Raw genomic sequence first — 56,328 nt, forward strand, 5'->3', positions numbered from 1 at the left:
GGGAGGTGGCCCGAGGCCCGGGCCTCGGCCCGCTCCGAGGCGCCGAGGTCGGGCATCATCCGGGCCAGCAGAGCGCTGGCCAGCGACATGCCGGCGGCCAGCAGGAACGCCGACCCGAGGCCGAAGAAGTGGATCAGCCCGGCGCCGATCAGCGGCCCCACGAAGAGCCCCACCCGGTGGCTGCCGCCCAGCCCGGCCAGCGCGCGGGCCCGGTAGTGGGCCGGGACCACGTCGATCATGAAGCCCTGCCGGGCCATCAGGAAGGTGGTCCATGCCATCCCGCTGAGCAGTACGGCGGCTCCGAGGCCGAGCAGCGACTGCGTCAGGCCGGCCCACACCATCGCGGCCGCGTCCACGAACCCGACGGTGAACAGCGCCTGACGTTCCCCGATCCGGGCGATCAGGGCACCGGCCGGCAGCGCGGTCAGCATGCTGCCGATGCCCAGCAGGGCCACCACGAAGGCGGCGGTGGCCACGTCGGCGCCCAGGTCGCGGGCGTTCAGGGCCAGCACCGGTATCACCGCGCCGTGCCCGATCGAGTTGACGATCGTGGGCCCGTACGCGGTGACCGCTACGTCTCGGAGGCGGAAGTCGGACTCTGCGGACACGGCGCCGATTCTTGCGCAGGCGACCGACGCCTGGTCGCTCCGGTCTGGCCGGCGAGCACCCCGCCGAGCACCAGCAGCATGCCGAGCGCCTGGGGGAGCCCGAAGGCCTCGGCGGCGACCACGACCCCGAGCACCGTGCCGACCAGGGGGTTGAGCAGGCCCACCAGGGCCACGGCGCCCGCGGGCATCGCGCGCAGGGCGGTGAACCAGCAGAAGTAGGCCAGCCCGGTGCCCACGACCGCGATCCAGGTGAGCCCGAGCACCGCGTCGCGGTCCAGCGCCGGCGGTGCGCCCTCGACCAGCAGCGCGACCGGCAGGATGGCCAGGCCGCCGACCACCAGCTGCCAGGAGACCAGTGTCAGCATGTCCACCGGCGGGTGCCACCGCTTGATCAGCGTGAACCCGAGGGCCGAGACCAGCACGGACCCGAACGCACCCGCCAGGCCCACGCCCGTCACGCCGTCGGGGGTCTGCCAGACCAGCAGTGCCACCCCCACCAGACCGACCACCGCCGCGACGAGCCGGACGGCGTGGGCGCGCTCGGAGAGCACCAGCCACGCCATCCCCATCACCACGAGCGGCGAGGTCGCCTGCAGCGTGGAGGCGAGCCCACCGGGCAGGTTGTAGGCCGAGACGAAGATCAGCGGGAAGAAGAGCCCGATGTTGCACAGCCCCAGGACCAGCGCCTTCCACCACCAGTCCCCGCGCGGCAGGGTCCGGGTCCAGGCGAGCAGGACCAGTCCCACGGGCAGGGCGCGCACGAGCGCCGCGAAGAGCGGGCGGTCGGGCGGCAGGAGCTCCTCGGTGACGATGTACGTCGTGCCCCAGGTGATCGGCGCGACGGCCGCCAGCAGGACGGTGCGCCAGGAGGCGGAAGTCTCTTCCATGGAAGAGACTTTATCTTCCATGGAAGGTAAGGTCCACCCCATGAGCAGCGAGCGCGACCACGTCGGCCGGATCATGGACCAGTGGGCCCAGGAGCGGCCCGACCTCGACGTCTCTCCGATGGGGGTCATCGGTCGGCTGCACCGGCTCGCGGACCGGCTCCAGGCCGAGCTGCGCCCCGTCTTCGCCGCGCACGGGCTGGGCGAGGGGGACTTCGACGTGCTGGCCACCCTGCGTCGCAGCGGGGCGCCGTACCGGCTGACCCCCAGCCAGCTGGCCGACAGTGCCATGGTGACCTCGGGGGCGGTCACCAAGCGGGTGGACCGCCTGGTGTCCGCCGGCCTGGTCGAGCGGTCCGCGAGCCCTCGCGACGGACGCTCCTGCGACGTCGCGCTGACCCCTGACGGCCTCGAGCTGGTCGACCGCCTGGTGGCCGAGCACGTGGCCAACGAGCACCGGCTGCTCGCCGGCCTCGGTGCCGCGGAGCGCTCGCGCCTGGCCCAGCTGCTGGAGCAGTGGGGGCGGGCGATCGACTGAGCCGGCCGTCATCGCGTCCTCAGCCGAAGTGGTCCGGATCCGGACCCGTGCGGCCCTCGGGGCCACGGTCCAGGTCGCTGAGCGTGGCCATCTGCTCCGAGGTCAGCTCGAAGTCCAGGATCTCGGCGTTCTCCCGCATCCGCTCGGGGCGGGTGGTCTTCGGGAAGATCACGTCCCCGCGCTGCAGGTGCCAGCGCAGCGTGACCTGGGCCGGCGTACGGCGGAGCTGGTCGGCGATCTCCACGATCGGCTCGGACCGGGAGACCGCGCCCCTGGCGATGGGGGACCAGGCCTCGGTGACCACGCCGTGCCGGGCGTTGGCGGCGCGGACCGCCTCGTTGGTGAAGAAGGGGTGCACCTCGACCTGGTTGACCACCGGCACCACGCCGGTCTCGGCGACCACCCGGTCCAGGTGGTCGGGCTGGAAGTTCGAGACCCCGGCGGAGGTGACCAGGCCCTCCTCGACGAAGGAGACCAGGGCCCGCCACGCCGCCACGTAGTCGTCACGCGAGGGCAGCGGCCAGTGGATCAGGAAGAGGTCGACCCGGTCCAGCCCGAGCTTGGTCAGGGACTCCTCCAGGCTGCGCCGAGCCCGGGACGGCTCGTGGTTGGGGTTGTCGAGCTTGGTGGTGACGTAGAGCTCCTCGCGCGGCAGTCCGGACTCGCGCAGCGCCCGCCCCACGCCGGCCTCGTTGCCGTACATCTGGGCGGTGTCGATGTGCCGGTAGCCCAGCTCCAGGGCCGCCGTGACCACCTGCTGCGCGTCCTGGTCGCTCACCTTGTAGGTGCCCAGGCCCAGCTGGGGGATGGAGGTGCCGTCGTGGAGAGAAAGGTGGGGGAGGTCCATGTCACTCACCGTATCCACCCACCGGGTGTCGCCGCGTGGCATCCTCGTGCTCCATGACGAGCACCGCGAAAGCGCCCGAGAGTACCGACTCCCCGCTCCGGCGCTACGCCCGGATCGCCCGCCTGGCCTACCGGCACGGCCGGGGTGACCTGCTCCAGGGGCTGGAGATGGACGAGTTCAGCCACGACGACGACCCGCCGCTGGGCGACGACGACAAGGCCGAGGCCTTCGCCCGTGACCTGGAGAAGATGGGGCCGACGTACATCAAGCTGGGCCAGCTGCTCTCCACCCGCTTCGACCTGCTGCCCGTGGCCTACACCCAGGCCCTCGCGCGGCTCCAGGACGACGTCACGCCGTTCGGGTTCGAAGCCGTGCGCGAGATCGTCGAGGCCGAGCTGGGCGGGCGCCTGGAGGACCTGTACGGCGACTTCGACCCGGAGCCGATGGCGGCGGCCAGCCTGGGCCAGGTACACCGGGCGACCCTGCGCAACGGCCGGGAGGTCGTGGTCAAGGTGCAGCGTCCCGAGGCTCGGGACGTGGCTCGCGCCGACATGGACACCCTGGCCAGCCTGGCCGCCATGATCGACCGGCGTACCGACGTGGGGCGGCGCTACGGCTTCGAGAAGCTGGTCGCCCAGTTCCGCCAGTCCCTGGCCGGGGAGCTGGACTACCGCCGCGAGGCGCGCAACCTGCAGCGCTTCGGGAAGCTCGTCGAGCCCTACGACCTGTTGCTGGTCCCGCAGCCCGTGCCCGCGCTGAGCACCGGCCGGGTGCTGACCATGGACCTGGTCGAGGGACGCAAGGTGACCGAGCTGGGCAAGCTGGCACTCCTGGACCTCGACTCCGCTCCGGTCGCCGAGCAGCTCTTCGCCTGCTACCTGCACCTGATGCTCGGGGAGGGGGTGCTGCACGCCGACCCGCACCCGGGCAACCTGCTGCTCACCGACGACGGCCGGCTGGCCCTGCTGGACCTCGGCATGGTCGTCTCGGTGCCCCCGCGGCTGCAGGACAAGGTGGTCAAGCTCCTGCTCGCCATCACCGACGGCGACGGCGAGGAGGTCGCCGCGGTGCTCGCCGAGATGGGGCACCAGTTGCCCGACTACGACGCCGGGGCCTTCCGCAACGACGTCGCCCACCTGGTCTCCGAGGCCGTGGGGGCCGGCCCGGACCTGCAGGCCGGCATGGTCCTGGTGGAGCTGAGCCGGCTCTCGGGGCTGCACGGGCTGCGTCCTCCGGCGGAGATGTCGCTGATCGGCAAGGCGCTGCTCAACCTGGACAGCTCCACCCTGCACCTCGACCCGGGCTTCTCCCCGGCCGAGGCGCTGCGCGACAACGTCTCCGCCATCCTGGCCAGCGGGCTCGGGGTGAGCCCCGGCGGCATCATGGCCGCCGCGATCGAGGCCAAGGAATTCGCCAAGCTGCTGCCCCGGCGCGCCAACCGCATCCTGGACAACCTCGCCGCCGGGGAGTTCAACGTCCGCGTCGACGCCCTCGACGAGGAGCGGCTGCACACCGTGCTGCTGCGGGTCGCGAACCGGATCACCCTGGGGATGGTGATCGCGGCGATGCTGGTCGGCGCCGCGCTGATGATGCGGGTCGACGAGGGGCCGCGACTCTTCGGGGTCCCCGGGGTGGCGTTGAGCTTCTTCACCCTCGCGGTGCTCGCGGGGGTGGCGCTGACGGTCTGGATCGTGACCACCGACGGCAAGGTGGCCGCCCGCCCCCGCTCCCGGCCCGGCGAGCACGGCTGAGGGGGTCCGGCTTCCCTGGTCGGCGGTCTCGCCTGAGAAAAATCGGCCCCGGTTCGGGAACAATCCCCGGACGTACGTGCGTTGGACTCCATGAACGAAGTTGAGTTGAAGCCACTCAACTTGTTTGCCAGAATCGCTCCCAAGGGCGCAGGATGGCGTCACCAGATCTTTCCCGGGACGTTCCCGGGACGCGACAACGGAGGTAACCCAACATGGCACGTGCTGTCGGCATCGACCTCGGCACGACGAACAGCGTCGTCGCCGTCCTGGAGGGTGGCGAGCCCACCGTCATCGCCAACGCAGAGGGCGCCCGGACCACCCCCTCGGTGGTCGCCTTCACCAAGTCCGGCGAGGTGCTGGTCGGCGAGGTGGCCAAGCGCCAGGCCGTCACCAACGTGGACCGCACCATCCGCTCCGTCAAGCGCCACATGGGCACCGACTGGAGCACCCAGATCGACGACAAGAAGTTCACCTCCCAGCAGATCAGCGCCTTCGTGCTGCAGAAGCTCAAGCGCGACGCGGAGGCCTACCTCGGTGAGCCCGTCACCGACGCCGTGATCACCGTGCCGGCGTACTTCTCCGACGCCCAGCGTCAGGCGACCAAGGAGGCGGGCGAGATCGCCGGCCTCAACGTCTCGCGCATCGTCAACGAGCCTACCGCGGCCGCCCTGGCCTACGGCCTGGACAAGGGCGAGGACCAGACCATCCTCGTCTTCGACCTCGGTGGCGGCACGTTCGACGTCTCGCTGCTGGAGATCGGCGAGGGCGTCGTGGAGGTCAAGGCGACCTCCGGCGACAACCACCTCGGTGGCGACGACTGGGACAACCGCGTCGTGGCCTGGATGGTCGACAAGTTCAAGAAGAACAACGGCGTGGACCTGGCCGCCGACAAGATCGCCAAGCAGCGCCTGCAGGAGGCTGCGGAGAAGGCGAAGATCGAGCTCTCCAGCTCCAGCGAGACCACGATCCACCTGCCGTACATCACGCACGGCGAGTCCGGCCCGCTGCACTTCGAGGAGAAGCTGACGCGCGCCGAGTTCCAGAAGATGACCGCAGACCTGCTCGACCGCACCAAGACGCCGTTCCAGTCGGTGCTCAAGGACGGCGGCGTCGCGGTCAAGGACATCGACCACGTGGTCCTCGTCGGTGGCTCCACCCGGATGCCGGCTGTGGCCGAGGTCGTCAAGGACCTGCTCGGCGGCAAGGAGCCCAACAAGGGCGTCAACCCCGACGAGGTCGTGGCCCTGGGTGCGGCCCTGCAGGCCGGCGTGCTCAAGGGCGAGGTCAAGGACGTGCTGCTCCTCGACGTCACCCCGCTGAGCCTCGGCATCGAGACCAAGGGCGGTGTGATGACCACCCTGATCGAGCGCAACACCACCATCCCGACCAAGCGCTCGGAGATCTTCACCACCGCGGACGACAACCAGCCGTCGGTGGAGATCAAGGTCGCCCAGGGTGAGCGCCAGATGTGGGCGCAGAACCAGCCCCTGGGCAACTTCGAGCTCACCGGTCTGCCGCCGGCTCCCCGCGGCGTGCCGAAGATCGAGGTCACCTTCGACATCGACGCCAACGGCATCGTGCACGTCTCCGCCAAGGACCACGCGTCCGGCCGCGAGCAGTCGATGACGATCTCCGGTGGCTCCGCGCTGGGCAAGGACGAGATCGACCGGATGGTCAAGGAGGCCGAGCAGTACGCCGAGGAGGACGCCAAGCGTCGTGCCGCGGTGGACGCCCGCAACCAGGCCGACAGCCTCGTCTACACCACCGAGAAGTTCCTGGCCGACAACGGCGACAAGATCCCCGAGGACGTCAAGACCGAGGTGACCGCCGACGTCGAGGCCCTCAAGGCCACGCTGGAGAACACCGAGGCGGACGCGGAGACCATCCAGGTCGGGGTCAACAAGCTCAACGAGTCCAGCCAGAAGATGGGCGCCGCGATGTACGCCGCCGCGGAGGCCGACCAGGCCGCCGCCGGAGGCAGCGACGGCTCGACGGGCGAGTCCGACGACGACGTGGTGGACGCCGAGATCGTCGACGAGCCAGGCGACGGTGAGGCCAAGTGACTCCTCCCCCCACTGGCTCGGCGGGGGGCTCCCAGGAGCCGCCCGCAGCGGACGGGTCCTTCGGGGCCGGCGCCGGCGAGATGGCGGCCGAGACCGAGGTCGAGGCACCCCTGACTGACCAGGGGGCCTCGGCTCCGGCCGGGACGGCGGACGATTCCGGCGACAAGCCGGCCGACTCCAGCACGGCCGAGGAGGACCTCGCCAAGGCGCGGTCCGACGTCGCCGCCCTGACCGCCGACCTGCAGCGGCTGCAGGCCGAGTACCTCAACTACAAGCGCCGGGTCGACCGGGACCGCCAGCTGGTGGCTGAGAACGCGGCGTACAAGGCGCTGCTGCCGGTGATCGAGGTCCTCGACACCGTCGACCGGGCCAGGGAGGCCGGTGAGGTCGACGGCGGGTTCAAGGCGGTCGCCGAGCAGCTCGAACGGGCGGTGGCGGTCTCCGGGCTGTCCCGCTTCGGTGCCGCGGGCGACGCGTTCGACCCGCAGCTGCACGAGGCGCTCAGCCACCTGGGCGAGGACCCGGACGTCGCGGTGACCACCGTCAAGGTGGTGGCCAAGGGCGGCTACCGGATGGGCGAGCGGGTGGTCCGCGCCGCCCAGGTGCTGGTGGTGGACCCCGCGTCCAGCCCGGCGACGCCGGTTGACTCCGAGCAGCCGACCGGGGAGCCGCAGGACCGGACCAGCGAGCCGGACACGGCGTCTGAGACAGGCACCCCGCCCGGCTCCTGAGCGTGGTGCCCGAGGAACAACAACCCGAACAGACACACTGCAAGCCGCACCGCGGTCACCGCACCGCGGTGCGGCGCAGGTTCGGGCGACATGAGAACGATGGCGAGAGGAGGGTGAGCGAGTGAGCGCGACCGACGGCATGCGTGCCGACTGGGCAGGCAAGGACTTCTACTCCGTGCTGGGGGTGAAGAAGGATGCCTCCGCCTCGGAGATCAAGACTGCCTATCGCAAGCTCGCCCGGGAGAACCACCCGGACTCCAACCCGGGCAACGAGGCCAAGCACGAGAAGTTCAAGGAGATCGCTGAGGCCTACGACGTCCTCGGCGACGCGGACAAGCGCAAGAAGTACGACGAGATGCGCTCCCTCTACGGATCCGGCGGCTTCGGCGGCCGCAGCACCGGCGGTGGCGCCGGCGGGTTCGACTTCAACGACCTCTTCGGGGACCGGGGCCAGCCCGGTGCCGGCGGTGCCGGCGGTGGGTTCGGCGACGTCTTCAGCGACCTGTTCGGCGGAGCGGGAGGCCGGCAGCGGGGACGCGCCCAGGCGCGGCCCCAGCGGGGTGCCGACGTCGAGACGACGGCGACCATCAGCTTCACCGACGCCATCGACGGAGTGACGATCTCCCTCCGGCTGACCTCCGACGCCGCCTGCTCCACCTGCCACGGCACGGGCGGCAAGCCGGGCACCAAGCCGCACGTGTGCACCACCTGCGAGGGCGCCGGCTACGTGGTGTCCTCGGTCGGCGGTGCCTTCTCGATGAACGAGCAGTGCCCGACCTGCGGCGGTCGCCAGCTGGTCTACGACGACCCGTGCCCCACCTGCCACGGTAGCGGCCGCGGGGTGTCCTCGCGCTCCATCCAGGCGCGCATCCCCGCCGGGGTGAAGGACGGTCAGCGCATCCGGCTCAAGGGCAAGGGTGGCTCTGGCGAGAACGGCGGACCGGCCGGTGACCTGCTGGTCACCGTCAAGGTCGGCAAGCACCGGGTCTTCGGGCGCACGGACGACAACCTCACTCTCGAGGTCCCGGTCTCCTTCGACGAGGCGGCCCTCGGGGCGGAGGTGAAGATTCCGACGCTCGGGGGCACGCCGGTGACGCTCAAGATCCCGGCCGGCACTCCGTCCGGCCGCACCTTCCGGGTCCGCGGCAAGGGCGTGACCAAGCGGGACGGCACCAAGGGCGACCTGCTCGCCACCGTCGAGGTGCAGGTGCCGGCGGTGCTCAACCAGGCGGCCCGCGAGGCCGTGGAGGCCTACCGGGACGCCACCACCGACCGGCCGTTGCGCACGAACCTGTTCCAGGGGGCCTGATGACCGGCCCCGGGGTCCCGTCACCTGACGCCGCGGTCTACGTCATCTCGGTCGCGGCGGAGCTGACGGGGCTGCATCCCCAGACCCTGCGGACCTATGAGCGGATGGGCCTGATCCGGCCCGGCCGCACCAGCGGCGGGGGACGTCGCTACTCCCACCGTGACCTGGAGCTGCTGCGTGAGATCGCCAGCCTGACCAGCTCCGGGATCGGGCTGGACGGGGTACGGCGGATCCTCGCGCTGGACACCGAGGTCACCGAGCTGCGAGCTCGCAATGCGGAGCTGGAGGCGGAGCTTGCGGCGACCCGTGACCTGCTGCGCCGGAGGTCCAACCCGACGGGGGCCACCGTCAGCGCGGTCAACCGGCTGCCGGTGCTGCGGCGGCCCGAGCCGCCGCAGTCCCTGGTCGTCTGGCGCCGACGTGGCTTCTAGGCCTTGACCTTCTTGGCCTTCGTCTTCGTCACCAGCGAGGGGTAGCCGGGGGCCTTGGCGGTGACCCTGGCCTGCAGCTTCTTGCCGGCGTACTTCGTGGTGATCTTGAACTTCGCCTTGGTCGCGCCCTTGATCTTCTTGCCGTTGGCGAACCACTGGATCTTGACCTTGGCGTTGGCCGGGGTCACCTTGCCGACGACCGCCTTGAGGGCGCCGCCGACCTTGGCCGAGCCCTTGGCCACGGGGGTGCCCGCGGGAGTGTCGAAGCCGATGGTGGTGGGGACGGGCGGAGCCGGGACTGTGGGGACGGCCGGGACAGGGGGCGTCGGCGTGGGCGTCGCGGTGGGCGGGGGCGTGGGCGTGGGTGTCGGCGTGTGCGTTGCGGTGGGCGTGGGTGTCGCGGTGGGTGTCGCGGTGGGGGTCGGCGTCGGCGTCGGCGTGGGCGTCTCGGTGGGTGTCGGCGTCGGCGTGGGTGTCGCGGTGGGGGTCGGCGTGGGCGTCTCGGTGGGTGTCGGCGTCGGCGTGGGTGTCGCGGTGGGGGTCGGCGTCGGCGTGGGGGTCGGCGTGGGCGTCGGCGTGGGCGTCGGCGTCGGAGTGGGCGTGGGTGTGGGCGTCGGAGTGGGCGTGGGCGTGGGCGTCGGCGTGGGCGTGGGTGTGGGCGTCGGCATCGGCGTCGGGATCGTCGGCTCGTCAGGATCGTCGACCGGGGTGCCGAGCGTCATGTGGATGCTCTGGGTGAGGTGGCCGGCCGTCACGGTCACGTCCCAGGCGTTCTCCACGGAGCGGAAGTTCGGGTAGTACTTCTCCTCGTAGCCCGTGGGCGAGGAGTCGGCGAAGAGCAGACGGTAGGTGCCGGCGTGGAGCCGCTCGGCGTCGTAGTAGCCGTCCTCGTCGGTCTCGGCCTTCGCGACCTCGACCCACTTGCCGGCGACGAGCTTGCGGACGGACACGGTGGTCTTGGACATCGGCTCGCCGGCCGGCCCGACGACTCGGCCCTGGACAATGCCCGAGAGGTCCAGCTGGGGATTGATCACGACGTCGGAGCCGTCGGCGATCACCACGTCGGCGCCGTCCTGGACACGGGCCGCGTCCTGCCAGTACTCATCGGCGTGGATGCCGGAGTCGTCGTCGAAGCCGACGCGGTAGGTGCCGTCGGCTCGGGGAGCGAAGCCGAACTCGCCGGTGGCTGTGTCGACGAGCGTGAAGTCGATGCTCTCCCACCAGTCCTCCGGTGCGTTCCACCGGTACAGAGAGGCGATGAGGTCGACCTCGGGCGCCCGCAGGGCCAGGCCGGCAGTCCCGTAGATCTCGCCACCGGGCTCGAGCTCGGCGTCGTAGTCGGTCAGGACGTCCCCGTCGCCCACGACGAGCTCCTGGGCGAGATCGATGTCGGTGACGTCGTCGTAGAACTCCTCGACCAGGTCCGGATGGCTGAAGCCCAGGCGGTAGGTGCCGGGTGCCAGGTCGGGGATCTCGTAGCTCCCGTCCTCCTGGGCGTCGACCTCCAAGGCGCGCCACTCGTCGGCCTCGGGATCTCCGACCGCCTGGTAGGCACTGACTGTCACGTCTTCGGCGTAGAGGCCGGCCGGGACGCTCACGGTGCCGAGCACGGTGGCGGAGGCAGGGGCGGCGGAGGTGCCCGGGGCGATCAGGACAGTCGCCGCGCAGGCGAGGAAGAGTGACACCGGTGCGGCGTACAGCCGACGGGACGAGGGACGCACAAGACCTCCAGGTCTGCTGCCGCCAGCACCTCCGGCGGTCCCTCCGCACAGTGCCACCGGCGCTGGAGCGGCGGGGCGGAACCCAGATCCTTTACCTCGGGTGCGGAGGACCCGCCTGCCCTCCATGCGTTCTCTGCACCTTCGCGTCCCGTACGTCGGCTCCGAGCAGGACGGCGCCGCTCCCTGACAGGGAGCGGCGCCGTCGTGCGGCTCAGCGCTTGTTCTTCGCGCCCTTGACCTTCTTGGCCTTGGTCTTGGCGACCACCTTCTTGTAGCCCGGTGCGGTTGCGGTCACGGTGGCGTGGATCTTCTTGCCGGCGTACTTGCCGGTGATCTTGAACGTCGCCTTGGTCGCCTTCTTGATCTTCTTGCCGTTGGCGAACCACTGGATCTTGACCTTGGCGGTGGCCGGGGTCACGGTGCCGACGATGGCCTTCAGGGTCTTGCCGACCTTGGCCGTTCCCTTGGCCACGGGGGTGCCCGCGGGGGTGCCGAAGCCGATGGTGGTGGGGGTCGGCTGGACCGTCGGCGTGGGCGGAACGGGGGCGGGCGGGGCCGGCGGCGTGGTCGGCTCGTCGGTCGGCGGCACGTAGCCGTCCACCGGGGTGCCGAGCGTGACGTTGATGGTCGGGGTGATGCTGCCCGCGGTGACCGTGACGTCTCCGGCCTCCTCGATGGTGGCGGCGTTCGGGTAGAACTTCAACTCGAACCAGTTGTCCGACCAGTCGTCGAACTGGAGCCGGTAGGTGCCGGCCAGCAGCCGCCCCACGTCGTAGAAGCCGTCGGCGTCGGAGTAGGCCCACGCGACCGGCACCCACGCGCCGCGGACCAGGGCGTTGACGGTGACCTGGGTCTCCGGGACAGCCAGGCCGTCGGGGCCGGTCACCCGGCCCATGATGTGTCCGGAGAGCGCCAGCTCGGCGTCGACCTGGACGTCGCCGCGGTTGGTGACCACGACGTCCTTGGCGTCCTCGACTCGGGCGGCGTCGTCGTAGAACTCGTCGGCGTGGGTGCCGGAGTCGTCGTTGAAGCCGACCCGGTAGGTGCCGTCGGTGCGGGGGTCGAAGGCGTAGCCGCCGTCGGCGTCCACGAAGGACCAGTCGATGCTGGCCCAGCGGGACTCAGCGGCGTTCCACTGGTAGAGGTAGGCGTAAACCTCCACCTGGGGGGCGGCGGAGGCCAGCGTGAGGGTGCCGAAGATCTCGCCGCCGCGGACGAGCTCGGCGTCGTAGCCCGCCGCGACGTCCCCGTCCCCGACGGTGATGTCCTGAGCCTGCTCGACGTCGGTGACGTCGTCGTAGAACTCCTCGACCAGACCGGGGTGCTGGAAGCCGAGCCGGTAGGTGCCGGGAGCCAGGTCCGGCACCGTGTAGCTGCCGTCGGGCTCGACCCAGACGTTGGCCGCCTGCTGCCACTCGGGGCTGTCGGGCGCGCCGACATTCTCGTAGGCGCTGACGGTGACGTCGTCCGGGAAGAAGGTGGCCGGCACGGTCACCGTGCCCTGCACGGTGGCCGCGGGAGCGGCAGAGGCGCCCGGGGCGACCAGCACGGTGGCGGCAAGGGCCAGGAAGAGCGACACCGATGCCGCGTAGAGCTTGGTTGACGGGGAACGCACAAGACCTCCAGGTCTCAGCCGCCGGCACCTCCAGCGGTCCTTCCGCACAGTGCCACCGCTGCGCGGGGAGCGCCGCCGAACCAGGATCTTTTACTCTGGCGGCCCTGCCGCCGGCGGTCCGTCGGCGTCCTCGCGGGGCCAGTGACCGGGGCGATCGATCCCAGCCGGCAGGGCGGTGCGGGCGTTCCCGCGGGTTGCATTCACCTGGGATTGCGTGAGGTAGAGCACGTGGGTCAGCTGCGCATTGCGCACGTCCGCGTCCCGTACGTCGGCCCCCAGCAGGTCGGCCCGGCCCAGGTCGAGTCCCCGGAGGTCGGCTGCCAGCAGCAGCGCGCCGTGCAGGTCGGCGTCCTTGAGCGTGCCGCCCCCGTGAGTGCCCGACCGGAGGTCCCGTCCGCTGAGGTCGCTGCGCGAGAGGTCCGCCGCGTCAGCGGGTCGCAGTCGCGCGGACCCGGCGCGCAGCAGCGCCCCGACCCGGCCCATGACCTCGTCCATGTCCAGGACGAGCAGCTCGGCGGGGGAGAGCGCGACAGCGTCGGCGAGCTCGGCGACGAGCACCTCGGCGTCCGGGGCGGGCGAGCGCTCCAGCACCTCCGCGAGGTGTCGCAGGGCCTCGTGCAGCATCCGCATCACCGAGAGCACCGCCGCCATCTCACCCCGGTCCGCGCCCGGGTCGCGCCAGGAGCGGCCGGCGTACGTCACCTGGGTGACCTGCTGCCCGGCGCCGAAGCAGTCGAAGACGGTGCAGCCGGGCCAGCCCCGCTCGCGCAGCGACTCGTGGATGGTGCATCGGTCGGCGGAGGACAGGTGGTGGCAGGCCGGGCCCGCCGGCTTGTCCACCCCGAAGCCGGAGTCGGCGCGGAACGGGGTCAGCACGCAGCACAGGGCCGCACACGAGGAGCAGTCGGCCCTGAGCAGTGGGAGGGGGGCGCGGATCACCGGCCCATGGTCCCACTCAGCCGCGCAGCGGGCTCTCCTTGGCGGTGTCGCGGCTCGCGAAGTCCCGGCCCAGCGGGTAGGGCCGGATCGGGCGCACCGCGCCCGTGAGGCCGATCTGCTTGAGGTGCTCGGTGATCGACTTCGCCGAGACGCCCTTGACGATGTAGCCCCAGGCGCCCTCCTTGAGAGCGGCCTCGGTCATGTAGGTCGCCGAGATCGCGGAGCAGACCACGACCTTGGTGAAGGGGGAGTCCTCGTAGATCAGCGGCAGGATCTCCAGCCCGCCGATGTCGGGCATGTGCAGGTCCAGCAGCACGATGTCGGGCTTCTCGGCCCCGATCAGCGCCATGGCGCTCTCTGCATCACCGGCGTCCCCGACGACCTCGAACTCGGCAGCGTCCAGGGCGATGCGCAGCACGAAGCGCACCTCCTCGTCGTCGTCGACGATGACCACGCGCATCGGTCCGGGATAGCGCAACGACTCGAGCGTCGGCTGGGGTTGCGTGGGTTCGACCACGCTCTCCTCTGGGACCGCCGACTTGCTCTTGTCGGCGGACTGACCGCGAAACAGCTTCACTATTCCTCCACGCCCGGGTGCTGACCGGGGGCAATCGTGCCACGGCGAACAGCGTTCCCGCAGCAATAGTCCAAGTCGCGGCAATAGTCGAAGTTGAGTGGAATGCACTCAACTTCTGGCGTGTTTCACCGGTGCGGGAGGACAATGGATGTGGAGCAACCGACCGGCCGTGCCGCCCCGCTCGAAGATCACCTCGTCACCAGAAAGGTCAGCCTGACGTGAGCCAGTTCGGAGCCGACAAGTTCACCACCCGCAGTCGTGAGGCCATCGAGGCCGCCCAGATCGCGGCCACCACCGGCGGCAACAGCCAGACCGACCCGTTGCACCTCCTGGTCGCGCTGCTGCGCCAGGAGGACGGGATCGCCCGGAGCCTGATCGCCAAGTCCGGGCTGGACCCGGCGGTCGTGCTGGCACGCGCCGAGGCCGCGCTCTCCGCGCTGCCCTCAGCGACCGGCGCCACCGTCCAGCAGCCGGCGGCCTCCCCGGCCCTGACCCGGGTGCTGGCCTCGGCCCTGGACCTGGCCGGCTCCATGAAGGACGAGTACGTCGCCACCGAGCACCTGCTCGTCGCGCTGGCCAGCGTGGAGTCCGACGCACAGCGGGTGCTGGCCGACTCCGGGCTCAGTGCGGAGGTCCTGCGCGAGGGGCTCACCGCGGTGCGCGGCAACCGCCGGGTCACCAGCCAGGAGGCGGAGTCGACGTACGAGGCGCTGGAGAAGTACTCCGTCGACCTGACCGCCGCGGCCCAGGAGGGCCGGCTCGACCCGGTGATCGGACGGGACTCCGAGATCCGCCGCGTGGTGCAGGTGCTCAGCCGCCGCACCAAGAACAACCCGGTGCTGATCGGCGAGCCCGGCGTCGGCAAGACCGCCGTCGTGGAGGGCCTGGCTCAGCGCGTGGTCGCCGGCGACGTGCCCGACTCCCTCAAGGGTCGTCGGGTGCTGAGCCTCGACCTGTCCGCCATGGTGGCCGGGGCGAAGTACCGCGGCGAGTTCGAGGAGCGGCTCAAGGCCGTCCTGGAGGAGATCAAGGACGCCGGCGGCCAGATCATCACCTTCATCGACGAGCTGCACACCGTGGTCGGTGCGGGCGCCGGAGGCGACTCCTCAATGGACGCCGGCAACATGCTCAAGCCCATGCTGGCCCGCGGCGAGCTGCACATGATCGGCGCCACCACGCTGGACGAGTACCGCGAGCGGATCGAGAAGGACCCGGCCCTGGAGCGTCGCTTCCAGCAGGTCTTCGTCGGCGAGCCGAGTGTGGAGGACACCATCCAGATCCTGCGTGGCATCCAGGAGAAGTACGAGGCGCACCACGGCGTGCGGATCACCGACGCCGCGCTGGTGGCCGCCGCGACCCTCTCGGACCGCTACATCAGCGGCCGCCAGCTCCCCGACAAGGCGATCGACCTGATCGACGAGGCCGCCTCCCGGCTGCGGATGGAGATCGAGTCCTCCCCGGAGGAGATCGACCAGCTGCGCCGCTCGGTGGAGCGCCTCAAGATGGAGGAGTTCGCCCTGGAGAAGGAGAGCGACCCGGCGTCTCGCGAACGGCTCGAGGTGCTGCGCGGCGACCTCGCCAACCACGAGGAGGAGCTGCGGGCGCTCGAGGCCCGGTGGGCACAGGAGAAGTCCTCGCTCGAGGGCGAGGGCGAGCTGCGTCGGCGCCTGGACGCCGTACGGATGCAGGCCGAGAAGCTGATGCGCGACGGTGGTGAGGAGAACCTGCGCCAGGCCTCCGAGCTGCTCTACGTGCAGATCCCGCAGCTGGAGCAGTCCCTGGCCGACTCCGCCGCCGCCGAGACCACGACGCTGGAGCCCCTGGTGGGCGAGGAGGTCGGCTCCGAGCAGATCGCGGAGGTGGTCGAGGCCTGGACCGGCATCCCCACCGGACGGATGCTGCAGGGCGAGACCGCCAAGCTGCTGGACATGGAGTCCGAGATCGGCCAGCGGCTGGTCGGACAGCACCAGGCCGTCCAGGCCGTCAGCGACGCCGTACGCCGTTCGCGCGCCGGGATCTCCGACCCCAACCGGCCCACCGGCTCCTTCCTGTTCCTGGGCCCCACCGGCACCGGCAAGACCGAGCTCGCCAAGAGCCTGGCCGACTTCCTGTTCGACGACGAGCGGGCCATCGTGCGCATCGACATGAGCGAGTACTCCGAGAAGCACTCGGTCTCCCGCCTGGTCGGCGCTCCGCCCGGGTACGTCGGCTACGACGAGGGTGGCCAGCTCACCGAGGCCGTGCGTCGGCGCCCCTACTCGGTGGTCCTGCTTGACGAGGTGGAGAAGGCGCACCCCGAGGTCTTCGACATCCTGCTGCAGGTGCTCGACGACGGACGGCTCACCGACGGCCAGGGACGCACGGTCGACTTCCGCAACACGCTGCTGGTGCTGACCTCCAACCTGGGCTCCAACTTCCTGGTCGACCCGACGCTCGACCAGCACGCCAAGAAGGAGTCGGTGATGACGGTGGTCCGGTCCAGCTTCAAGCCGGAGTTCCTCAACCGCCTCGACGAGATCGTCATCTTCGAGGCACTGACCAAGGACGAGCTGACCCACATCGTCGACCTCCAGCTGGGCCTGCTGGAGAAGCGGCTGGCGACCCGGCGCATCACCATCGAGGTGACCGACGAGGCCCGGCAGTGGCTGGCCGAGACCGGCTACGACCCGGCGTACGGCGCCCGGCCGCTGCGCCGGCTGATCCAGACCGCCATCGGCGACCCGCTCGCCCGGATGCTGATCGCCGGCCAGGTCACCGACGGCGGCACCGTGCGGGTCGAACGGGGCGAGGACGGGCTCGTGCTCGTCTGAGGCCCGGACCCCCGACACCTCGTCTGCCCGGCACCCCGGTGCCGCGCAGGCGAGGTGTCGCGCATTTTGTCCCCCATGATGAGATGAGCGGGTGAGTTCTCCCGCGCTGCCCAGACCCCCTCAGGTGACGTTGGCTGCGTGGATGATCATCGTGGGGTCCTTCCTCGTGGTGGTCTCCGCGGTCGAGGTCGTCACCGGACTGCGCTCCCTGGAGACCCGGGAGAGCGTCGAGACCTTCCTCTCCGAGGCCCCCAGCACGCTGGGGCTCGACGTCGAGCAGGTGCTGCAGATCCTCCGGACGACCGCCCTGGTGACCGCCGCGTGCGCGACGGCGGCCGCCGTCCTGGGGTGGCACGTGCTGCAGCGCAACCGCGGCGCCCGGGTGGGGCTCACCGTGCTCGCCGTTCCCCTGTTCCTCAGTGGTCTCATCACCGGCGGGTTCACCTCTTCCCTGGTCGCCGCGGCCTCGCTGCTGCTGTGGCTGCAGCCAGCGCGCAACTGGTTCGCCGGCAAGCCCACCCCCGTGGTCTCCGACCAGCGGGCGCCGTGGCCCCCGGTGCAGGCCTCGGCGGAGTCCCCGGCGCCGCCGGCCCAGACCGGGCCCGGCGCGACCGGAGCCGACCCCGAGGTCCCGGACCAGGGCGCCCGCCCGGTGCACGGCTTCGGCGACCAGCCCAGCTGGGAGGCCCCCGGCGGCGTGTCGCTCACCAAGCCGGCGCCGCCCGGCGCCGCCGCCCCCGGCGGCCGGCCCGGTGCCGTGGTGGCGGCCGCCGTGCTCACCTGGGTCGGCGCCGGCTTCACCCTGCTCTCCACCGTGGGCAGCATGGTGCTGGTCGGCACCTCACCGGACGCGGTGATGGAGGAGCTGGAGAAGCAGCAGCCCGACCTGCTCGAGCAGGAGGGGGTGACCCAGGACCTGGTCGTCAACACCGTGCTGAGCGTCGGTGCCGTCGTCGCCCTGTGGTGCCTGGTCGCGATCGTGGCCGCGGTCCTGGTGATGCGCCGCAGCCCCCGCGGGCGCACCCTGCTCCTGGGCTCGGCCGTGGCCACCGCCGTGTTCGGCCTCGTGGGCGCCCTGAGTGCTCCGCCGATGATCCTGGCGGTGCTGGCCGGGGCCGTGGTGTTCGTGCTGCTGCGCCGCCCGGACGTCCAGGCCTGGTTCCAGAGCCGCTGAGGCGGGGCCGGCAGGGCGCCCCGGCAGGGCGCACGGCTCAGGCGCGCAGCTCAGGCGCGCAGCTCGGCGGCGACCAGTCGACGTACCCCTTCGGCGACGACGTCGGGCTGCTTGCAGAACGCCCACCGCACCAGGTGGCGCCCCGCGTCGGCGTCGTCGTAGAAGGCCTGGGTGGGGATCGCCACCACCCCCGCCCGCTCCGGCAGGGCCTCGCAGAAGGCCAGGCCGTCGGCCCAGCCCAGCGCCGAGATGTCGGTGGTGGCGAAGTAGGTGCCCTCGGGGACCCGGGGGGACAGTCCCGCCGCGGCCAGCCCCTCGCAGAGCAGGTCGCGGCGTGACTCCAAGGAGCGGGCCAGCTCGCGCGGCCACTCCGGCTCCGCGTCCAGGGCGTGCGCGATCGCGGGCTGCAGCGGGGAGCCGGAGGTGAAGGTCAGCCACTGCTTGGCCGAGAGCAGTGCGCCCACCAGGTCGGCCGGCCCGGTCGCCCAGCCGATCTTCCAGCCGGTCAGCGAGTAGCTCTTGCCCGAGCTGGACAGCGTCAGGGTCCGCTCGGCCATCCCGGGCAGCGTGGCGATCGGGACGTGGGTGTGGCCGGAGTAGGTCAGGTGCTCGTAGACCTCGTCGGTGACCACCACCAGGTCGTGCTCGATGGCCACGTCGGCGACCAGCTGCAGCTCGGCGCCGGTGAGCACCGTGCCGGTCGGGTTGTGCGGACTGTTGAGCAGCAGCACCCTGGTCCGGGGGGTGATCGCGGCCCGCAGCGTCTCGGCGTCGAGCCGGAAGTCGGGGGCGCGCAGGGTGATCGGTCGACGTACCCCGCCGGCGATCTGGATCATCGCCAGGTAGGAGTCGTAGTAGGGCTCGAGCACCGCCACCTCGTCGCCGGGGTCGACCAGACCCAGCAGGGCCGCGGCGATCCCCTCCGTGGCGCCCGTGGTCACCACCACCTCGCGCTCGGGGTCCAGCTCGATCCCGTAGTGGCGCTGCTGGTGCCGGGCGATCGCCGCGCGCAGCTCGGGGGTGCCGGGACCGGGCGCGTACTGGTTGCGGCCCTGCGCCAGCGCGGTGCGCGCCGCCTCCACCACGCTCGCGGGGCCGTCGGAGTCGGGGAATCCCTGCCCCAGGTTCAGCGCTCCGGTGCGCACTGCCAGCGCCGACATCTGGGTGAAGATCGTGGGCGGGATGCCGTCCAGCCGGGTCGCTTGGGAGTGCATGCCTGCGAGCGTAGCCCGCGGCGCGGGTGCAAGGATCGCCTCATGAGCGACTCCCTCCAGGACCCGGCCCTCGCCGCCGACATCGACGCCTGCTGCCGCCTCACCGGAGAGTTCACCCTCCGCTCGGGCCAGCAGGCCAGCGAGTACTTCGACAAGTACCTCTTCGAGTCCCAGCCCACCCTGCTCGCGCGCGTCGCCGAGCAGATGGTCGGGCTGCTGCCCGAGGGCACCGAGCTGCTCGGCGGTCTGGAGCTCGGCGGCGTGCCCATCGCCACCATGGTCAGCGCCCGCACCGGCCTGCCCGCGCTGTTCGTGCGCAAGAAGGCCAAGGAGTACGGCACCTGCAAGCTCGCCGAGGGCCCCGACGTCGCCGGTCGCCGGGTGACGCTGATCGAGGACGTCATCACCACTGGGGGCGCGGTCCGCGACGCCACCCGCGAGCTGCGCGCGGCCGGCGCGATCGTCGAGGTCGTGGTCTGCGCCATCGACCGGTCGCCCGTCGGTGAGAACCCGCTCGCCGACGTCGGGCTCGAGGTGCGCCCGGTGCTGACGAAGGCGGAGCTGGACGCCGTCCAGGGGTGAGGCGGGCGTGCAGGGATCCCCGGCTAGGCGGGTGTTCTGCGGGTTAGGGGGGCATGCAACCCCCTCTAACCGTCGGGATCCCCGCCTAGCCGGGGATCCCTGCACCCGCTAGACAGGCTGACTGAGTAGTGAGACCATCTAGCATGCCCGCACCGACTTGGCCCAGCGACTGGACCCGCGCAGTCCTGACGCTGTGCGTGCTCCGCGCGCTGGCGCCGGGGCCGACCTACGGCTACGCGCTGGCCGGGGTGCTGGAGGACGCCGGTCTGGGCGCCGTCAAGGGAGGCACCCTCTATCCGCTGCTCGGCCGTCTGGAAGCTGCCGGGTGGGTGAGCGTGGAGTGGCGCGCCGGCGAGGGTGGACCGGGGCGCAAGTACTTCTCGCTGACCCCGCACGGCGTCGAGGAGCTGCGCCGGCAGAGCGAGCTGTGGGACGACTTCACCGGCATGGTGCGCGAGCACCTGCACGAGCACCAGGGGGCCTCATGACCACCGATCTCGACAAGGACCACAAGGCGTGGCTCGACGAGCTGACGCTCGAGCTGCGGCTCAAGGACGTGAGCGGCCGGGACATCGGAGACGCGGTGGCCACCGCGCGGGAGTTCCTGCGCGACTCCGGGACCAGCGCCGAGGAGGCGTTCGGCAGCCCTCGGGAGTACGCCGACGCGCTCGCCCTGGCGCCAGCCCCCGACGCGGAGCGGGGGGTGCGGCGGGCCGTCCTCGGCGGCCTCCTCGGGCTCCTGGGCTTCTTCGCGGTCGCGTACGCCGGAGGGCCCGCGTGGCGCGGCGAGAGCGTGGAGCTCGACGCCAGCAGCGTGGCGCTGCTCCTGCTCGCGGCGCTGGTGGTGCTGCTCACCCCGCGGTACCTGTCCACGGTGATGCGCGCCGCGCCGTGGCGGATCGGCCTGGGAGCGGCGGTCGTCTTCGCCGTTCAGGTGCTCATCGCGTTCACGCTCGGCGACGTCACGGTCGCCTCCCTCCCGGCGCTGCCGATCGCCCTGGTGGGGGCGGTGGTCCTGGTGGGCGAGGTCGGGTGGCTGGCCCGGCAGGACGACGACCCGCTGCAGGACCCCCTCGAGCCGCAGGTCAGGACGCACCTCAGGCCGCTCGTCAGAATGCTGCCCGGGCTCGTGTCGTGCGTGGCCGCGGTCGGCTTCGTCGTACTCGACGTCATGGTGGGCGGATGAGCAGGCGGACGCGGGCGGCCGCCGCGCTCCTGGCCGGTCTCTGCCTGGTCACCGCGGCCTGCTCGGGCGGGGGGAACGGGGCGGACGTGGCCTCGAGCGCGCCGTCGCCCACCGCCGTCGGCAGCGGCCCCGCGGACCCCACCCGGCCCAACCTGCTGGTCATCGAGACCGACGACATGCGCGCCGACGAGCTGGTCTGGATGCCCCGCACCTCGCGGCTGCTGGGGGCCAAGGGCCTGCAGTTCCTCAACTCGTTCTCGCCCAACCCGCTGTGCTGCCCGGCGCGGGCCAGCTTCCTGACCGGCAAGTACTCCCACAACCACCGGGTGCTCAGCCACGAGCCGCCGTACGGCTTCGGCGCCTTCGACGACTCTGTCACGCTGGCCACGCGGCTGGCCGACGCCGGCTACTCGACCGCGCTGATCGGCAAGTACCTCAACGGGTACGGCGTACAGCCGACGCTGGCGGGCGAGGACTCCAGCGGCTACGTGCCGCCGGGGTGGACCCAGTGGTGGGCCGGGCTGGACAACAAGCGCGGTCGCACCGGCGGCACCTACGACTACTTCCACCTCACCGCCAACGTCAACGGCGAGCAGGTGAGCTGGCCCGGCCGCTACAGCACCGACCTGACCGCCGAGCAGACCGGCGAGGTGGTGGACGCGTTCGCGCAGGATCCCGACCGGCCGTGGTTCGTGTGGTGGAACCCTGTCGCGCCGCACCACGGCGCCCCGATCGAGGACGACGACCCGGGCACCGTGAAGCGCAGCGACGGCTTCGGGGTGGACTGGGCCACCCCGGCACGCCCGGACGAGGTGCGGGGCCGCTTCGACGACGAGATCGTCAAGGGTGCCGGCGTGCCGGTGACCGGGTCGCCCGAGGCAGACGTCTCCGACAAGCCCCGCTACCTGCGGCTGCTCCCGGAGCTCAGCGACACCGAGCGCGACGTGCTGCGCACCGTCACCCGGCAGCGTGCCGAGGCGCTCTCCGTCCTCGACGACCGGATCGCGGAGACGTTCGCGCACCTGAAGAAGATCGGCGAGGCGGACGACACGGTCGTGGTCTTCACCTCCGACAACGGCTACTACCTCGGTGAGCACCGCAAGCGTCAGGGCAAGATCAACCTGCACGAGCCCTCGATCCGGGTGCCGCTGCTGATCCGCGGCCCCGGCGTCCCCCAGGGCACCCGGTTCGACCCGGTCACCACCCTGGACCTGTCGGCGACGCTGGCGGCGTACGCCGGGGTGGAGCTGCCCGGTGCGGACGGCACGGACCTGCGACCGCTGATCGCCCAGGGCGACCGGGGATGGTCGCGGGCGGTGGTGATCGAGGGGCGGATGCCCGAGGCCGGCTACGAGTCGGCCGCCGACAGCGAGCCCGGCTGGGACGGCCTCGGCACCGTCGGCGTACGGCTGGGGCGGTGGAAGGTGGTGCGCTACGCCACCGGGGAGCGGGAGGTCTACGACCTCGACCGCGACCCCTTGGAGCTGGAGAACCTCGCCGCCGGACCGGACACCGCGCTGCTGGCGCGCCTGGACCATGTCTGGGACGAGTACGTCGACTGCGCCGGTGCGGGCTGCCGCCGGGAGCTGCCGGAGCAGCTGAGGCTGGACCCGGCCGAGAACGAGCGGATCACCCGGCAGCAGGACCTGGCCGAGCGCGAGGCGTTCGGCGGACCCGGGCGCTTGGCGTCCGGTCCGCCGACCTTAGCCCCGTAAGGCGATCAGTCGACGTCCTGACCCAGGATGTCGCGGTCGGGACGACCGTCGTGGTCGCGGTCCTCGGCCTCCGGGGCGTGGGTGCGCTTGTGCCGGATCCATTCGAAGGCGATGGGGACCACCGAGAAGGCGACCACGGCGATGATGATCTTGTCGATGCTGTCGCCGAGCGCCGGGAACGCCGTACCGAGGAAGTAGCCGAGCAGCGTGATGCTCAGGACCCAGAAGACGGCGCCGACCAGGCTCCAGGTGAAGAACCGTCGCCGGTTCATCAGGGTGACGCCGGCGACCACGGTGATGTAGGTACGGACGAACGGCACGAACCGGCCGATGACCAACGCCTTGTTGCCGTGCTTGTCGAAGAAGACCTGGGTCTGGTCGAAGTACTTGCGCTTGAGGATCTTGCCGTCACGCTCGTAGAGCGGCGGCCCGAGGGCGCGCCCGATCTCGTAGCCGGTGACGTTGCCCAGGAACGCAGCCAGGGTGAACAGCAGCAGCGCCGTGAACAGCTCCACCACGGGCGGGCCGGGGAAGACGTCGATCTTCTCGCCGGCGATGAACAGCCCCATCGCGAAGAGCAGGGAGTCGCCGGGCAGGAACGGGAAGAACAGACCGCACTCGATGAAGATGATCGCCAGGCTCAGCCAGAACAGCTCCTCGCCGAACCTGCTCAGGAGCCAGTTGGGATCCATCCAGTCCATCCCGAGCAGGAGCGGATGGACGAGTGCGATCAGTTCGGTCACGGGTCACACCCTATCGGGGGGCACCTACCCTTCCCCCATGCCCGACCACCGCGCGAACGACCCCTCCGTCGCCCCGGAACAGCGGGCGCCGTACGACCCGATGCCGCACGGCCCCGCGGAGGTGGGGGTCGGTCCCTGGCAGGGGGAGTGGCCGACCGGCGCGCAGTACGACGCCCGGCTGCTCGCCGAGGGCGACCGGCGCAACGTGGTCAACCGCTACCGCTACTGGACGGTGGAGGCGATCGTCGCCGACCTCGACACCCGGCGCCACGACTTCCACGTCGCGATCGAGAACTGGCAGCACGACTTCAACATCGGCACCATCGTCCGCTCGGCGAACGCGTTCCTGGCCGCCGAGGTGCACATCGTGGGGCGCAGGCGGTGGAACCGACGCGGCGCCATGGTCACCGACCGCTACCAGCACGTGCGGCACCACGAGGACGCCGACGCGCTCGCCGGCTACCTGCACTCGCTGCCGGAGCCGGTGCGGCTGATGGGGATCGACAACTTGCCCGGCTCCTCGCACCTGGAGACCATGCAGGTGCCGCGCCGGGTCTGCTTCCTCTTCGGCCAGGAGGGCCCCGGGCTCTCGGAGGCCGCACGCGAGGCGTGCGACGGCACCTTCTCCATCGCCCAGTTCGGCTCCACCCGCTCCATCAACGCCAGCGCTGCCGCGGCGATCGCGATGCACAGCTGGATCGTGGCGCACGCCGACCTCACCGACGAGGCGGCTTGGCGGGGCTGAGGCCGAGTGGCTCGCGGGTGTCCCCGGTTGGCCCTAGCGTGGACCCATGGCCGGAACACTTGTCGGAACCCCTGGCGGCACCCCCGAGCGGCCCGCGACCTTCTTCCGCGGGCCCGAGGAGTTCCGCGCCTGGCTGGAGGCCAACCACGAGACCGCCCCGGAGCTGTGGATGGGCCTGAGGAAGAAGCACGTGCCCGACCGTGGCCTCACCTGGGCGCAGGCGGTCCCCGAGGCGCTGTGCTTCGGGTGGATCGACTCGGTCTCCCAGCCGATCGACGAGGACTCGCGGCGGCAGCGCTGGACCCCGCGCCGCCCCGGCAGCAACTGGAGCAACGTCAACATCACCCACGTGCAGCGACTGGTCGCGGAGGGCCGGATGCACCCCGCCGGGCTGGCGGCCTTCGAGGCGCGGTCGCCGGAGAAGTCCGGGGTCTACTCCTTCGAGGGGGAGCGGGCCGACCAGCTGCCGCAGCCGCTGCAGGCGCAGCTCGACGCGGTCCCGGTGGCGGCTGCGTTCTGGGCCGGCGCGACGCCGTCGTACCGTCGCACGGTGGTCTCCTGGCTGCTGTCGGCCAAGCGGGAGGCGACCCGGGACAAGCGGATGGCCGAGCTCGTCGCGGCCTGCTCCGCCGGGGTGCTGGTCGGCTTCCAGCGGTACGGCGATGAGCCTGCGTGGGCGCGCAAGCTGCGGGTGCAGCTCGCCATCGACTGAGCCGCGTCAGGCGTAGTTGATGGCCACCGCGACCAGAAGCAACGCCGACCCCAGGAGGGTCAGCAGCCCGAGGACCCTGGCGATCCGTCCGAGCAGCAGCGAGACGGGGTCCTGGTCCTGTGAGGCTGCGTGGCCCAGCACCGTGGCGGCCGCTCCCAAGGCTGCGGGAACGGCGGCGCTCGTGACAGCGGCCTGGATCCAGCCGACGTCGGTGAAGACGTCGATGAAGATCCACTGGAGGGCCTGGGCGAAGAGGCCCCCTCCCATGAGTCCGAGCATTCCCAGCGCCAGCGCGACACCCGCGCGGGTGCGCAGCCCGATGGTTCCCTGGTCGGTGATCAGGTCGGGCGTCGGGTGAATCGCGGACATGGCTCCCCCTGGTGTCTGTGGACCCGAGAGCCTAGCCAGATTCCGGGCCGGAGCCCAGGGTCCCTGTGGGCAGGGTCACCGAAGGCGCCGAGGCCGACTAGGCTGGTGGCGTCGACCGCGAAGATCACCCGAGGAGCCCGCAGATGCCCATCGCCACCCCCGAGCGCTACGCCGAGATGCTCGACGCCGCGAAGTCCAAGGGCTTCGCCTTCCCCGCCATCAACGTCTCCTCGTCGCAGACGCTGAACGCCGCGCTCAAGGGCTTCGCCGACGCGGGCTCGGACGGCATCATCCAGATCTCCACCGGTGGCGCGGACTACCTCTCCGGCCCGTCGGTCAAGAACATGGTCACCGGCTCCGTGGCATTCGCCGCGTACGCCGCCGAGGTCGCGAAGAACTACCCCGTCAACATCGCGCTGCACACCGACCACTGCCCCCAGGACAAGCTCGACGGCTTCGTCCGGCCGCTGATCGACATCTCCGCGGAGCGCGTCGCCCGTGGCGAGGCGCCGCTGTTCCAGTCGCACATGTGGGACGGCTCCGCGGTGCCGCTGGAGGAGAACCTCAAGATCGCCGAGGAGCTGCTCGCCAAGTGCGCGGCCGCCCACATCATCCTCGAGGTGGAGATCGGTGTCGTCGGTGGCGAGGAGGACGGTGTCGCCAACGAGATCAACGAGCAGCTCTACACCACTCCCGAGGACGCGCTGGCGACCGTGCGGGCGCTCGGCGCCGGTGAGAAGGGCCGCTACATGACGGCGCTGACCTTCGGGAACGTGCACGGCGTCTACAAGCCCGGCAACGTCAAGCTGCGCCCCGAGATCCTCAAGGCCGCCCAGGAGGCCGTGGTCGCCGAGCTGGGCCTGACCGCCGGCGCCAAGCCGTTCGACCTGGTCTTCCACGGCGGCTCCGGCTCCAGCGCCGAGGAGATCGGCGCGGCCGTCGACTACGGCGTCGTGAAGATGAACGTCGACACCGACACCCAGTACGCCTTCACCCGCCCGGTCGCCGACCACATGTTCCGCAACTACGACGGCGTGCTGAAGACCGACGGCGAGGTCGGCAACAAGAAGCAGTACGACCCGCGCGCCTGGGGCAAGGCCGGCGAGGCCGGCATGGCCGCCCGGATCGTGGAGGCCTGCGAGAACCTGCGCTCGGCCGGCACCTCGCTGGGCGCCTGACCCGCTCGCACCCCTGGCGCCGTTGAGCGCCACCGGCGCCGTTGAGCGCCGACCGGCACACCGCCTGGGCAACCCCGGGGGGTGTGTCTCTGCACGCCCGAACCGAGGAGAACCATGCGTCTGCGCACCACCGTCACTGTCACCGGCCTGGCCCTGGTCGCAACCGCCTTCGTCGCGCCGGCGTCAGTCGCATCGGCGGCAGCTGCTTCCGGAGAGGCGGGCGCCGACCCGAGCCCGGTCGTCGCACGGGCCTCGGTCGGGGGCTGGTCCAAGCTCTCCACGGCAGAGGCCCGCATCACCTCCCCGGTAGCGATGCACCGGTCGCCGGACGGCAACCTGCACACCCTGCACGCGCAGAAGTTCCCCTCCGGCAACCACGCCTACGTGCACTCGCTGCTCTCGCCGGAGGGCTCCGTCGTGCGCCAGACGCCGCTGCCGATGGATGACAGCGGGCTGGGCGCCCAGCCCACCCTGCAGGCCACACCGACCGGTGGGCTGCGGGTGGTCTTCACCTCGCTGGACCCCTCCTCGGACCTGCGCCGGGGACGTCTTGCGCAGGCCACCTCCGAGGACTCCGGGGCCACCTGGACGATCCGTGAGGAGGCGCTGAGCCGGGACAGCACCACGTGGAGCGACTCCGGTCTGGACGCCACGTACCTGCCGGACGGCACCACGGTCCAAGCCTGGTCCCACCTCTCGGGGATCACCTGGCGCACTGGCACCATCACCGGCAGGGTCTCCGACGCGCTCGCGGACCAGGTCGCCGGGCCCGGGGGCTACCGGGTGGCCCTCAACCGGGTGGGTGACTCCGTCCTTGCCGCCTGGCAGTCCCACGACGGTGGCACCACGCCCGACCCGGCGATCCGGGTCCGGCAGATCTGGCCGACCGTCGGGGCGGCTGTGACCGCTCCGGACTCCGCGCAGGGCTGGGCCACGAGCCGGGTCCCGTTCGTCTCCCGGGCGGCGGACGGGACGAGCTGGGTCGCCTACAACACCCGTGCGCGCACCGGCCTGGCGGTGTGGCGCCCAGGTACGGCGAAGCCGGTCAAGGTCGCCAGGAAGACCCACAGCAGCGAGTACGACCTTGCCGCTGCCCCGGACGGGAGGCTGTGGGCCAGCTGGACCGGCGGGGCCGGGACCTTCGTGGCCCACACCGGTCCGAAGGGCACGGGATTCTCTGCGCCCCGGCGAATCAAGGCCCCCGCAGGGGTCAGTACGGTCTACAAGATCCAGGTTGACGCCGCCGCGGGCGGAGCCGATCTGGCCATCGTGACCGAGGACGGGGTCCACCACACCCGGGTACTGCCCGCCCTCACCGCCAAGGCCAAGCCGGGAAGGCTGGGGGCCCGTCGCGCCAAGAAGGTGACGTTCACCGTCACCGACGGCTCCGACCGGCTCGCCGGCGCCCTGGTCCGGGCAGGTGGCAAGAAGTGCCTGACCAGCAGCAAGGGCGTCTGCAAGATCAAGCTCTCCCCGCGCCGGGCCGGCAAGGTGAAGGCGAGGATCACCCGCACCGGCTTCGCCGCGGCGTCCGTGACGCTGAAGGTCAAGGGCTGACCCGGCTCAGCGGGTGTGCTTCATCCCCTCGAAGGCGAGGGCGGCCAGCAGGCCGATGACCAGGACGGCGGGGATCACCAGGAGCGACTCACCCATGGCCTGGCTGAAGGGGGCCCAGGCCGCCTCGGGGAGGGTGCCCGAGGCCATGGACGTCTCGGGGGAGCCACCGGAGCCCAGCCCCTGCGTGGCGAGCCGGGAGTCCATCAGCACCGCGATCGTCGCCGCGCCCAGCACCGCCCCGACCTGACGGGTGGCGTTGTAGATCCCGGACCCGGCGCCGGCCTGCTGCACCGGCAGGTTGCGGTTGGCGGTGGTGCTCAGCACCGCCCACAGGAAGGAGCTGCCGACGCCGAGGCAGGCAAGCGCCACGAGCAGCTGCCAGATGGGAGTGTCGGGAGCGAGGATGAGCGCGATCACCGTCAGCGAGGTGCCCATCACCACGAAGCCGAACGACGTCAGGATCCGGGGGTGCACCCGGTCGGCAAGTCGGCCGACCAGCGGAGCCAGCAGGATGGACATCGCGGCCATCGGGATGAGCAGCATGCCGGCCTGGGTGGGGGACCAGCCGCGGACCAGCTGGGCGTAGAGCATCACCGGGAAGCCCATCGCGGTGAAGCCGAAGCTCACCGTGCTGATGCCGAGGTTGGCGAGGGAGAAGTTGCGGTCCCGGAAGAGCTCGAGGGGAACCAGCGGCTCGTTGCGGTTGCGCGCCTGCCACCAGATGAAGACGGCCAGCACCACGAGCCCGGCCGCGATCATCCGCCACACGGTCAGTGGCCCGGCGATGGTGCCCCAGTCGTACTGCTGCCCCTCCTGCAGACCGAAGACCAGCAGGAACATCCCGGCTCCGCTGAGCGCCACCCCGAGCCAGTCGAAGCGGTGCTGGTGGGTGGCGAGATCGGGGACCAGTCGCCAGGCGAGCACGAAGCCGACGATCCCGACCGGGATGTTGATGAAGAAGATCCACTCCCAGCCGAGGGAGTCGACCAGCACCCCACCCAGGATCGGGCCGACGAGCGTGGCGACACCCGCGGTGGCGCCCCACAGCGCCATGGCGCTGCCCCGGCGGTCCACCGGGAAGATCCGGGTGATGACCGCCATCGTCTGCGGCGTCATCAGCGCGGCGCCCAGCCCCTGGGCCACCCGGGCCAGCACGAGTCCGGTGATGGAGCCGGTGAGCCCGCACCACGCCGAGGCCAGGGTGAAGACGACCAGGCCGATCAGGTAGAGCCGCTTCGGCCCGTAGCGGTCACCGAGCCGACCGGTGATCAGCACCGGCACGGCGTACGCGAGCAGGTAGGCGCTGGTCACCCAGATCACCGAGTTCACGTCGGCGTCCAGGTCCTCCATGATCGACGGCGTCGCCACGGTGACGATCGTGGTGTCGACGAGGATCATGAAGAACCCGAGGCAGAGTGCCCACAGGGCGGGCCATGGGTTCTCCGGAAGTGCGGGCGCGTCGGTGCTGCTGCCGGTCTGGGTCACCGACAGATCATGCACCCACGGTGGTGGCGGACGGCCACTGCCGGGCCGAGGAGGTCGCTCGGGGCCATGCGCCCCGCATGGCGACTCGAGCGGACCAATGGTCGCCTGGCGGTCGGTATGTCGGTGGGTCGAGCAGCCATATGTCCGCTCGAGTCGCGATGTGGCTGCCGAGGCCGGGGCCGGCCAGCGTGGGGCAGTCAGGCGGCGTGGCGCGAGTTGTCCGTGGCCCAGGGGCCGTTCGCCCGCCGCCGGGGATGCCGGTCGGCGTAACGGCGCAGGTGCTCGGGGAGTTCCTGACCGAACCGCGTGGCAGTGACGGCGTACTCCTTACGCAGACGATCCCGCGCCCGGTCCCGAGCAGGCCCGTGGAGATCGGCCCAGACGATCCGGGACATCCCCAGACCCTCCGCACAGATCTCCGTCTGCCGTTGCTGCTGCTTCCACAGCACCCGGTCTGCTGGCTCCGTGGCGACTCCACCCGCTTCCATTCCGACCAGCTTGACGAAGCCGTCGGACTCGAAGATGTGGCAGCCGACCCGCAAGTCGCACCAGACCGTCCGGCCGCCGGCAAGCCCGACCGCGAACTGTGTCTCCACCTCGCCGACGTCGAGCTCTTGGACCAGTTCTCGGGCCAACGTCTCCAGGACGCTCTCGGAGCCAGGGTCGGACGCGCCGACGGCCGCGCGGGCTCTGGCGATGTGCGGGTGGTGGGTCATCCGCGCGAGCTCGGCCTCGAGGTCCCGGAGCGGGACGCCCATGTTGCGGACGGAGTCGACGGCCACCAACCCGTGGGTGAACCCGTGGAGGCGTCCGATGTCCAGTGCGGTGCGGGCGTACGACGTGGTCACCAGGTCATCGACGAGCTCGATGCACTGGGGCAGCAGGTCGCGGTGGCGGGTGACGCCGGAGTTGGTCCTGGAGCCGCGGGGACCGAGGTAGAGCAGGTGGCTACCGGGATGGTCGACGTCGAGCATCCGGATGCCCAGTGCCCGCGCCGCTGAGTCGTGGCTGAGTATGCCGGGACGACGTGCCTGCATCCTGGCCGCGCGGTCGCGCAGCAACCAGCGGTCCCGTGGCTCGCGAGTGCTGAGGTGAGATCGTTCGACGTAGATGCCGTGCCGTACGACGACCCACGGGCCTCCGGGGCGGATGAGTGCCCTGATCTCACGCTCGGTGTAGCCGACGGCGAGGGCTTGGCTGCGCGTGACCAGTCCAGCCTGACTGCAGGCGAGGGCGCGGAGTGATGGACGCATGGGAGGACACTGCTGTGTCACGAGTCCCAGCGCATCCACCACGACTTGGGGCTGTGGAGGGCGGGGCCGGGTACCCAGTTGTGGACGAGTTGCGGTCCAGTCGCACTGGGTCCACGATCCCGACGCTCAACACCCGCCATGGCTGTGGGCCGAGCGGACATGTGTCCGCTCGAGTGCCGAGATGGCAGCCCGCCGGCGCCGGCCCCGCAGCCCGGGGCCTCAGCCCAGCAGGGCGTCGTACGCCGCGGGGCTGGAGTCGCGGAGGAACTCCGAGCAGCGCTCCCACTCCTCGGTCTCGCCGATGGCGCGAGCCGACAGGGCCAGCAGGGCGAGGGCGCGCAGGAAGCCGCGGTTGGGCTCGTGCTCCCACGGCACCGGGCCGTGGCCCTTCCAGCCGTTGCGGCGCAGCATGTCCAGGGAGCGGTGGTAGCCGACCCGGGAGAAGGCGTAGACGGTGACGTCGTCGGCGCCGTTGTCGCGGGCCTCCTCGGCGAGCGCGGCCCAGGCGAAGGGGGAGGCCGGGTGGTGGCGCACCGCGGTGGCGGGTGCGGTGCCGGCGGCGAGCTCGGCGGCAGCGGGATCTTCGGGCAGGCGGGTGGCCGGGGGGCCAGCCATCAGGTCTTGGTGGGTCATGCCGCCAGCATCGCACGCGTCAACGACCGCTCCGGCGGGCCGCCCCGCGATCGGCGCCGCGGTGCGTCCCGGCCGACGCCGAGGGTCGTGCCGAGGCTCACGCGGGCGTCAGTAGGGTCCTGACCTGGTCGGAGCCGAGTGCCACGATCAGCGTGGGCAGCCGCGGACCGCGGTCCTTGTCCACGAGCAGGTTGTAGAGGAGCTTGAAGAACTCCTTCTGGTCCGCCTTCACCTCGTCGGTGGGCGCGGCGTCGACGGCGAGGCCGTGCGCCAGCTTGGGGACGCCGTAGACCACGGTGGTGACCGAGTCCAGCTCCAGCTCCTCGGGCAGGTGCTCGCGGAGCAGCTCCAGCCACCGCGCCTCGCGCTCGGTGAGGGCCGCGAGCCGCTGGGTGTCCGGGGCGCTGCGGACGATGGTGCGGTCCTCGGCGGGCACGAACTCCGCGGTCCACTGCATCGCCTTGGTCAGCCGGGGCTCCAGGTCCGCCACCGAGTCGTGGGCGAACCCGACCTGACCGATGACGGCGCTGATCAGCTCCGCGGAGCCGGCGGTCACGTCGGCCACCGAGGAGAGCGTGCGGAACGGCACGACGACCCGCGAGGTGGGCAACGGGCCCGAGGCCGGGCCGATCGCCCGGTCGTGGGCCAGCACGGCGGCGTCGCGCTTGGCGGGGTCGGCGGCCTTGCGGCCCAGGGCGTCCCACTCGTCGTACAGCCGGACGACCTCGGGGCCGAAGTCGATGTTGAAGGTCTGCTTGGGCGCCCGGCGGACGTAGAGCCAGCGCAGGATCGGCGCCTCGAGGACCCGCAGCGCGTCGCTCGCGGTGGGCACCCCGCCGGCCGAGGAGGACATCTTCTGCATGCCGGCGAACCCGACGAACCCGTAGGCCACGAACGAGGGGGCGCGGCCGCCGAAGAGCTTCACCACGTCCTTGCCGACGGTGTACGACGACCCGGGCGTCGCGTGGTCGGCGCCGCCGGGCTCGAAGTCGACGCTCTCGAAGGCCCAGCGCATCGGCCAGTCGGCCTTCCACACCAGCTTGCCCTCGTCCTGGGTGGCCAGGTTGGTGACGCCGGAGAAGGTGCAGGCGGTGCAGGTGTAGGCGAGGTCGGTGCTCTCCTCGTCGTACGCGGTGATCGTGGTGGTGTCGCGTCCGCAGTCGCGGCAGTAGGGCTTGAACGGGAAGCGTGCGAGGTCGTCGCCGGCCCCGGTGGGTGCGTCGTCGGCCTCGGCGACCGACTCCTCCAGCGACTCCGCCTCCTGCTCCGAGGTGGGCTCGGGGGCCTTGGCCTTGGTGCGGTAGCGGTCGAGGATCGCCTCGATCTCGCCCCGGCGGCGGACGGCGAGCAGGATCTGCTCGCGGTAGGTGCCGGCGCGGTACATCTGGGTCTGCGACACCTCCTCCATCTCCACGCCCATCTCGGCCAGCGCCTCGATCAGCGGCGCCTTGAAGTGCTCGGCCCAGGACTCGTGGCACTCCCAGGGGTCGGGCACGGCGGAGAGGGGGCGGCCGATGTGCTCGGCCCACGAGGGGTCGACGCCCGCGGGGACCTTGCGAAAGCGGTCGTAGTCGTCCCAGGAGTGCAGGTGGCGGACCGGGACCCCGCGGCGCCGCAGCTGGTCGGCGACGAAGTGCACCGTGAGGAACTCACGCAGGTTGCCCAGGTGCACCGGGCCCGAGGGGGAGGCCCCCGACGCGCAGGTGACGAGGTTGCCCTCGCCGGCGTGGCGGACGGCCTCGTCGGCGGCGCGGGTCACCCAGTCGACGGGCTCCTGGCGGGCGGCTCCTGCGGACACGCGGCGACTCCTGGCGATGGGGATCTGAGGGCGGGCTGGCACTCCAACGCTACCGCTGGCCGCCGACGTCCCCGGAGTTCAGGGCCGGTCAGCTCATGTCAGGGCAGGATCATCGAGTAGGCGCCCGGCTCGACGCGCCAGGTCCGGGTGCGTTCCGGGCCGTAGAGCTCGCCGTCGGCCGAGGCGAAGAACTCCTCGCCGGAGACCGAGACCTCCCGGCCGCGCAGGTAGATGACGTCGTCCCGCTCGTGGTGGGTGCCGCGGGACAGGCGGGCGACGTAGGCGAACTTGGCCAGTGGTCCGGTGGCGCGCGAGATCATGATGTCGACGACGCCGTCCTCGGCGTCGGCCTCGGGGGTGAGCTCGGCGCCGCCACCGACCGAGGTGCCGTTGCCGACCGCGACCATCAGCACGGGCTGGTCGAAGTCGTTGATTACACGGCCGTCCACCTCGACCCGGAGCCGCAGCGCTGGCGGCAGGAAGGCGGCCTGCAGTGCGCCGATCGGGTAGCCGAGCTTGCCGAGGTTGACCTTGCCGACCCCGATCGGGCCGAGGCGCTTCTTCCAGCGGTGGCCGCGACGGCTGGCCTGGGCGCCGGCGCCCACGTGCACGTTGTTGACCACCACCGCGCCCAGCTCGTCGACGATCAGGTCGACCGTTCGGATGTGGCCGGTGACCAGCACCCGAGCCGCCTCCTGCGGATCGAGCGGGATCTCCATGTGGCGCGCGAAGTCGTTGCCCGTGCCCAGCGGGATGAGGCCGAGCACCTTGTCCTTGAGCTCGTTGCGCCGGTGCAGCACCGAGACCACGGCGTGCAGGCTGCCGTCGCCGCCGGCGACCACGATGCGTCGGGAGCCGGCGCGGTGCAGGACGCCGTCCAGCTCGCCTGGGTTCGAGGTCGCAGCCACCTCGACGGACATCGTGCCGTGCAGCACTCCCAGCGCGGCGTCGAGCGACTGCTGGTCGGAGGTGCCCGCCTCCGAGTTGGTGATGACCAGCAACGATTCCATGGCACGGACCATAGCGGAGGGGCGTGCGCCGAGGGGTGGGCGAAAATGGCGGCTCCGGCCTGGACCCTGGACTTTGGTAAGGTCTTGCCGCAAGAGCTCCGGTGCACTTGTGCCGGAGCTGCTTCTTTGTGTGCGTGGTCGTGGACCCGACCTCGCCACCGACGTGAAGGGGGCTGCGATGCCCGCGATCATGGTTCTGGGCGCCCAGTGGGGCGACGAGGGCAAGGGCAAGGCCACCGACCTGCTCGCCTCCACCACCGACAGCATCGACTACGTGGTGCGCACCAGCGGCGGCCACAACGCCGGCCACACCATCGTGGTCAACGGCGAGAAGTTCGCCACCCACCTGCTTCCCAGCGGCATCCTGACGCCCGGTGCGACGTGCGTGATCGCCAACGGGGTGGTGGTCTCGCCCGAGGCACTTTTCCGCGAGCTGGACGCCCTGATCGCGCGTGGTGTGGAGCCGGCGCCGCTGGTGGTGAGCGCCAACGCGCACGTCATCGCCTCGTACCACTCCACGATCGACAAGGTCACCGAGCGCTTCCTCGGCAACAACAAGATCGGGACGACCGGGCGCGGCATCGGGCCGGCGTACGCCGACAAGGTCAACCGCCTGGGCATCCGGGTCGCCGACCTCTTCGACGAGAAGATCCTCGCCGCCAAGATCGAGGGTGCCCTGGACACCCGCAACCACCTGCTGACCAAGGTGTACAACCGCCGGGCGATCGAGCCCGGGCAGGTCGTGGAGGAGCTGCTCTCCTACGCCGACCGGCTGCGTCCGATGGTGGCCGACACCTCGCTGCTGCTCAACCGCGCGCTCGACGAGGGCAAGACCGTGCTGTTCGAGGGCGCCCAGGCCACGATGCTCGACGTCGACCACGGCACCTACCCGTTCGTGACCTCCTCGAACCCGGTCGCCGGCGGCGTCTGCGTCGGCGCGGGAGTGGGACCGACCCGGATCGACCGGGTGATCGGTGTGATCAAGGCCTACACCACCCGCGTCGGCTCCGGTCCGTTCCCCACCGAGCTGTTCGACGAGGACGGCGAGAAGCTGTGGCGCGTGGGTGGCGAGGTCGGTGTCTCCACCGGCCGCGACCGGCGCTGCGGGTGGTACGACGCGGTGGTGGCGCGCTACGCCACCCGCGTCAACGGCCTGACCGACCTCTTCCTCACCAAGCTCGACGTGCTCTCCGGCTGGGACCGGATCCCGGTGTGCGTGGCCTACGAGATCGACGGCGTGCGGCACGACGAGATGCCGATGACGCAGACCGAGTTCCACCACGCCAAGCCCATCTACGAGTACCTCGAGGGCTGGGGCGAGGACATCTCCGGCTGCCGCACGGTCGCCGAGCTGCCCGCCGCCGCGCAGGCCTACGTGACGGCGCTGGAGGAGATGAGCGGCACCCGGATCTGGGCGGTCGGCGTGGGTCCGGGCCGCGAGCAGACGGTCGTCGTCCACAACGACTGAGTCGGCACCGAGTCAGCGGGCCGCCCGCTGCACCCCGCGCGACCACGCGGCACGCAGCTCGGCGGCCTGCTCCTCGGTGCCCCGTGACTCGGCGACCTCCGGCCCGGTGGGAGTCATCTCGACGCTGAACCCCACCGAGGGGGTACGTCCCTCGGGATCGGTCGCCCGCACCCACAGCTGGTAGCGGTCGGTGTCGCCCTGGTGCCGCGCCAGCACCGAGGCGACCCGGGCCAGCTGCGGGGCCAGGGCAGGGGCGCGGACCTCGAGCCCGACGTACGGCGGCTCGTCCTCCTCCTGGGTGATCTCCAGGGTGCCCGTCGGTCCGGGGGAGGTGAGCAGCTCGTGCCCGAGCATCACCAGGGAGTCGTCTCCTCCGGGCACGATCTCCACCACGTCCCCCAGCGCCGTCACGAAGTGCAGCGTGGTGGAGCCCAGCGCCTCGCCCGCCTCGCGGCGCAGCAGCTCCATCAGGGGCATCGCGGTGGCCAGGGAGCCCTGGAGTCGCACCTCGACGGCCGCGCCCGCCAGGCGGGCCGACTCGACCCCCGGGCCGCCGGACAGCACCTGGATCACCCGGGTGGGGTCCACCCGCTCGGCTGGGTCCTGGAACCAGGCCGTGAACACGTTGTCGGTGACCACCACCTCCACCGGCCCGAGGCCTGCGCCGCGCGGTCCAGCCGCCACGGCCGCCTCGGCGGGGGTGACGGCGCGGGCGTCGGAGACCCCGAGGATCACGCCCTCGGGCTGCACGGCCAGCCCGGTCAGGGCGAATGCCGTACGCGCGCCGTCGTGCTGCGACTCCACGCTGCGCGCCAGGTCGACCGCGGCGGTCGGGAACTCGCCGGTCGCCCGCAGCAGCCGGTCCAGTCCGGTGGTGCCCTCCGCGGTGAAGGAGACCTCGAGGCGGGGGCCGGTGGTGGGGGCGACCAGCTCCCAGGCGGTCTCGGCCACGGTCCAGAAGTCCGCGCGCCGGGTCGGCCGGAGCGTCAGGTCCGCGCGCTCGGGGCCGAGGTCGGCCTCGAGCACCGCGACGTCGGGGTTGTCCGCGGCCCAGGCGAGTGCCGCGCCGACGTAGGAGTCGTCGGCCGCGTCGCTGTCGGCGTCGATCCGGGCGGTCAGGTGCTGTCGCTGGTCGTGGGTGCGAGCGTCCTCCCACAGCGTCACCAAGATCTCCCGGGGGTCCAGGTCGCGGGCCACCTGGATCGCGTCGCTGATCTGCTCGGCTTCCGAGCCGAGCTGCAGGTCCAGGGAGATCGTGCAGGAGAACTCGGGGCAGCCGACCGTGGCCTCCTGGACCCCGGGAACGTCCTGGAACGCCTCCTCGACCGTCTCGTCGCTGATCCCGCAGGCGGCCAGGCTCAGCAGCGCCAGTACGACGAGCGCCGTCGCGCGAGCTCGCCGGCGGACGGGACGAGGCGGTGCTGCTGGGCGGGGCATGCCGCAGATCGTGGCAGACGCGCGGCCTTCAGCGGCGCTGCTGCACCGCGTGGAGCAGATCGCTGCCCAGGTCGACCAGCTCGGCGCGGCTCAGCGGCAGCTCCTCGCCCAGCCAGGAGGCCAGCACCTCGGCGAACCCGGCGGCGAAGAGCAGACCGTGCAGCCGGGCCCGTTCCGGTGGCCACGCCGCCGCTCCGAACACGTGCTGCGCCTCGTCGCCGACGAGCTCGGCGAACCCGGCCAGCAGTTGGTGGCGACGGGCGCGGAGAGCGGCGGTGCCGGTGGACTCCACCACCGCCACCCGGCCCTTGGCGGGGGAGTCGCCGATCAGGTCGACCACCGCGGTGATCGCCGCCCGCACCTGGCGCGAGGGATCGCCCGCGTGCTCGGTCAGCGCTGACAGGGCGGCGGCGGTCATCTCGGTGGCCACGGAGTCCAGGGCGGCGACCATCGCCTCGTCGCGGTTGCGGAAGGACTCGTAGAAGTAGCGCTCGGTGAGCCCGGCCTCGGCGCAGATGGCGGTCATCGTGGTTCCAGGCTCGCCGCCGCCGGCCAGCGTCGCGATCGTGGCCGCGACCAGGCGCTCCCGCCGTACGGCGGCACGCTCGGCCGCCGACCTGCCGCCGTAGCTCCGCTCCGATTCGCTCACCGGCTCATCCTGCCGTACCGCCTTGACAGTGACGTGCATCACCGCAAAACTGACAGGACGCCCTGTCAGATGTCCACGAAGGAGCCCCATGAGCCGCACCCCCCGCACCCCCGGTCCCGGCGCCAGCCCCTTCGCCGGGCGCACCATCGCCATCACCGGCGGGGCCCGCGGCATCGGTGCCGCCACCGCCCGGCTGCTGCAGGAGCGGGGCGCGGACGTGATCATCGGCGACCGCGACGCGGGCCACCTGGCGGAGACGGCCCGGGAGCTCGGGGTGCGCTGGCACCCCCTCGACGTCACCTCGGTCGAGGACTGGACCGCCTTCGTCGCCGCGGCGGGGGAGATCGACGTGCTGGTCAACAACGCCGGGATCATGCCCGTCGGGCCGTTCCTGGACGAGGACGCGGGCGTCACCCGGCAGATCTTCGAGGTCAACACCTTCGGCGTCATCAACGGCACCCGGGCCGTCGCGCCCGGGATGGTCGCGCGGGGCCGCGGGCACGTCGTCAACATCGCCTCCGCCGTGGGGCGCGTCGCGCTGCCCAACGGGGCGTCGTACTCCGCCTCCAAGCACGCGGTGGTCGGCTTCACCGAGGCGATGCGCGCCGAGCTCACCCCCGCCGGCGTCGAGGTCTCGATGGTGCTGCCGGTGATCGTCAACACCGCCCTGGGCGCCGGGGTAGCCCGGACCCGGGGGGTGCCCACCCTGGACCCCGAGCAGGTGGCCGCTGTGGTCGTCGACGTGATCCGGCGCCCGGTCCCCGAGGCCTGGGCGCCGCGCTGGGGTCAGCCGGTCACCAAGGTCTCCCAGGCGCTGCCGCGCCGCTTCCAGGACGTGGCCCGACGGCTGATGGGGGCCGACGACGTGCTCACCCATGCCGACCCTGCCGCCCGGGCGGCGTACGAGAGCGAGGCCCGCCGCACCTGACCCGGCGGTGATCGAGCCGGGGGAGTCGTGCGTCAGTCGACGTCGCAGTAGCTGGCGCGAGTGTCCCCAGGCTGGCAGTAGGAGGACCCGGCAGCCCAGACCGCCCCGGCGAACCACGCGGCCGACACCGCCGCGACCAGGACCGGCAACGCCAGAGCTCCGCGCACCCGGCCTCGGGCCGTGCGTGCCAGCCACCACAGGGACAGGCAGAGGATGACGAGCTGTCCCAGGCTGCCGGCCCAGAGCCAGCCCTCGGCGGCGGCGCACGGAGACGACCACAACGAGGACACGCTGTAGTTGGTGGTGCAGTCGTTGATGATCCCGAAGCCCGCGAGGAAGATCCCGACCGTGCCCAGCGCCAGGGCGACCAGCGCCGGGAGCAGCCAGAGCGCGGCACGCAGCGTCTGGTCGTAGCCCGGGCGTCCCTCGTCCGTGGCCGGTCCCGGCGTTGTCTGCATGGGCCGATCATGGCGCATCGCGCCCCCTTGCGGGCAGCGTCCGGGGGGCGGCTCGATCGCGACTAGAATCGCTCCACGTGAAGACCCTCGTGATCGGCACCGGCGGCCGTGAGCACGCCCTCGCCCTGGCCCTCGCGCGCGATCCCGAGGTCACCGAGGTGCACGCCGCACCGGGCAACCCGGGCATCGCCGAGGTCGCCACGCTGCACGAGGTGGACCCGATGGACGGCGCCGCGGTGGCCGCGCTGGCCGGGCGTCTGGGCGTCGACCTGGTGGTCATCGGCCCGGAGGCGCCGCTGGTCGCGGGCGTCGCCGACGCCGTGACCGACGCCGGCATCGCCTGCTTCGGTCCCAGCCGGGCCGCGGCACTCCTGGAGGGCTCCAAGGCCTTCTCCAAGGAGGTGATGGCCGCCGCCGGGGTGCCGACCGCTCGCTCGTTCACCTGCACCAACTCCGAGGAGGTCGCGGCCGCCCTCGAGGCCTTCGGCCCGCCGTACGTCGTCAAGGACGACGCCCTGGCCGCCGGCAAGGGCGTGGTGGTGACCAACGACGACGTCGAGGCCCTGGCGCACGCCTCGTCCTGTGAGCGGGTCGTCATCGAGGAGTTCCTCGACGGCCCCGAGGTCTCGCTCTTCGCGGTCTGCGACGGCACCACGGCGTACCCGCTGCAGCCCGCGCAGGACTTCAAGCGGATCTTCGACGGGGGACTCGGCCCCAACACCGGCGGCATGGGCGCCTACTCGCCGCTGCCGTGGGCGCCCGCCGACCTGGCCGCTCAGGTGCTCGCGGACGTCGTACAGCCCACGCTGGACGAGATGGCCCGCCGCGGGACGGCGTTCCGCGGCTGCCTGTACGTCGGCCTCGCGCTGACCGCCGCCGGCCCGCGCGTCATCGAGTTCAACTGCCGCTTCGGCGACCCCGACGTGCAGCCGGTGCTGGCGCTGCTGGAGTCCGGGCTCGGGTCGCTGCTGCTCGCCGCCGCGCAGGGCCGCCTCAGCGAGGTCGAGCCGCCGCGGTTCCGCGACGGTGCCGCGGTCAGCGTGGTGCTCGCCAGCGCCGGCTACCCCGAGTCCTCCTCCAAGGGCGACGTCATCGTCGGCACCGAGACGCTGGCCGCCGACCGCGAGGTCGACGTGATCCACGCCGGCACCGCCGGAGGGTCTCCGCTGCTCACCGCCGGCGGTCGGGTGCTCGCCGTACGCGCCGTCGGCACCGACGTCGCCGACGCCCGGGCCAAGGCCTACGAGGGCGTCGCCATGATCTCGTTCCCCGGAGCCCAGTGGCGCCGGGACATCGCAGCCGAACCGCTGGGCGTCGTCGAGGGCGCCGCCCTCCACGCCTGACCTCCGCCCCCTCCAGAGGAGCCTGCCTGATGACTGTCCCCAACGTGCTCGCGACCAGGTACGCCGGTGCGGACCTGGCCGCGATCTGGTCGCCCGAGCACAAGATCGTGCTCGAGCGTCAGCTCTGGATCGCCGTGCTGCGCGCCCAGTCCGACCTCGGCATCGACGTGCCGCAGGGCGTCGTCGAGGCCCACGAGGCGGTCGTCGACCAGGTCGACCTGGCCTCGATCGCGGCGCGCGAGCGGGTCACCCGGCACGACGTGAAGGCCCGGATCGAGGAGTTCTGCGCGCTCGCCGGCCACGAGCACATCCACAAGGGCATGACCTCGCGCGACCTCACCGAGAACGTCGAGCAGCTCCAGCTCAAGCAGTCGCTCGAGCTGCTGCGCGACCGGACGGTCGCCACCCTGGCCCGGCTGGCGCGGCTCGCCGCCGAGCACGAGACCACCGTGATGGCCGGGCGCTCCCACAACGTCGCCGCGCAGGCCACCACCCTGGGCAAGCGGTTCGCCACCATCGCCGACGAGATGCTGATCGGTCTGCAGCGCGTCGAGGAGCTGCTCGCGCGCTACCCGCTGCGCGGGATCAAGGGTCCGATGGGCACCGCCCAGGACATGCTCGACCTGCTCGACGGCGACGCCTCCAAGCTGGCGGACCTGGAGACCCGGGTCGCGGCTCACCTCGGGTTCGACAACGTGCTGACCAGCGTCGGCCAGGTCTACCCCCGCTCGCTGGACTTCGACGTGCTCTCCGCGGTGGTGCAGCTGGTGGCAGGTCCCTCCAACCTGGCCACCACGATCCGGCTGATGGCCGGGATCGAGCTGGTCACCGAGGGCTTCAAGGAGGGCCAGGTCGGCTCCTCGGCGATGCCGCACAAGATGAACACCCGCTCCTGCGAGCGGGTCAACGGCCTCGCGGTCATCACCCGCGGCTACCTCTCGATGGTCGGCGAGCTCGCCGGCGACCAGTGGAACGAGGGCGACGTCTCCTGCTCCGTGGTACGCCGGGTGGCGCTGCCCGACGCCTTCTTCGCCGCCGACGGCCTCTTCCAGACCTTCCTCACCGTGCTCGACGAGTTCGGCGCTTTTCCGGCCGTCATCCAGCGCGAGCTCGACCGCTACCTGCCGTTCCTGGCCACCACCAAGGTGCTGATGGCCGCCGTGCGCAACGGCGTGGGCCGTGAGGTCGCCCACGAGGCCATCAAGGAGGCCGCGGTCGGCGTGGCCCTGGACATGCGCAAGGGCCAGGTCGAGAACGATGTCTTCGCCCGCCTCGCCGCCGACACCCGGCTCGGCCTGACCCAGGACCAGATCGCCAGCCTGGTCGCCGACCCGATCGAGTTCACCGGCGCCGCGGTGGCGCAGGTGCAGGAGGTCTGCCGGCGGGTCGCGGTGGTCGCGGAGCGGTACCCCGAGGCTGCGGCGTACTCGCCTGGCGCGATTCTGTAGGCGGGGCTGGCAGGGATCCCCGCTTAGCCGGGGATCCCCGCGCCTAGGGGGGCATGCATGCCCCTCGAACCGTAGGAACACCCCACCAACCTCCTGTGATGGTGCATGGATACCCGCCTGAGCGGGGATCCCTGCACCTAGGGGGGGCATGCATGCCCCTCGAGCCGCAAGGAACCCCCTCGAACCCCCTCGAACCCGCCCCGTCGCGCGGTGCGCGTCCCCCGATTTGGGGGTTCCCTGGCAGTTACCGACCGGTAAGACTGCAGGCCATGCGCCTCCCACACGCCCTCGCCGCCGTGCTCCTGGTCGGGATGGGCGCGGGCCTGGCCGGGTGCGGCAACGACGACAAGCCCGTGCAGGGCACCCCGGGGCAGATCGGCTCCACCAACAAGGACGGTCTCTCCGAGGACTTCCCGCGCGACGAGGTGCCCATGCCCGACGGCGAGGTGAGCGACGCGCTCGGCTCCGAGCACGGCTTCATGTTCGTGCTGACCGTGGACCAGCCGCTCGAGGCGACGATGGGGGAGATCGAGTCGCTGATGTCGGAGGCGGGGTTCGTCGTCGACTCCGAGGAGAGCTCCGCAGGCGCCGCCGAGGCGGTCTACGTCTCCGAGGAGTGGCAGGTCACCGCGGCCGCGCTCACCTCGGAGAGCGAGAAGGGTCGGGAGCTGGGTCTGCCGGCCGAGGTGACCCGGCTCAACTACGCCGTCACGCCCGGCGCCTGAGCCGTCCCGCCCGGTACGACGGGTGTCCGGCGGACGCCGTGTGATCCAGTCGACGTGAGCCGCAGTTTGGCGCAGCCCGGCCCCAGGACCGATCTTGGGCGGATGACCACCCCCGTGACCGTCTCCGTGACCCGCCACGTCGATCCCGCCCACACCGAGGAGATGCTGGCCTGGGTCGAGGCCGGCTCAACGTTGGCCCAGCGCTTCGACGGCTTCCTGGGCAGCGGCTGGGTCAAGCCGCAGACCGACTCGCCGGAGTGGCACATGCTCTACCGGTTCGCCTCCGCCGAGCACCTCGCGGTCTGGGAGGAGTCGCCGCAGCGGGCTTGGTGGCTGGCGGCCGGTCAGGGACGCATCGAGGAGACCCGCGTCGAGCGCCGTACCGGCATCGAGGGCTGGTTCGACGAGCCGATGCACTCCGTGACGCTGGACCCCACGGCGGCGCCGGCGGTGCCCGCGGCGCCACCGCGGTGGAAGCAGATGGTCATCATCTTCATGGTGTTCTTCCCACTCAGCCTGTGCACCAACTGGCTCGCGGCGCAGCTGATCGCCGACTGGCCGCTGCTGCCGCGGGTGCTGCTCATCATCACGGTGATGACGCCCCTGATGACCTACGTCCTGATGCCGTTCGCCACCCGCAAGATGCAGTGGTTCCTGCAGCCGCGGGTCAGGCCGAGGGCTTGACGTCCAGGACGACGTCGAACTCCAGCAGCTCCGCGCCGGAGGCGACCGGCTTGGCGGGGGCCTCGCCGGGCTTGGTGGCGTGCGCGGCACGGCTGTCCCCGTCGCGCCACGCCGCGAACGACTCCTCGTCCGCCCAGTGGGTGACCACGAAGTAGCGCGAGCCGCCGGCCGTGGGGCGCAGCAGCTGGAAGCCCAGGAAGCCCGGCGAGCCCTCGACGGCGCCGGCCCGAGCGGCGAACCGCTTCTCCAGCTCCTCGCCGGCGCCGGGGGGAACGGTGATGGCATTGATCTTCACGACTGACATGCCACGAGCCTAGGGCCGATGCCATAGCCGTCCCGCCCCCGGCATCGGTGCTCGGGACGTGCTCGCGCGTCGCTAGGCTCTGTGACGTGGCTGACCTCAACATTCCCGCTGCTCCCGCGATCGAGGGCACCACGCACGTGCACAGCGGGAAGGTGCGTGACCTCTACCGCATCGACTCCGGTGAGCACCAGGGTCGGCTGCTGATGGTCGCCAGCGACCGGATCTCGGCCTACGACTACGTCCTGGACTCCACGATCCCCGACAAGGGCGAGATCCTCACCCGGATGTCGCTGTGGTGGTTCGGGCAGCTGGCGGACCTGGCGGACAACCACGTCGTCTCCACCGACGTGCCCGCGCAGGTGGCGGGACGGGCCGTGATCTGCGAGAGCCTGGACATGTTCCCCGTCGAGTGCGTCGCCCGCGGCTACCTGACCGGGTCCGGGCTCATCGACTACCGCCGTACCGGGGAGGTCTGCGGCATCGCGCTCCCGCCGGGCCTGGAGGACGCCTCCCGGCTCCCCGAGCCGATCTTCACCCCCGCCAGCAAGGCCGAGCTGGGCGACCACGACGAGAACGTCTCCTACGACGCGGTCGTCGCGACCATCGGCGAGACCACCGCCGCCCAGCTGCGGCGGCTGACGCTGGAGGTCTACGGCCGGGCCGAGGCGATCGCCCGCGAGCGCGGCATCATCCTGGCCGACACCAAGCTGGAGTTCGGCCGCCGCCCCGACGGTACGACGGTGCTCGCCGACGAGGTGCTGACCCCGGACTCCTCGCGCTACTGGCCCGCCGCGGAGTGGCAGCCCGGGCGCGCGCAGCGCTCCTTCGACAAGCAGGTCGTGCGCGACTGGCTGACCGGCCCGGACTCGGGCTGGGACCGCACGGACGGCACCCCGCCGCCGGCCCTGCCCGCCGAGGTCGTGGAGCTGACCCGCGGCAGGTACGTCGAGGCGTACGAGCGCCTCACCGGCGAGCGGTTCTGAGCTGGTGGGCTTCTCCGTGACCGTCGACGTGGAAGCCCCCGTGGGCCGGGTCTTCGACTACCTCTCCGAACCCGCGAACCGCCCCGCCTGGCAGGCCAGCCTGCGCCGCGTCGACCAGCTGACCGACGGTCCCGCCCGGATCGGCACCCGCTGGTACGACGTGACCTGGCCCGGGATGCGCCCGCTGATGGAGATCACCGACTGGGAGCAGAACGTCCGCTGGGTCGAGCTCGGCCGCTGGCGCGGCCTGGAGGTCACCCTCGACCTGGTCTTCGTCCCGCTGGACGAGCACCGGACCCGGGTGCGGGCCACCACCGACGTGCAGGCCGCGGGCTGGAGCCGCCCCCTGGGGTGGGTGCTGGACCGGACGGGCCCGCTGGCTGCCCGCGACGACCTCAGGCGCGCCGGTCGGCTCTGCTGAGCCGGGCGCAGCCGGGAGCGAATCACGCGCCGGAGCCGCCCCGAGCGTCATCCCCTAGATTGACGTCATGACCAATCTCGCCACGCTCCTCGAGGACTCCGTTGCCAAGTACGGCGACCGCGACGCGATCGTCCTGGGGGACACCCGGCTGACGTACGCCGCGGTCGACCAGTTCGCCAACATGTGCGCCAACCTGCTCGTCGAGCGGGGCATCAAGCCGGGCGACAAGGTGGCCCTGACCTGCCCGAACCTGCCGTTCTTCTCGATCGTCTACTACGGCATCCTCAAGGCCGGGGCGACCGTGGTGCCGCTCAACGTGCTGCTCAAGGGCCGTGAGGTCGCCTACCACCTCGACGACGCCGACGTGAAGGCGTACTTCTGCTTCGAGGGGACCCCGGACCTGCCGATGGCCAAGGCGGGCCACGAGGGCTTCACCGCCACCGAGGGCTGCGAGCACTTCTTCGTCATCACCGCCGACCTGGGCGCCGCCTCCCCGATCGAGGGCACCGAGACGATGGCCGGCGCGATGCTGACCCAGTCGCCGGAGTTCACCAGCGTGGCCACCGACGACGCCGACACCGCGGTCATCCTCTACACCTCCGGCACCACCGGGCAGCCCAAGGGCGCCGAGCTGACGCACAGCAACATGCTCTCCAACGCGCTGTCCGGAGCTGACCTCTTCAACGCCGACGCGGAGCACCCCGACACCTACCTGTGCGTGCTGCCGCTCTTCCACTCCTTCGGCCAGACCGTGATCCAGAACGGCGCCTTCGCCTACGGCGGCACCGTGGTGATGCTGCCGCGCTTCGAGGCCGAGCCGGCGCTGCAGCTGATGGCGCGCGAGAAGGTCACGTTCTTCGCCGGTGTCCCCACGATGTACTGGGGGCTGCTGGGCGTGCTGGACGACTCCGGCGTCGACGTGCAGGACCTGGCCGCCAACCTGCGGGTCGCCGTGTCCGGCGGCGCGGCCCTCCCGGTGGAGGTGCACAAGGAGTTCGAGCGCCGCTTCGGCGTCACCATCCTCGAGGGCTACGGCCTCTCGGAGACCTCGCCGGTGGCCAGCTTCTCGGTGTACGGCGAGCCGGTGCGGGTCGGCTCCATCGGCCCGGCGATCCCCGGGGTGCAGATGAAGCTGATCAAGGACGACTGGTCGGACTCCGAGCCCGGCGAGATCGGTGAGATCGCCATCAAGGGCCCCAACGTGATGAAGGGCTACCACGGGCGCCCCGAGGCCACCGCCGAGGCGATCCACGACGGCTGGTTCCGCACCGGCGACCTGGCCCGGGTGGACGAGGACGGGTGGTACTACATCGTCGACCGCTCCAAGGACATGATCATCCGCGGCGGCTACAACGTGTACCCCCGCGAGGTCGAGGAGACCCTGCTCACCCATCCCGACGTCTCCCTGTGCGCGGTCATCGGCGTGCCGCACGACAGCCACGGCGAGGAGATCAAGGCGGTGGTGATCCGCAACCCCGGCGCAGGCGTGACCGAGGCCGAGCTGGTGGCCTGGGCCAAGGAGCAGATGGCGGCGTACAAGTACCCGCGCATCGTGGAGTTCCGCGACTCCCTGCCGATGACCTCGACCGGCAAGATCCTCAAGCGCGAGCTCAGCTGAGGGTCCGTACGCCGAACACGGCATCCCTCGCCCGTCGATTCTGCCAAGATGTCTCGGGCACGGGGTCGCGGAGCGTGCCGCGGGGGGCACGCGGGCCCGGTGCACACAGCTACAAGGGGCTCAGCATGAGATCGCGACGCGCGACCCGGCAGCAGGCGCGCACCTGGGCGACGTCTGTGACGGCGGTGGCCCTGGTGGCCGCGCTTGGTGTGGGCCTCGCCCCGCCAGCGGGCGCCGCGACCTGGACCGAGGGCGAACCGTTCGTCATCCGCACCGACGAGAGCGACCGGGGCAAGGTGCTGCGGTTGCGCTGCACCGGTCCGCAGGACACTCTGCTCAGCGTCGCCGACGGCCGTCGGTCCACCCGCCCGTGCAACCAGATCCGCAGCCTCCAGCTCGCCGGCGGGCGATTCGCCGTGGTCGACCTGCGTGAGATCGCCCCGGGCTCGCTGGCCCCGGACGCGGGCACCTGGCTGGAGGTGCAGGACTCCGTCGAGGCTTGGGGCTCCTACCGCAACGACCTCATCGGCGGCAGCACGGTGGTCGACGCGGGGGCGGGCGGAGACATCATCTCCTCGGGGTACTCCGCGACCGGCAAGCCCTTCACCTCCGACATCCGCAAGGCCGTGGTCCGCGGTGGCGCCGGGACGGACGAGTGGCGGGCAGCCTTCGAGGACTTCACCCAGCCCACCCGGTTCACCCTGGACACAGCTCGACTGAGCATCACCGACGGCCAGGGTCTCTCGATCGCTCCGGTGGTCAACGGGATCGAGACGGCCACGGTGACCCTCGAGGGTGACAACCACGTCTTCGACGCAGCCGGCTTCCCGGGGGTGCTGACCATGGAGGCGACCGGCCAGGTCACCCTCGTCGGGACCGCCGGGGCCGACAGGCTGACCACCGGCGCCGGCAAGGACACGATCACCGGCTGGGGCGGCGCCGACATCATCAGCTCCGGTGACGGCGACGACGTGATCCGGGTGCGCGACGAGGTAACGGACACGGTGGACTGCGGAGGCGGGTACGACATCGTCTACGCCGACGCCGTCGACTCCTTGGTCAACTGCGAGAACGTCCAGCTCACGCCGGATGAGACTGGCCCGCAGGTGCCGGCGCCGGTGGTGCAGCCGCCCGACACCAGCGCCATCGCCGGACCGAAGAAGGTGCGCAAGCCCCGCACGGCGAAGTTCAGGTTCACCTCGTCGACCCCGGGCGCGACGTTCATGTGCCGCTTGGACAAGCAGAAGGCCAAGCCCTGCACCTCGCCGTACAAGGTGCGGACCAAGAAGCTGAAGAAGGGCAAGCACCGGCTCTGGGCCTGGGCGGTCGTGGGAGCCGACGCCGACCCGGCGCCCTCCCGCCACGTGTTCAAGGTCGTGAAGAAGAAGCGCACGTCCGCCAAGGGGTCGAAGCGCCGCTGAGGTGAGGCCACCGGCGCTCCCGGCGCTCCCGGCGCTCCGGGCGGTCCTGGCGGTCCGGGCCTACGCCGTACTGTTTCCACCATGGGTCGAATGGTGGGCGTGGGTCTCGGAGTCGTCATGCTCGTCGTGGGGGCGGTGTGGACCTTCCAAGGGCTCGGCTGGTGGGGCGGCAGCTCGATGAGCGGTGTCGACTTCTGGGCCAAGCTCGGCCCGGCCGTGGCCGGTCTGGGTGTCGCCCTGATCATCGTGGCCGCGCGCGGTCCCCGTACCTGAGCGGCGTCCCGCAGGTGAGCGATCCCACAGCGACGCCGGCGGCCGGTGGCGCGGGTGCGTCGACCTAGACTTGAGGTACCCCGTCGTTCCCCAAGGAGTGCCCCGTGGCCCGAGTCGTCGTTGACGTCATGCCCAAGCCCGAGATCCTCGACCCCCAGGGAAAGGCCGTCCTCGGCGCGCTTCCCCGGCTCGGCTTCTCCGGCGTCACCGACGTCCGTCAGGGCAAGCGGTTCGAGCTGACCCTGGACGGTGAGATCACCGACGAGGTGCTGGCCGAGGTCGCCAAGATGGCCGAGACCCTGCTCTCCAACCCCGTGATCGAGGACTTCGAGGTGCACGTGGAGAAGCACTCGGTCGCCGAGGTAGCCGCGGAGGAGGGCCGATGAAGGTCGGCGTCGTCACCTTCCCGGGCTCGCTCGACGACGTCGACGCCCGCCGCGCCGTCGGCTTCGGCGGCCACGAGGCCGTGGCGCTGTGGCACGGCGACACCGACCTGCACGGTGTCGACGCCGTGGTGCTGCCGGGCGGCTTCTCCTACGGCGACTACCTGCGCTGCGGCGCCATCTCCCGCTTCTCGCCGGTGATGGAGAGCGTCATCGAGGCCGCCGAGCGCGGCATGCCGGTCCTGGGCATCTGCAACGGCTTCCAGATCCTGTGCGAGTCCCACCTGCTGCCCGGCGCGCTGATCCGCAACGACCACCGCAAGTTCAACTGCGTCGACCAGCGCCTGCGCATCGAGAACAACCGCACGCCGTTCACCGCGGCGTACGAGCAGGGGCAGGAGGTGACGATCGTGCTCAAGAACGGCGAGGGCGGCTACGTCGCTGACGAGGCCACCCTCGACATGCTCGAGGGGGAGGGGCGCATCGTCGCGCGCTACCTCGGGGGCAACCCCAACGGGTCGATGCGCGAGATCGCCGGCGTCACCAACGCCGCCGGCAACGTGGTCGGCCTGATGCCACATCCAGAACACGCTGTGGAGGACCTCTGCGGCCCCGGCACCGACGGCCTCGGGTTCTTCACGAGCCTCACAGAGAGGGTCTTCGCATGAGTCCGGTCAAGCTCTACCGCGTGGTCGCCCTGGCCGAGGCGGTCACCTGGGCGCTGCTGCTCGGGGGCATGTTCCTCAAGTACGTCACCGACACCACCGAGGTCGGAGTCACGGTCGCGGGCCCGATCCACGGCGCCGTCTTCCTGGCCTACTGCGTGACCACGGTGCTGGTCGCGGTGGACCAGCGCTGGTCGGCCAAGAACGTGGTGCTCGGCCTGCTCTGCGCGGTGCCGCCCTTCGTCACCGTCTGGTTCGAGCGGTACGCCGAGAAGCGCGGGCTGCTCGACTCCCGCTGGCGCCTGCGTGACGAGGCCCCGTCCGGCCTCCTGGAGAAGCTGGCCGCCTGGCTGGTCCGCAAGCCCCTGCAAGGCCTGGCCGTCGGCGTCGCCGCGGTGGCCGTCCTCTTCGCCGGCGCCATGGTCGCGGGCCCGCCGGTCTGACCCGGCCGTCCCTACCCCGCGTTACATGGCGTGGGGGCGCCTGGGGGCGGGGTCAGAAGCGGCCGCGGAGCAGCTGGGCCCAGGTGGCAGAGTTGGTGATGCCGCTCTGGGTGAGCTTGCGACTGGCCTGGTACTTCTTCACGGCGGACTCGGTGGCCAGGTCGTAGACGCCGGTGCCGGTCAGCGAGCCGGCGTCGGCCGCGTTGAGGGCGCGCTGCAGTCGGTAGACGGCCGGACCGGCCGAGCCGACCTTGAGGACCGGGGTGTCGCCGACGGCGTGCAGCGCGACCCAGTGCCGCTTGCGGAACTTCGGGCCGGGCGTCATTGCGTTGGCCGCCTGGAACGCACTGGCTGCGGCGCGGGTCCGCTTGTTGTACTTCCCGTTGACCTTGAAGGCGTAGTAGCCGTGCTCGGCCAGGGTGCACTGGAGGATCTTGACGCGCTTGGTGTTGGCCTTCTTCGGCTTCAGCATCGGGTAGCGCGGGTAGGTCGTGCGCATGCCGCCGCAGCGGGTCTCGCCGTGCGCGACGGTGCCCCGCCCGAGCTCGAGGTAGTTGCTGTCGATGTTGATCGTCACTCCGCCCCAGGTCTCGTTGTGGCCGCCGCGGTACTGCTTCATCCGGCCACCGGGGCGCCAGCCCTCCTCACCGATGTAGGTGGTGGAGGTGTTGGCCACGCCGTCCCAGCGGGCGATCCAGATCTGCTTCGGCAGCGCGAACTGTCCGGGACGGTTGATCCGGGCGTCGTCGAGCATCTTGATGCCTGAGCTGGCGCTGGAGTAGAGGCCGCTGACGAAGCCGTGGTGCTCGATCCGCTGGACCCACCCGTGGACGAAGGCCAGGGCGGACTCGCGGCAGTGGGTGTTGTTGAGGTCGAAGCCCTCGAGGTCGTACCAGATGGTGCTGGTCGGGCTGATCCCGTAGCTGCGGGCGTCGCCGGCGTTCTTGTCCGCCTCGGCCGCGCCCTGCGCACGAGCGGCGGCGTAGGTCTTGTCTGCCCCCGGGGTGGGGTTGATCTTGAAGTCGTCTGAGTAGCGGGGGAACCGCGGCTGGCAGGAGGCCTGCGGGCCGAGCGCGATGGGCAGGAGTCGCCAGCCCTTGGCGAGCTGGGTGCTGATCCAGGTCGGGCTCAGGTTGGGCTGGCTCCGGCAGGCGCGGGAGTCCCCGGAGATGTAGATGCCAGCGGCCAGGAACGGCGAGTGCTCCAGCCAGGTGTCCATCGCCTTCTGCGTGGGCGCGACGCACTGGTCGAAGCCGTAGCCGGTGAAGTCGCCCGGGGTGACCACGTTCTGCTTGCGGGCTGCCTGCTTGGCCGCGGTGCCGACGGACGTGGCGGCGGACGTGGCGGCGGACGTGGCGGGAGCGGTGGTGCCGGCGAGCAGCCCGGCGGTCAGCGCCAGGGTGGCCAGACCAGCCGTAAGACCAGCCGTGAGACGGGCCGTGGGGCGGGGCGTGAAGGGGACGGTGAGGCGCATGCAGAAGGCTCCAGACGAGTGGCGGTCCAGGCACCATAACCTCACGAGTCCCATGAGTCCCACGGGTCGAGAGGAACTACAGCCCAGTAGTTCCTCGCCCCGGACTGTGGCGTCGGGTGGTCCGCGGGGTCGCCTAGGCTTGCGACGTGCCCGCAGCCCAGAACCTCGACACCGTCGCCGCCGCCGCCCAGGACCCCGCCCGCGAGCAGCCCTGGCAGGACCTGGGGCTGAAGGCCGACGAGTACGCCAGCATCCGGGAGATCCTGGGACGTCGCCCCACCAGCAGCGAGCTGGCGATGTACTCGGTGATGTGGAGCGAGCACTGCTCCTACAAGTCGACCAAGGTGCACCTCAAGCAGTTCGGTGAGCTGCCCCAGGAGACCGCCGCCGGCAAGATGCTGGCCGGTATCGGGGAGAACGCCGGCGTCATCGACATCGGCCAGGGGTACGCCGTCACGTTCAAGGTGGAGAGCCACAACCACCCCTCTTTCGTCGAGCCCTACCAGGGCGCGGCCACCGGCATCGGTGGCATCGTCCGCGACATCCTGGCCATGGGCGCGCGCCCGGTCGCGGTGATGGACCCGCTGCGCTTCGGCCCCCTGCACGCCCCCGACACCCAGCGGGTGCTGCCCGGGATCGTGGCCGGCGTCGGCGGCTACGGCAACTGCCTGGGCCTGCCCAACATCGGTGGCGAGGCCGTCTTCGACGAGACCTACACCGGCAACCCCCTGGTCAACGCGCTCTGCGTGGGCGTGCTGCGGCACGAGGACTTGCACCTGGCCAACGCCACCGGTGTGGGCAACCAGGTCATCCTGTACGGCGCCCGCACCGGCGGCGACGGCATCGGCGGGGTGAGCGTGCTCGCCTCGGAGACCTTCGACGCCAACGCCGACGGCAGCAGCGGTCCCGCCAAGCGGCCCAGCGTCCAGGTGGGCGACCCCTTCATGGAGAAGCTCCTCATCGAGTGCACCCTGGAGCTCTTCGCCGCCGGCGTGGTGGCCGGCATCCAGGACCTGGGCGGCGCCGGCCTGAGCTGCGCCACCTCCGAGCTGGCCAGTGCCGGGGACGGCGGGATGCACGTCGAGCTCGACCGGGTCCCGCTGCGCGACTCCACGCTGGCTCCCGAGGAGATCCTGATGAGCGAGTCCCAGGAGCGGATGATGGCCGTCGTCGAGCCCGGCGACGTCGAGGCCTTCATGAAGATCTGCGCCAAGTGGGACGTCGAGGCCGTGGTGGTCGGCGAGGTCACCGACACCGCGCGTCTGCACATCGACTGGCACGGCGAGCGGGTGGTCGACGTACCGCCGCGCAGCGTGGCGCACGACGGACCGACGTACCACCGGCCCTTCGCCCGCCCGACCTGGCAGGACGCGCTCCAGGCCGACCGCGCCGAGGCGCTGCCCCGGCCGGGCACCGCGGACGAGCTCCGCGAGACGCTGCTGCGCCTGGTCGCCAGCCCCAACCTGTGCGACAAGTCCTGGATCACCGACCAGTACGACCGCTACGTCCGCGGCAACACCGTGCTGTCCCAGCCCGCCGACTCCGGCATGATCCGTGTCGACGACCAGACCAACCTCGGCGTCGCGGTCTCCACCGACTGCAACGGCCGCTTCGCCAAGCTCGACCCGTACGCCGGCGCGCAGCTCGCGCTGGCCGAGAGCTACCGCAACGTCGCCATCGGCGGTGCCCGGCCGCTGGCCATCTCCGACTGCCTCAACTTCGGCAGCCCCGAGGACCCCGACGTGATGTGGCAGTTCGCCGAGGCCTGCCGGGGCCTCAAGGACGCCTGCCTGGAGCTGGGCATTCCGGTCACCGGGGGCAACGTCAGCCTCTACAACCAGACCGGCGAGACCGCGATCCTCCCCACCCCGGTGGTCGCCGTGCTCGGCGTGATCGAGGACGTCACCAAGCGCACCCCCAGCCACTTCGCCGGGGCCGGCGAGCAGGTCTTCCTGCTCGGGGAGACCCGCGAGGAGCTGTCCGGCTCGGAGTGGGCCCACGTCGTGCACGGCCACCTCGGCGGCACTCCGCCGCGGGTGGACCTGGCGGCCGAGAAGGCTCTGGCCGAGCTGCTCGCCGACGCCGGCCGCGACGGCGTCCTGACCAGCGCGCACGACCTCTCCGACGGCGGCCTCGCCCAGGCGCTGGCGGAGGCGACCTTCCGCAACGGCGTCGGGGTCTCGGTCTCGCTGGCCGACGTCGCCGGAGGGGACGCGTTCACCGCGCTGTTCACCGAGTCCGCGGCCCGGGCCATCGTCACCGTCGCCGACGACCGGGCCGGGGCCCTGCTCGCACTCGCCGAGCGGTACGCCGTGCCGGTCACCGCCGTCGGCACCACCGGCGGTGACGACCTGGTCGTGGCCGAGCAGTTCAGCATCCCGGTCGCGACGTTGCGCGAGGCGTGGGCGGCCACCATGCCGGCGGCCCTGGGGTGACCCGATGAGCACCGTCGTCGCCCTGGCCACTCCCGCCCTGATCGAGGCGGTGGGGGAGGTGCCGGGTGTCGAGACGGTGCTCTGGGACGGCACCTCGGTGCCGCAGCGGGCCGAGGAGATCGAGCTGGTGGTGGCGCCGTACAACACCGGAGGCCTGCCCGACCTCAGCGGACTCCCGCGGCTACGGGTGGTCCAGGTCCAGTCCGCCGGGTACGACGGGATGATCGCCCAGCTGCCCGAGGGCGTCGCGCTGGCCAACGCGACCGGCGTCCACGACGACGCCACCGCCGAGCTGGCGCTCGGCATCACGATCGCCAGCCTGCGCGGCATCGACGACGCGGTCCGCAACCGCGGGCAGTGGCTGCGGGACCTGGGTCGCCGCTCGCTGGCCGACAGTCGCGTCCTGGTGCTGGGCTACGGCTCGATCGGCCGCGCGGTGGCCGAGCGGATGCTCGCCTGCAAGGCCGTCGTCACCGGCGTGGCCAGCCGGCCACGGGCCGACGACCTGCTCGAGAAGGTGCACGGACCCGAGGACCTGCCGCGTCTGCTGCCGCAGACCGACGTGGTGGTCGTGGTGCTGCCGCTTAGCGAGGCCACCCGACACGTCGTGGACGAGTCGTTCCTGGCCCAGCTGCCCGACGGCGCGCTGGTGGTCAACGTCGGGCGCGGACCCCTGCTGGACACCGACGCCGTGCTCGCCCACGCGGGCCGGCTGCGCTTCGCCCTGGACGTCACCGACCCCGAGCCGCTGCCGCCCGAGCACCCGCTGTGGCAGGCGCCCGGGGTGCTGATCACCCCGCACCTCGGTGGCGGCACCACTGCGATGCTGCCCCGGATGGCCGCGTTGGCCCGCGCCCAGATCGAGGCGTACGTCGCCGGGCAGCCGTTGCGCAACGTGGTCCACGACCCCGCTGCATCCTGAGTCGGGACTGGGCGAGCTCCCGGTCTGGGCTCACGGTTGCAGCGATGACCTGCCGAGGCGTTCTGCATATCGCGGATGACATTCTCCGCTGCGGCGCTATCTCCCGGCGCGACCGTGGGATTGCTTCGCACCACGTGTCGAGTTGGGCGATGCGATTGCGGGCCTTCTGCGAGTGCCAGGCGCCATTGGTCGGCTTCCCCGTGGCTAGCTCGGAACGGACTGCCGCCGCCCCCCTTCGTGTAGAGGTGTGAGAAAGGCGCTCGCCAAGAGTTGCGGCTAGCGGCTCAAGAAGCACTGTGTCGTGCAGATGACTGGTCACTCGTCTGCACACCTGAGAGGCTCGTAGCCGTGCGTGAAACCCCACCAACTACGAGTGAGTCGGCGTTCTTCAACCGGCTCAGTGCGTCCGTCCCGGACGCTCAGGACTGGTATCACGTCGACGATGACGGGACGCCCTGGATGACTGCCTCATTCGACGACATGGTCGATGGCGTCATGGCAACCACTTGGCGCGTCGACTTCGACGGGCTGGAACTGGTCGGCGGACAAAGCCCCTCCAACCTGAACTGGGACGACGGCGTGCGGGGCCGCGCGACGGGGATGAACCTTGCGGCGCCTGACGGCTTGGTAGCGAAGGTTTCCTCAGCCGAGCAGGCTGCGCACGTGGCCGCCGACTGGTTCGACCGGGTCACCCAAGGGCGCGCCTCTGCGTAGCGTGACCACTCGGGCCTCGACCCGTGAGGCCGACGTCCTCGGTCATGAGATCCAGTGCAGCCTCACAGTGCTCCAGGTCCGTCACGATCGCTCGGCGCATGGAGTCGTGCGTGAGGTTCACGGGTGCGGGCGTTCAGCTGGAGCGGCGCATCGCCCGCACGCCGACCACCAGCCCCAGGACGGCCACCACCCCGGCGCCGGCGAACCCGGCGGCGATGGTGTCGACCGGCCACTGTCCGGCGAAGAGCACGCGCACCGCCTCCACGACGTACGTCATCGGGTTGAGGTCGGAGGCGACCTGCAGCCAGCGCGGGGCGTCGTCGATCGGCAGCAGCACCCCGGCCAGCAGCAGCACCGGGAACAGCAGCGTCTGCTGGACGGTCCAGAACATCCAGTCCTGTCCCTTCGAGGCCAGCGCCAGCGCGAACGACAGCGCGCCGACGCCCACGCTGAACAGCGCGAGCACCAGCACGCCGACGAGCACGCCGCCCAGGTGCAGGTCGAAGCTGAACGGCGTGACCACCGCCAGGATGATCGCGGTCTGCATCAGCATCGGTACCACCTCCTTGAGGGCCCGGCCGACCAGCAGCGCCGGGCGGCGCAGCGGCGAGACGAGCTGCCGCTCGTGCGAGCCGGTCTGCATCTCCTCCATCAGGTTGGCCCCGGTGAAGGAGCCGCCCATCAGGCAGGTCATGGTGACGATGCCCGGCACGAACCACTGCAGCGCCGACCCGGTCGCCAGGTCCGGCAGCAGCGGGGCGAACAGCCCCAGGAAGACCAGCGGCTGGATCATCGCGAAGACGACGGCCATCGGCTCGCGCCAGACCGGCTTGAGCTCGCGGTTCATCACGTTCAGGGTGTCGGCGAGGAAGCTGCCGCGGGGGGTGTCCGCCGCCTGCAGCCCGGTCCCGCTCTGGGTCTCGGTCGTCATCGTGCTCATGCCGCCACCTCGGT

At 71.5% G+C, this 56,328-nt stretch carries 55 protein-coding genes (2 of these 55 only partly in view); 33 read left to right on the plus strand and 22 right to left on the minus strand.

Features of this window, described 5'->3' with window-relative positions; translation table 11 throughout:
- Positions 1-608, minus strand: partial view of an MFS transporter gene (locus C5H89_RS10305; protein WP_240181803.1) — the 5' portion only. 598 nt of this gene lie to the left of the window's left edge; 608 of the gene's 1,206 nt are visible here — the first part of the coding sequence; its start codon is at positions 606-608; the stop codon falls past the left edge of the window.
- Entirely contained in the window at positions 572-1,495 is a 924-nt protein-coding gene (locus C5H89_RS10310) for an EamA family transporter (protein WP_162799323.1), read from the minus strand. The genes C5H89_RS10305 and C5H89_RS10310 overlap by 37 nt, the downstream gene beginning before the upstream one ends.
- A 40-nt stretch (positions 1,496-1,535) precedes the next feature.
- Between C5H89_RS10310 and C5H89_RS10315 the strand changes: the two genes are divergently transcribed.
- On the plus strand, positions 1,536-2,030 hold the full coding sequence (locus tag C5H89_RS10315) for a MarR family transcriptional regulator (RefSeq protein ID WP_104106954.1): 495 nt from the start codon (positions 1,536-1,538) through the stop codon (positions 2,028-2,030).
- Between the two features lie 19 nt (positions 2,031-2,049).
- Here the strand turns inward: C5H89_RS10315 and C5H89_RS10320 are convergent, their stop codons facing one another.
- Complete coding sequence (locus C5H89_RS10320; RefSeq protein ID WP_205304976.1) at positions 2,050-2,877, minus strand: aldo/keto reductase; 828 nt, start codon at positions 2,875-2,877, stop codon at positions 2,050-2,052.
- A 53-nt stretch (positions 2,878-2,930) separates the two neighbouring features.
- Here C5H89_RS10320 and C5H89_RS10325 point away from each other — a divergent pair, with 53 nt between their 5' ends.
- The 5 genes from C5H89_RS10325 (at position 2,931) to C5H89_RS10345 (ending at position 9,162) form a co-directional block, all read left to right on the plus strand.
- The gene (locus C5H89_RS10325; protein WP_104106956.1) at positions 2,931-4,628 is read left to right on the plus strand and encodes an AarF/UbiB family protein; all 1,698 of its coding nucleotides are present in this window, start codon (positions 2,931-2,933) and stop codon (positions 4,626-4,628) included.
- Between the two features lie 212 nt (positions 4,629-4,840).
- Complete coding sequence (dnaK, locus tag C5H89_RS10330) at positions 4,841-6,691, plus strand: molecular chaperone DnaK (protein WP_104106957.1); 1,851 nt, start codon at positions 4,841-4,843, stop codon at positions 6,689-6,691.
- Entirely contained in the window at positions 6,688-7,422 is a 735-nt protein-coding gene (gene grpE, locus C5H89_RS10335; protein ID WP_240181804.1) for a nucleotide exchange factor GrpE, read from the plus strand. The genes dnaK and grpE overlap by 4 nt, the downstream gene beginning before the upstream one ends.
- Positions 7,423-7,561: 139 nt before the next feature.
- Positions 7,562-8,731 (plus strand): molecular chaperone DnaJ, encoded by a 1,170-nt coding sequence (gene dnaJ, locus C5H89_RS10340; RefSeq protein WP_104107112.1) that lies wholly within the window; start codon positions 7,562-7,564, stop codon positions 8,729-8,731.
- Complete coding sequence (locus C5H89_RS10345) at positions 8,731-9,162, plus strand: helix-turn-helix transcriptional regulator (RefSeq protein WP_104106958.1); 432 nt, start codon at positions 8,731-8,733, stop codon at positions 9,160-9,162. The genes dnaJ and C5H89_RS10345 overlap by 1 nt, the downstream gene beginning before the upstream one ends.
- Here C5H89_RS10345 and C5H89_RS10350 read toward each other — a convergent pair.
- The 4 genes from C5H89_RS10350 to C5H89_RS10365 all read right to left on the minus strand — a co-directional run bounded on the left by C5H89_RS10350 (position 9,159) and on the right by C5H89_RS10365 (position 14,014).
- Entirely contained in the window at positions 9,159-10,847 is a 1,689-nt protein-coding gene (locus C5H89_RS10350) for a carboxypeptidase regulatory-like domain-containing protein (RefSeq protein ID WP_162799324.1), read from the minus strand. The genes C5H89_RS10345 and C5H89_RS10350 overlap by 4 nt on opposite strands.
- A 247-nt stretch (positions 10,848-11,094) precedes the next feature.
- A complete protein-coding gene (locus C5H89_RS10355) occupies positions 11,095-12,498 on the minus strand; it encodes a hypothetical protein (protein WP_162799325.1) in 1,404 nt (467 codons plus the stop codon).
- A gap of 90 nt (positions 12,499-12,588) precedes the next feature.
- Positions 12,589-13,437 (minus strand): pentapeptide repeat-containing protein, encoded by an 849-nt coding sequence (locus tag C5H89_RS10360; RefSeq protein WP_104106961.1) that lies wholly within the window; start codon positions 13,435-13,437, stop codon positions 12,589-12,591.
- A gap of 16 nt (positions 13,438-13,453) precedes the next feature.
- A complete protein-coding gene (locus C5H89_RS10365; protein ID WP_104106962.1) occupies positions 13,454-14,014 on the minus strand; it encodes a response regulator transcription factor in 561 nt (186 codons plus the stop codon).
- A gap of 218 nt (positions 14,015-14,232) precedes the next feature.
- On the opposite strand from C5H89_RS10365, the gene clpB reads away from it, so the two are divergent.
- Both clpB and C5H89_RS10375 read left to right on the plus strand, forming a co-directional pair.
- Positions 14,233-16,824, plus strand: coding sequence for an ATP-dependent chaperone ClpB (gene clpB, locus C5H89_RS10370; protein WP_104106963.1), 2,592 nt, complete (start codon positions 14,233-14,235; stop codon positions 16,822-16,824).
- A gap of 142 nt (positions 16,825-16,966) precedes the next feature.
- Positions 16,967-17,998, plus strand: coding sequence for a hypothetical protein (locus C5H89_RS10375; RefSeq protein ID WP_104106964.1), 1,032 nt, complete (start codon positions 16,967-16,969; stop codon positions 17,996-17,998).
- Positions 17,999-18,048: 50 nt separating this feature from the next.
- Here the strand turns inward: C5H89_RS10375 and C5H89_RS10380 are convergent, their stop codons facing one another.
- Entirely contained in the window at positions 18,049-19,212 is a 1,164-nt protein-coding gene (locus C5H89_RS10380) for a pyridoxal phosphate-dependent aminotransferase (protein ID WP_104106965.1), read from the minus strand.
- Positions 19,213-19,254: 42 nt separating this feature from the next.
- On the opposite strand from C5H89_RS10380, the gene pyrE reads away from it, so the two are divergent.
- The 4 genes from pyrE to C5H89_RS10400 all read left to right on the plus strand — a co-directional run bounded on the left by pyrE (position 19,255) and on the right by C5H89_RS10400 (position 22,695).
- Positions 19,255-19,794 (plus strand): orotate phosphoribosyltransferase, encoded by a 540-nt coding sequence (gene pyrE / locus C5H89_RS10385; protein WP_104106966.1) that lies wholly within the window; start codon positions 19,255-19,257, stop codon positions 19,792-19,794.
- A gap of 143 nt (positions 19,795-19,937) precedes the next feature.
- Positions 19,938-20,282, plus strand: a complete 345-nt coding sequence (locus tag C5H89_RS10390) for a PadR family transcriptional regulator (protein WP_101523310.1) — start codon at positions 19,938-19,940, stop codon at positions 20,280-20,282.
- The gene (locus C5H89_RS10395) at positions 20,279-20,980 is read left to right on the plus strand and encodes a hypothetical protein (RefSeq protein ID WP_104106967.1); all 702 of its coding nucleotides are present in this window, start codon (positions 20,279-20,281) and stop codon (positions 20,978-20,980) included. Before C5H89_RS10390 ends, C5H89_RS10395 begins: the two co-directional genes overlap by 4 nt.
- Complete coding sequence (locus C5H89_RS10400) at positions 20,977-22,695, plus strand: sulfatase (protein ID WP_104106968.1); 1,719 nt, start codon at positions 20,977-20,979, stop codon at positions 22,693-22,695. The genes C5H89_RS10395 and C5H89_RS10400 overlap by 4 nt, the downstream gene beginning before the upstream one ends.
- A gap of 5 nt (positions 22,696-22,700) precedes the next feature.
- On the opposite strand, the gene C5H89_RS10405 is transcribed toward C5H89_RS10400, so the two are convergent.
- Positions 22,701-23,438, minus strand: a complete 738-nt coding sequence (locus C5H89_RS10405; protein ID WP_240181805.1) for a VTT domain-containing protein — start codon at positions 23,436-23,438, stop codon at positions 22,701-22,703.
- A 100-nt stretch (positions 23,439-23,538) separates the two neighbouring features.
- Between C5H89_RS10405 and C5H89_RS10410 the strand changes: the two genes are divergently transcribed.
- A complete protein-coding gene (locus tag C5H89_RS10410; protein ID WP_104107114.1) occupies positions 23,539-24,183 on the plus strand; it encodes a TrmH family RNA methyltransferase in 645 nt (214 codons plus the stop codon).
- Between the two features lie 46 nt (positions 24,184-24,229).
- The gene (locus C5H89_RS10415; protein WP_104106969.1) at positions 24,230-24,895 is read left to right on the plus strand and encodes a YdeI/OmpD-associated family protein; all 666 of its coding nucleotides are present in this window, start codon (positions 24,230-24,232) and stop codon (positions 24,893-24,895) included.
- A gap of 6 nt (positions 24,896-24,901) precedes the next feature.
- On the opposite strand, the gene C5H89_RS10420 is transcribed toward C5H89_RS10415, so the two are convergent.
- The gene (locus C5H89_RS10420; protein ID WP_104106970.1) at positions 24,902-25,264 is read right to left on the minus strand and encodes a hypothetical protein; all 363 of its coding nucleotides are present in this window, start codon (positions 25,262-25,264) and stop codon (positions 24,902-24,904) included.
- A gap of 143 nt (positions 25,265-25,407) precedes the next feature.
- On the opposite strand from C5H89_RS10420, the gene fbaA reads away from it, so the two are divergent.
- On the plus strand, positions 25,408-26,442 hold the full coding sequence (gene fbaA / locus C5H89_RS10425; protein WP_104106971.1) for a class II fructose-bisphosphate aldolase: 1,035 nt from the start codon (positions 25,408-25,410) through the stop codon (positions 26,440-26,442).
- Positions 26,443-26,556: 114 nt separating this feature from the next.
- Entirely contained in the window at positions 26,557-27,999 is a 1,443-nt protein-coding gene (locus C5H89_RS10430) for a hypothetical protein (RefSeq protein WP_104106972.1), read from the plus strand.
- 6 nt (positions 28,000-28,005) lie between these two features.
- Here the strand turns inward: C5H89_RS10430 and C5H89_RS10435 are convergent, their stop codons facing one another.
- From C5H89_RS10435 to C5H89_RS10455, 5 genes are all read right to left on the minus strand, one after another.
- A complete protein-coding gene (locus C5H89_RS10435; protein WP_275887116.1) occupies positions 28,006-29,484 on the minus strand; it encodes a DHA2 family efflux MFS transporter permease subunit in 1,479 nt (492 codons plus the stop codon).
- Between the two features lie 197 nt (positions 29,485-29,681).
- Positions 29,682-30,737 (minus strand): hypothetical protein, encoded by a 1,056-nt coding sequence (locus tag C5H89_RS10440; protein ID WP_162799326.1) that lies wholly within the window; start codon positions 30,735-30,737, stop codon positions 29,682-29,684.
- Between the two features lie 219 nt (positions 30,738-30,956).
- A complete protein-coding gene (locus C5H89_RS10445) occupies positions 30,957-31,370 on the minus strand; it encodes a DUF3151 domain-containing protein (RefSeq protein WP_104106975.1) in 414 nt (137 codons plus the stop codon).
- A gap of 97 nt (positions 31,371-31,467) precedes the next feature.
- Positions 31,468-33,168, minus strand: coding sequence for a lysine--tRNA ligase (lysS, locus tag C5H89_RS10450; RefSeq protein ID WP_104106976.1), 1,701 nt, complete (start codon positions 33,166-33,168; stop codon positions 31,468-31,470).
- Positions 33,169-33,266: 98 nt separating this feature from the next.
- The gene (locus C5H89_RS10455; protein WP_104106977.1) at positions 33,267-34,178 is read right to left on the minus strand and encodes a diacylglycerol kinase family protein; all 912 of its coding nucleotides are present in this window, start codon (positions 34,176-34,178) and stop codon (positions 33,267-33,269) included.
- A gap of 178 nt (positions 34,179-34,356) precedes the next feature.
- On the opposite strand from C5H89_RS10455, the gene C5H89_RS10460 reads away from it, so the two are divergent.
- The gene (locus C5H89_RS10460) at positions 34,357-35,646 is read left to right on the plus strand and encodes an adenylosuccinate synthase (RefSeq protein ID WP_104106978.1); all 1,290 of its coding nucleotides are present in this window, start codon (positions 34,357-34,359) and stop codon (positions 35,644-35,646) included.
- Between the two features lie 12 nt (positions 35,647-35,658).
- On the opposite strand, the gene C5H89_RS10465 is transcribed toward C5H89_RS10460, so the two are convergent.
- Positions 35,659-37,083: a hypothetical protein gene (locus C5H89_RS10465; RefSeq protein WP_162799327.1), complete on the minus strand. Its 1,425-nt coding sequence runs from the start codon at positions 37,081-37,083 to the stop codon at positions 35,659-35,661.
- A gap of 28 nt (positions 37,084-37,111) precedes the next feature.
- Positions 37,112-37,732, minus strand: a complete 621-nt coding sequence (locus tag C5H89_RS10475; RefSeq protein ID WP_104107115.1) for a TetR/AcrR family transcriptional regulator — start codon at positions 37,730-37,732, stop codon at positions 37,112-37,114.
- 88 nt (positions 37,733-37,820) lie between these two features.
- On the opposite strand from C5H89_RS10475, the gene C5H89_RS10480 reads away from it, so the two are divergent.
- Entirely contained in the window at positions 37,821-38,660 is an 840-nt protein-coding gene (locus C5H89_RS10480) for an SDR family oxidoreductase (RefSeq protein ID WP_104106980.1), read from the plus strand.
- Between the two features lie 32 nt (positions 38,661-38,692).
- On the opposite strand, the gene C5H89_RS10485 is transcribed toward C5H89_RS10480, so the two are convergent.
- Complete coding sequence (locus C5H89_RS10485; protein ID WP_104106981.1) at positions 38,693-39,118, minus strand: hypothetical protein; 426 nt, start codon at positions 39,116-39,118, stop codon at positions 38,693-38,695.
- A 77-nt stretch (positions 39,119-39,195) separates the two neighbouring features.
- Between C5H89_RS10485 and purD the strand changes: the two genes are divergently transcribed.
- The 4 genes from purD (at position 39,196) to C5H89_RS10505 (ending at position 43,318) form a co-directional block, all read left to right on the plus strand.
- A complete protein-coding gene (gene purD / locus C5H89_RS10490) occupies positions 39,196-40,461 on the plus strand; it encodes a phosphoribosylamine--glycine ligase (RefSeq protein ID WP_104106982.1) in 1,266 nt (421 codons plus the stop codon).
- 29 nt (positions 40,462-40,490) lie between these two features.
- Complete coding sequence (gene purB, locus C5H89_RS10495) at positions 40,491-41,909, plus strand: adenylosuccinate lyase (RefSeq protein WP_104106983.1); 1,419 nt, start codon at positions 40,491-40,493, stop codon at positions 41,907-41,909.
- A gap of 269 nt (positions 41,910-42,178) precedes the next feature.
- A complete protein-coding gene (locus C5H89_RS10500; RefSeq protein ID WP_104106984.1) occupies positions 42,179-42,634 on the plus strand; it encodes a hypothetical protein in 456 nt (151 codons plus the stop codon).
- Between the two features lie 102 nt (positions 42,635-42,736).
- Positions 42,737-43,318: an antibiotic biosynthesis monooxygenase gene (locus C5H89_RS10505; protein ID WP_104106985.1), complete on the plus strand. Its 582-nt coding sequence runs from the start codon at positions 42,737-42,739 to the stop codon at positions 43,316-43,318.
- Here the strand turns inward: C5H89_RS10505 and C5H89_RS10510 are convergent.
- The gene (locus C5H89_RS10510; RefSeq protein WP_101523329.1) at positions 43,302-43,622 is read right to left on the minus strand and encodes an antibiotic biosynthesis monooxygenase; all 321 of its coding nucleotides are present in this window, start codon (positions 43,620-43,622) and stop codon (positions 43,302-43,304) included. The genes C5H89_RS10505 and C5H89_RS10510 overlap by 17 nt on opposite strands.
- An 86-nt stretch (positions 43,623-43,708) precedes the next feature.
- Between C5H89_RS10510 and C5H89_RS10515 the strand changes: the two genes are divergently transcribed.
- The 8 genes from C5H89_RS10515 (at position 43,709) to C5H89_RS10550 (ending at position 49,829) form a co-directional block, all read left to right on the plus strand.
- Positions 43,709-44,605, plus strand: coding sequence for a phosphoribosylaminoimidazolesuccinocarboxamide synthase (locus C5H89_RS10515; RefSeq protein ID WP_104106986.1), 897 nt, complete (start codon positions 43,709-43,711; stop codon positions 44,603-44,605).
- 16 nt (positions 44,606-44,621) lie between these two features.
- The gene (locus C5H89_RS10520; RefSeq protein WP_205304977.1) at positions 44,622-45,026 is read left to right on the plus strand and encodes an SRPBCC family protein; all 405 of its coding nucleotides are present in this window, start codon (positions 44,622-44,624) and stop codon (positions 45,024-45,026) included.
- Positions 45,027-45,093: 67 nt separating this feature from the next.
- A complete protein-coding gene (locus C5H89_RS10525; protein WP_104106988.1) occupies positions 45,094-46,644 on the plus strand; it encodes a long-chain fatty acid--CoA ligase in 1,551 nt (516 codons plus the stop codon).
- 125 nt (positions 46,645-46,769) lie between these two features.
- Entirely contained in the window at positions 46,770-48,065 is a 1,296-nt protein-coding gene (locus tag C5H89_RS10530; protein ID WP_162799328.1) for a calcium-binding protein, read from the plus strand.
- Between the two features lie 81 nt (positions 48,066-48,146).
- Positions 48,147-48,338: a hypothetical protein gene (locus C5H89_RS10535; RefSeq protein ID WP_101523334.1), complete on the plus strand. Its 192-nt coding sequence runs from the start codon at positions 48,147-48,149 to the stop codon at positions 48,336-48,338.
- Between the two features lie 104 nt (positions 48,339-48,442).
- Entirely contained in the window at positions 48,443-48,724 is a 282-nt protein-coding gene (purS, locus tag C5H89_RS10540; RefSeq protein ID WP_101523335.1) for a phosphoribosylformylglycinamidine synthase subunit PurS, read from the plus strand.
- A complete protein-coding gene (gene purQ / locus C5H89_RS10545; RefSeq protein ID WP_104106990.1) occupies positions 48,721-49,389 on the plus strand; it encodes a phosphoribosylformylglycinamidine synthase subunit PurQ in 669 nt (222 codons plus the stop codon). Before purS ends, purQ begins: the two co-directional genes overlap by 4 nt.
- Entirely contained in the window at positions 49,386-49,829 is a 444-nt protein-coding gene (locus C5H89_RS10550) for a DUF3817 domain-containing protein (RefSeq protein WP_104106991.1), read from the plus strand. The genes purQ and C5H89_RS10550 overlap by 4 nt, the downstream gene beginning before the upstream one ends.
- Positions 49,830-49,881: 52 nt before the next feature.
- Here C5H89_RS10550 and C5H89_RS10555 read toward each other — a convergent pair whose 3' ends face one another.
- Positions 49,882-51,303 carry a glycoside hydrolase domain-containing protein gene (locus C5H89_RS10555; RefSeq protein WP_162799329.1) on the minus strand — a complete coding sequence of 474 codons (1,422 nt, stop codon included), beginning with the start codon at positions 51,301-51,303 and terminating at the stop codon, positions 49,882-49,884.
- 146 nt (positions 51,304-51,449) lie between these two features.
- On the opposite strand from C5H89_RS10555, the gene purL reads away from it, so the two are divergent.
- From purL to C5H89_RS10575, 3 genes are all read left to right on the plus strand, one after another.
- Complete coding sequence (gene purL / locus C5H89_RS10565; RefSeq protein WP_104106994.1) at positions 51,450-53,738, plus strand: phosphoribosylformylglycinamidine synthase subunit PurL; 2,289 nt, start codon at positions 51,450-51,452, stop codon at positions 53,736-53,738.
- A gap of 4 nt (positions 53,739-53,742) precedes the next feature.
- Complete coding sequence (locus C5H89_RS10570; RefSeq protein ID WP_104106995.1) at positions 53,743-54,660, plus strand: NAD(P)-dependent oxidoreductase; 918 nt, start codon at positions 53,743-53,745, stop codon at positions 54,658-54,660.
- 348 nt (positions 54,661-55,008) lie between these two features.
- On the plus strand, positions 55,009-55,374 hold the full coding sequence (locus C5H89_RS10575) for a hypothetical protein (protein ID WP_104106996.1): 366 nt from the start codon (positions 55,009-55,011) through the stop codon (positions 55,372-55,374).
- A 133-nt stretch (positions 55,375-55,507) separates the two neighbouring features.
- Here C5H89_RS10575 and C5H89_RS10580 read toward each other — a convergent pair whose 3' ends face one another.
- Both C5H89_RS10580 and C5H89_RS10585 read right to left on the minus strand, forming a co-directional pair.
- Positions 55,508-56,314 (minus strand): ABC transporter permease, encoded by an 807-nt coding sequence (locus C5H89_RS10580; protein ID WP_104106997.1) that lies wholly within the window; start codon positions 56,312-56,314, stop codon positions 55,508-55,510.
- A protein-coding gene (locus C5H89_RS10585; RefSeq protein WP_104107116.1) for an ATP-binding cassette domain-containing protein crosses the window boundary here: on the minus strand, positions 56,311-56,328 show its final stretch. It continues 1,023 nt past the right edge of the window; the window shows 18 of its 1,041 coding nt (coding positions 1,024-1,041); its start codon lies beyond the right edge, outside the window; it ends in the stop codon at positions 56,311-56,313. The genes C5H89_RS10580 and C5H89_RS10585 overlap by 4 nt, the downstream gene beginning before the upstream one ends.

The sequence above is a fragment of the Nocardioides sp. 616 genome (assembly GCF_002930065.1).
Taxonomy (GTDB): Bacteria; Actinomycetota; Actinomycetes; order Propionibacteriales; family Nocardioidaceae; genus Nocardioides; species Nocardioides houyundeii.

Bases quoted from the DNA above. Each gene is read 5' to 3' on its own strand.
- C5H89_RS10460 (WP_104106978.1), top strand. From the start codon at position 34,357: ATGCCCGCGATCATGGTTCTGGGCGCCCAGTGGGGCGACGAGGGCAAG.
- C5H89_RS10325 (WP_104106956.1), top strand. From the start codon at position 2,931: ATGACGAGCACCGCGAAAGCGCCCGAGAGTACCGACTCCCCGCTCCGG.
- C5H89_RS10535 (WP_101523334.1), top strand. From the start codon at position 48,147: ATGGGTCGAATGGTGGGCGTGGGTCTCGGAGTCGTCATGCTCGTCGTG.
- C5H89_RS10455 (WP_104106977.1), bottom strand. From the start codon at position 34,178: ATGGAATCGTTGCTGGTCATCACCAACTCGGAGGCGGGCACCTCCGAC.
- C5H89_RS10410 (WP_104107114.1), top strand. From the start codon at position 23,539: ATGCCGCACGGCCCCGCGGAGGTGGGGGTCGGTCCCTGGCAGGGGGAG.
- dnaK (WP_104106957.1), top strand. From the start codon at position 4,841: ATGGCACGTGCTGTCGGCATCGACCTCGGCACGACGAACAGCGTCGTC.
- C5H89_RS10380 (WP_104106965.1), bottom strand. From the start codon at position 19,212: ATGCACTCCCAAGCGACCCGGCTGGACGGCATCCCGCCCACGATCTTC.
- C5H89_RS10485 (WP_104106981.1), bottom strand. From the start codon at position 39,118: ATGCAGACAACGCCGGGACCGGCCACGGACGAGGGACGCCCGGGCTAC.
- C5H89_RS10390 (WP_101523310.1), top strand. From the start codon at position 19,938: ATGCCCGCACCGACTTGGCCCAGCGACTGGACCCGCGCAGTCCTGACG.
- C5H89_RS10445 (WP_104106975.1), bottom strand. From the start codon at position 31,370: ATGACCCACCAAGACCTGATGGCTGGCCCCCCGGCCACCCGCCTGCCC.
- C5H89_RS10375 (WP_104106964.1), top strand. From the start codon at position 16,967: ATGATCATCGTGGGGTCCTTCCTCGTGGTGGTCTCCGCGGTCGAGGTC.
- C5H89_RS10420 (WP_104106970.1), bottom strand. From the start codon at position 25,264: ATGTCCGCGATTCACCCGACGCCCGACCTGATCACCGACCAGGGAACC.
- C5H89_RS10310 (WP_162799323.1), bottom strand. From the start codon at position 1,495: ATGGAAGAGACTTCCGCCTCCTGGCGCACCGTCCTGCTGGCGGCCGTC.
- C5H89_RS10440 (WP_162799326.1), bottom strand. From the start codon at position 30,737: ATGCGTCCATCACTCCGCGCCCTCGCCTGCAGTCAGGCTGGACTGGTC.
- C5H89_RS10395 (WP_104106967.1), top strand. From the start codon at position 20,279: ATGACCACCGATCTCGACAAGGACCACAAGGCGTGGCTCGACGAGCTG.
- dnaJ (WP_104107112.1), top strand. From the start codon at position 7,562: ATGCGTGCCGACTGGGCAGGCAAGGACTTCTACTCCGTGCTGGGGGTG.
- C5H89_RS10415 (WP_104106969.1), top strand. From the start codon at position 24,230: ATGGCCGGAACACTTGTCGGAACCCCTGGCGGCACCCCCGAGCGGCCC.
- C5H89_RS10510 (WP_101523329.1), bottom strand. From the start codon at position 43,622: ATGTCAGTCGTGAAGATCAATGCCATCACCGTTCCCCCCGGCGCCGGC.
- C5H89_RS10400 (WP_104106968.1), top strand. From the start codon at position 20,977: ATGAGCAGGCGGACGCGGGCGGCCGCCGCGCTCCTGGCCGGTCTCTGC.
- C5H89_RS10550 (WP_104106991.1), top strand. From the start codon at position 49,386: ATGAGTCCGGTCAAGCTCTACCGCGTGGTCGCCCTGGCCGAGGCGGTC.
- C5H89_RS10345 (WP_104106958.1), top strand. From the start codon at position 8,731: ATGACCGGCCCCGGGGTCCCGTCACCTGACGCCGCGGTCTACGTCATC.
- C5H89_RS10320 (WP_205304976.1), bottom strand. From the start codon at position 2,877: ATGGACCTCCCCCACCTTTCTCTCCACGACGGCACCTCCATCCCCCAG.
- C5H89_RS10555 (WP_162799329.1), bottom strand. From the start codon at position 51,303: ATGCGCCTCACCGTCCCCTTCACGCCCCGCCCCACGGCCCGTCTCACG.
- C5H89_RS10505 (WP_104106985.1), top strand. From the start codon at position 42,737: ATGACCACCCCCGTGACCGTCTCCGTGACCCGCCACGTCGATCCCGCC.
- C5H89_RS10480 (WP_104106980.1), top strand. From the start codon at position 37,821: ATGAGCCGCACCCCCCGCACCCCCGGTCCCGGCGCCAGCCCCTTCGCC.
- C5H89_RS10570 (WP_104106995.1), top strand. From the start codon at position 53,743: ATGAGCACCGTCGTCGCCCTGGCCACTCCCGCCCTGATCGAGGCGGTG.
- fbaA (WP_104106971.1), top strand. From the start codon at position 25,408: ATGCCCATCGCCACCCCCGAGCGCTACGCCGAGATGCTCGACGCCGCG.
- C5H89_RS10430 (WP_104106972.1), top strand. From the start codon at position 26,557: ATGCGTCTGCGCACCACCGTCACTGTCACCGGCCTGGCCCTGGTCGCA.
- C5H89_RS10580 (WP_104106997.1), bottom strand. From the start codon at position 56,314: ATGAGCACGATGACGACCGAGACCCAGAGCGGGACCGGGCTGCAGGCG.
- purB (WP_104106983.1), top strand. From the start codon at position 40,491: ATGACTGTCCCCAACGTGCTCGCGACCAGGTACGCCGGTGCGGACCTG.
- C5H89_RS10465 (WP_162799327.1), bottom strand. From the start codon at position 37,083: ATGCCCCGCCCAGCAGCACCGCCTCGTCCCGTCCGCCGGCGAGCTCGC.
- C5H89_RS10315 (WP_104106954.1), top strand. From the start codon at position 1,536: ATGAGCAGCGAGCGCGACCACGTCGGCCGGATCATGGACCAGTGGGCC.
- C5H89_RS10530 (WP_162799328.1), top strand. From the start codon at position 46,770: ATGAGATCGCGACGCGCGACCCGGCAGCAGGCGCGCACCTGGGCGACG.
- C5H89_RS10525 (WP_104106988.1), top strand. From the start codon at position 45,094: ATGACCAATCTCGCCACGCTCCTCGAGGACTCCGTTGCCAAGTACGGC.
- purQ (WP_104106990.1), top strand. From the start codon at position 48,721: ATGAAGGTCGGCGTCGTCACCTTCCCGGGCTCGCTCGACGACGTCGAC.
- C5H89_RS10500 (WP_104106984.1), top strand. From the start codon at position 42,179: ATGCGCCTCCCACACGCCCTCGCCGCCGTGCTCCTGGTCGGGATGGGC.
- pyrE (WP_104106966.1), top strand. From the start codon at position 19,255: ATGAGCGACTCCCTCCAGGACCCGGCCCTCGCCGCCGACATCGACGCC.